Raw genomic sequence first — 57377 nt, forward strand, 5'->3', positions numbered from 1 at the left:
ACCCGGCCTGCTCCATCCGTTCCCCGGCGCCCGCCGCCGGGTCCCGCGCCGCGTGACGGTCGTCAGCGGCACGCTCGCCGGGCTGGTCGCGCTCTCCGGGGTCGGGTTCGCCAGCTCGGCCGCCAACCCGGGCGACGCGCTCTACGGCGTCAAACGCAGCCGGGAGACCGCTCAACTGACCCTGGCCCGCTCGGCCGTCGCTCGCGGCCAGCTCCATCTCGAGTTCGCCCGCAACCGCCTCGCCGAGGCCGCGGCCGCCACCCGCGACCAGCGTCAACTAGACCTGCTGCTCAACGACATGGACAGCGACACCAGGCTCGGCATGAAAGACCTGGGCACCGCCGCCGCCACCCAGCACCACCCCGCCCCACTCGACCTCGTCGACGAATTCGCGCTCGCCCAGCACCGGGAGCTGAGCGCGCTCGCTGGCACCTTCGGTACGCCGCCACTGGCCCGGCAACGCATCCGGACCTCGCTCGCGCTCGTCGACCAGGTCAGCAAACGCTCGGTGGACCTGCGTGCCGTCCTGCGCTGCGCCGACCCCCTCACCGGCGACGCGCTCGGCCCGGTCGCGCGCGAGTGTTCCGACCCGCCGGCCGAGGAGACCTCGCTACCCTCGGACGAGCCGACGACGCCGTGGCCCACCCGGCCGCGCTCGAACAGCTCCAACCGAACATCCGAGGCGCCCAGCACCACCCCGACCGGCAGCGCCGCCGGCACCACCGCGGGTTCGCCCAGCGGCACCGGAAGCCAGCCGTCCGAGGACGACTTCGACCCGTCCAGCGCGGGTCAGCGGATGGTTCCGCAGTCCGGCACCGTTCCTCCGACGTCGACGTCGGGCCTGCCGATCACTCCACTGGTCGGATCCGTGGATGACACCCTCGACAGCGTCGTCGCCAGCCCACTCGTGAGCGAAACCACGGACTAGCCGGTTCGCCCCGGGCGTTCACGCACTGGGCGTACACGGCTCACGTTCTGTTGCCCCGGTCGGCACAGAGCGGGGAAGGCAGCCGCCTCTACACTGGGGTCGGCTGCCCCGTCCGCGCGCGCCCCGGGGTTGAACAAGCGCGTTTCCGCACGTCAGTGGAGGTAGCGAGTGATCACGCTCACCCGACGCGGCCGCGACCGCCAGGACGCTCTCGCCGTGGTGGCCGGTGCTGCGAGCGCAGCCGCCGCCGAGGTCGAGGCGCCGACGGAGGTCACGCCCGATCTGGGGGCCGCCGCGTTCTTCGACGTCGACAACACGATGATCGCGGGCGCGTCGATCTACCACTTCGCCCGTGGCATGGCCGCGCGCAAGTACTTCAGCAGCCGCGACCTGCTCGGGTTCGCGTTCCAGCAGGTGAAGTTCCGGATGTCCGGCGTCGAGGACGCGGCCAACATGGTCACCGCGCGCCAGGCCGCGCTCGCGTTCGTCGCCGGGCGGGAGGTCGACGAGATCGTCGGCCACGCGGAGGACATCTACGACGAGGTGATGGCCAAGCGGATCTGGTCGGGCACGCGTGCGCTCGCCCAGATGCACCTCGACGCCGGTCAGCGCGTCTGGCTGGTCACCGCGACGCCGGTCGAGCTGGCGAACATCATCGCGCACCGGCTCGGGCTCACCGGGGCGCTGGGCACCGTGTCCGAGATCGTCGACGGCAAGTACACCGGCCGGCTGGTCGGCGAGCCGCTGCACGGCCCGGCGAAGGCCGAGGCCGTGCTCTCGCTGGCTCGCCGCGAGGGCCTCGAGCTGGCCCGCTGCACCGCGTACAGCGACTCGGTGAACGACGTCCCGATGCTCAGCACCGTGGGCACCGGGGTGGCGATCAACCCCGACTCGGCGTTGCGGCGCGAGGCGCGTGAACGGGGCTGGCAGGTGCGTGACTACCGCACGGCACGCAAGGCGGCCAAGGTCGGCGCCCCCGCCGTGGCCGCCGCCGGCGTAATCGCCGGCGGCGTAGCAGGCACCCTCGCGGTCCGCCGCAAGATCGCCTAGAGGCCGGTGGGGCCTTGGTCGCCGGTGTCCGGGGTGGGGCGCTGATCGTCGTCCCCGGATTCGCGGGCCTGGATCACCTCCGCGAGGGCGTCGCCGCCGGTGGCGTCGTCGCCTTGGCCGTCGCCCGAATACGTGGCCATCGCCCGGCGGCGTTCTTCTTCGGTCACACCCGTGTTCTCACTCATGCCGCTCCGGTTACCCAAAGACCGACGGGCGACGCATCAGCAACTGGTAGAGCATCTGCTGGATCGTCTCGCGCACCTGATCGGTCAGGTTGAACACCTGCATCGGGTCGTCCGCGCCCGCGGCCAGGTCCGAGGTCTCGATCGGCTCGCCGAACTCGATGTACCACTTCGAGGGCAGCGGCACCGCGCCCAGCGGCCCGAGCCACGGGAACGTCGGCGTCAGCGGGAAGTACGGCAGCCCGAACATCCGCGCGATCACCTTCGCGTCCCCGATCTTCGGGTAGATCTCCTCGGCCCCGACGATCGCGCACGGAATGATCGGCGCCTTCGTCGCCAGCGCGGCCGACACGAACCCACCACGCCCGAACCGCTGCAGCTTGTACCGCTCGCTGAACGGCTTCCCGACGCCCTTGAAGCCTTCCGGGAACACCCCGACGAGCTCGCCGGACGACAGCAGCCGCTCGGCGTCGGGCTGGCAGGCCAGCGTGCTGCCCGACTTGCGCGCCAACTCCCCCACGAACGGCATCTGGAACACCAGGTCGGCCGCGAGCAACCGCAGTTTGCGCTGAGCCGGGTGATGGTCGAGCAACCCGAGCTGGAGCATCGTCGCGTCGACCGGGATCGTCCCGGAGTGGTTCGCGACCACCAGCGCCCCGCCGGTGTCGCTGACGTGCTCGAGCCCGGAGATCTCCACCCGGAACCACTTCTCGTACAGCGGGCGGAGCGCCGGCGCGAGCACGGCCTGCGAGAACTCCGGGTCGAAGCCGAACTCGTCGGTCTCGTACTCGCCGGTCAGCCGGCGCCGGACGAACGCCAGCGCACCGGCCACCCGCCGGTCCCACACGTCGCCGGCGCCACCGTCGTCGGCCGCGGGCTTCCCCACGGCCTCGGCCGACGCCGGACGCGGTGCCGCCGGAGCCGTGGCGGGGCCGCGACCCCGGCCGGACGCCGTGGGCTTCCCGGCGGGTGCCTTAGCCGCCTTCTTCACGGCCTTCTTGGCGATCTTCTTCGCCGGAGCTTTCTTCGCGGGCGCCTTCGTCGCGGGTGCCTTGTTGACCGAGGACGCACGCGTGACCTCCACGGTCACCGTCTCGTCGGCCGACTCCCGGGCGGAGCCGGCGTCCGCGTTGGCCGTCATGCCCTGGTCGGTGGTGTCCACGGGCTCAGCCTTGTTGCCGCCGTCGAAGGGGATGATCTGCGCGTCGGGCATGATGCGGCACTCCTTGCCGAACGGGGGTCTACCTACCGGGGCGCGCGAACCGACTCGACCAGGCGCCGGGCCGCTGACCAGCGCGTCTTGATCGCGCGCTCGACCGCGTCGAGGTTGTCGGCCGACAGCACGGACGCCAGATCACTGCCCCGCACGAAGTCGTCGAACGCACCCTCGGTGGTGTAGGCGGGGGTCAGGCCGAACTCCTGCTGCAACCGGGTGATGTCCACGACCCGCCCGTAGGTGAGCAGGCGGACCTGCTCGGGTGAGAAGTCGATCGAACCGGCCTGACGCACGGCCAGACCCAGGTAGGGGGCGGTGATCGACGGCACGGGCAGCGGCACCCGCCCGGCCCGGCGGATCGCCTGCGAGAGCAGCATCGAACCCGGCCCGGCGACGTTGAACGTGCCCGGGTGGTCCTCGCCGACGGCCGCGTACAGCGCGTTCAGCCCGTCCTCGACGTGCAGGAACTGGAGGCGGGCGTCGAAGCCCAGCACGGTGGGCACCACCGGCAGCGCGAAATAGCGCGCCAGCGGCGTGTCGATCCGCGGGCTGAGCATGTTGGCCAGCCGCAGCGTGGTGACGATGACGTCCGGGCGGCGCCGGGCGAAGCCGCGGACGTAACCCTCGACCTCGGTGGCGTCCTTCGCGTAGCCGCTCGGCGGGCTCTGCTTGGCCTGGATGCTCTCGGTGAACACCGCCGGGTCGCGAGGAGAGGCCCCGTAGACCGCGGTGGACGAGCGCACGACCAGCTTGCGGACCGTCGGGGCCTTCTGGCACGCGGCGAGCAGCTGCATCGAGCCGATGACGTTCAGCTCTTTCATCGACGCCCGACCGCCCAGGCCGGCCGGGGTCGCGAGCACGCTCATGTGAACGACGGTGTCGACACCGGCGTCCGCGATGACTTTCGCGATCAACGGGTTACGGATGTCGGCTCGCACGAATTCCGTGCGGCCGATCCGTTCGGCGGTGTCCGCGTCGGGCGCCACCGTGTCGACCCCGAGTACCCGTTCGATACCCGGGTCGGCCGCGAGACGAGCGGCCAGCCGACTCCCGAAGTACCGGCTCACGCCGGTGACCAGGACAACCCGGGGCAGCCCCGGCGATCTTTCCTCGGCCGGCATGCTGCCTCCCCGGGTGCGGCCTACTTCTTGTTGCGACGCTGGACGCGGGTCCGCTTCAGGAGCTTGCGGTGCTTCTTCTTCGCCATCCGCTTGCGGCGCTTCTTGATGACCGAACCCATACGACTTCCTCAATGTTCAACGACGACGACAGTAAGACGGACCCCCACCCTATCCCGAGCCACCTCGCCCGGCCCGCCCGGGTTGCTTGTCGAGCGCCTCCAGGCGCGAGTGCCTGAACCTGGAGCCCGCCCTGGGCGGGCCGCCCACCCGGAGAAACCGAAAAAAGCCGGGCGGTTGAGGGAAAGGGGGTCCCTCTTGCGCCACGGCTCTTCTCGTGGGTGGTGCGCACCACCGCTGGTGGTGCACCTCACCCGGTCAGGTCAGGTCCTCTACCCGGAGCGGAGGAAGCAACGGACTCCCCGGCCGCTGCGTGCCCCTCTCCGAGTCGAAGCCGTCGATCAGGCGGTGTCGGTGAACGCGTCGCGAAGATACTCGTGAACGGCACGCTCGGGCACTCGGAACGAGCGACCGACCCGCACCGCGTTCAGCTCGCCGGAATGCACGAGCCGGTACACGGTCATCTTCGAGACTCGCATCAACGTCGCCACCTCAGCGACGGTGAGGAACCTAACGTCGGACAGATTGGACGGTCCTGCTACTGCCATACGACCCACCTCACCCGGGCACGTATCGGGTGCCGGCTTCCCCTCCGGCACGGTGGTCACGCACGTGCTCTTAGTAGAGTAACGGTGCAAGTGGGAGCGAGCGACACTCTCAGCAACTCTGTCCATGCTGATCGCAACATTGGACAGTCTTTCGCCCGACTATGCCCCACTTTAGACCGACGCGATTCATGTTTTGTCACGTCCCGGACAGCTCAATCCGTCCCACCATTTGCACACGGCGCCCGCCAATCGGACCCCAGCGCCCCCGCGAACCCCACCAGAAACGCGTTCGGGTCAGTACAACTGTCCAAGTTCGACCGACCGGTCGCGGGCGGCTTCGATCGCGTCGAGCAGAGCTGCGCGCACGCCGTGGCGCTCCAGTTCGCGGATCGCCGCGATCGTCGTTCCGCCGGGCGACGTCACGGCTTCGCGCAACTGCACCGGGTGCGTCCCGGCCTCGCTGAGCATCTTCGCCGCCCCGAGTGCACTCTGGACGATGAGGTCGGCCGCGACGTCGCGCGGGATGCCGAGCAGGATCCCGGCGTCGATCATCGCCTCGACGAGGAAGAAGAAGTACGCCGGCCCGGACCCGGACAACGCGGTGACCGCGTCCTGTTGCGACTCCGGCAGCCGCCGCACCTTCCCGACCGGCTGCAACAGCGCCTCGGCCGCGGCCAGGTGCTTCTCCTCGGCGTGCGCACCACCGGACACGACGCTCATCGCCTCGTCGACGAGCGCCGGGGTGTTCGGCATGACCCGGATGACCGGGACCCCGTCGGCCAGCCGGGCCTCGTAGTACTTCGTCGGGATGCCCGCGGCCACCGAGACCACCAGGTGGTCGGGCGTGACCAGCGGCGCCAGCGAGTCGAGCAGCACTCCGACGTCCTGCGGCTTCACCGCGACGATGAGCGTGCGGGCGTGCGCCACGGCCTCGGCCGGGGTCACCGCTCGCACCTGGTACTTCTCGAGCAGGAACGCCGCCCGCTCCTCGTACCGCTCGACGATGACGATCTCGTCCGGGGTGCGCCCGGCCCGCCGGAGACCGGAGAGCAGCGCTTCGCCGAGCTTGCCGGCGCCGAAGATCGCCAGAGTGTTCATGGGGGTGGAGCCTTTCAGCGGGAAGAGACCAACGACCGGGCGAAGAGCGCCAGGTAGGCCGGACGCTCGGCCAGGCGGCGCATCAGGTACGGGTACCAGTCGCGCCCGTACGGCAGGTAGATGCGGACCGTGTAACCGGCCTGCGCCAGGCGACGCTGCTCGTCGGGCCGCACCCCGTGCAGCATCTGGAATTCGAACGTGTCGGGCGTGCGGTCGTACCAGCGGGCCCGCTCCTCGCCGATCGCCACCAGGCGGGGGTCGTGGGTGGCCAGCATCGGGTAGCCGTCGCCGGCCATCAGCACGTTCAGGCACCGGACGTACGACCGGTCGACGTCCAGCGCGGTCTCGAAGCCCACCGACTCCGGCTCGGCGTACGCGCCCTTGCACAGCCGCACCCGGGAGCCCGCGTGCGCCAGGTCCCGGCAGTCGGTCTCGGTGCGACGCAGGTACGCCTGGAGCACGGCCCCGGTGTCGGGGTAGTCGCGGCGCAGCGAGGCCAGCGTGTCGAGCGTGTGGTCGGTGGTGGTGTGGTCCTCCATGTCGAGCGTCACGGTGGTTCCCACCGCGGCGGCCGACTGGCAGATCTTCCGTGCGTTCTCGGTCGCCAGCTGCGGGTCGAGGCGCTGGCCCACCGCGGAGAGCTTGACGCTCACCTCGGCCGGCGGCGCGAGCCCGGCGGCGGCGAGCGCGTCGAGCAGGGCGCAGTACGCGGCGGTGGTCTCGGCGGCGGCGGCCTCGTGCTCGACGTCCTCACCGAGGTGGTCGAGCGTGACGGCCAGCCCGTCGGCGATCAACTCCCGGCTGACCCGGACCGCGTCGGCGACCTCGTCACCCGCGACGTACCTCGCCACCAGGTTCCGGGCCACGGACGCGTTCGTGAGCAGGCGTTCGACGGCCGGGGTGCGGGCCGCCGCGAGGATCGCCGTTCGAAGCATGGCTGGAGCCTAACGTGGGCTCGACCGAGGACTCGGAAAGACCAACGCCCCCGGACGGGCGGGTTGTCCCGGTCCGGAGGCGAGGTTGGGGGCGCCTTGGTGAGGCTCCCCAAAAAGAGTACGAGCGTCCTAGGTGACCCGCACGCGATCGGGGTTCATTGTCGCAATATGTGAGACGCAGTAGCTCAAACCGCACCGAGATGCGCAGCGGGTGCGGCCGGTGCGGCCAGGTGGAGCCGCGCGAACGCCAGCGACTCGGCCAGGTCGGCCTCCCGGCCCTCGCGGTCGAGGCCCCGGGTGGTCACCTCGACCACCACCGAACCGTCGAAGCCGCGGGCGGCCAGGCGCTCGAGCACCACCGCGCACGGCTGGTCACCCCGGCCCGGCACCATGTGCTCGTCCTTGAACAACCCGCTGCCGTCGGCGAGGTGCAGGTGCGCCAGCCGGTCGCCCATCCGGTCGAGCAGGGCGAGCGCGTCGGTGCGGGCGACCGCGGTGTGCGACGTGTCGAGCGTGAAGTGCCGGTAGGAGCCGGACGTCGGGTCCCAGTGGGGTGCGTACGGTATGAACGCCCGGCCGCGCGCACGCAGGGGGAACATGTTCTCCACCGCGAACTTGACCGCGGTGTCGTCACCGAGCTTCGCGATGCCGTCCTCGAACGTGCGCGCGTACTCGCGCTGCCAGCGGAACGGCGGGTGGACGACGACGGTGTCCGCGCCCAGTTTCTCGGCGGCCTCCCGGGACCGCCGGAGCCGTTCCCACGGGTCGGGGCTCCAGACGCGCTGGGTGATGATCAGGCAGGGTGCGTGGACCGAGAGCACCGGCAGCCCGTACTTCTGCTGCAGATCGCGGAGCGCGTCCACGTCCTGGCTGATCGGATCGTTCCAGACCATGACCTCGACACCGTCATAGCCCAGCGCGGCAGCGAGCTCGAACGCCGCCGGGGCTGTCTCTGGGTACACCGAGGCAGTGGAGAGCCCGACTTTCGCGGCCGGGACCCGAACCGTCTGCGGTGTGTCGCCTTCCCTGGTCACTCCATCCAGAGTAGCCCCCGGTCACGACGACCGACCGCCCCGTGCCGCTCAGGCGTTCACCGGCTCCTGATCAGCCACGACCTCGGGAAGCGACGGGTCCTGGATCCCGCTGTCGAGCCAGTCGAGGCGCTGCAGGATCACGCCTTCACGCAGCGCCCAGGGGCAGATCTCGACCTCGGCCAGACCGAGCCGGCGCATCGTCGCCTCGGCCACCACCGCGCCGGCGAGCAGCTGGTGCGCCCGGCTCGCGCTGACCCCCTCGAGCTCGGCGAGGTCGGTGGCCGGGATCCGCGTGATGAACTCGGTGATCTGACGCAGACCGTCGATCGTCAACGTGCGGCGGACCCGGGCTCCGGCGGCGGACGGTGCGGCCCCGGAGAGGCGGGCCAGCGTCCGGAACGTCTTGGACGTGGCGATCGCCCGGTCGATCTCGCCCGCCTGCGCGACGCCGTCGGCCACCGCGTCGAGCACGCTGTCGACGTACTCCCGGAGCTCGAGGACCTGCTTTCGCTTCGGCGGGTCGTCGGACAGCCGCTCGCGGGTCAGCCGACCGGCTCCCAGCGGCACCGACAGCGCCAACTCGGGGCTCTCGTCGATGCCCACCGCGATCTCCAGTGAGCCGCCCCCGATGTCCAGGCACAGCAGCCGCCCGGCCGACCAGCCGAACCAGCGCCGGACCGCGAGGAACGTCAGGCGCGCCTCGTCCTCGCCGGAGAGGACCGAGAGACCGACGCCGGTCTCCCGACGCACCTTCTCCAGCACCTTCTCGCCGTTGCGCGCCTCGCGGATGGCGGACGTGGCGAACGCGAGCAGGTGGTCGACGCCGAGCCGGTGGGCGGCGTCCTTGGCCGAGATCACCGCGTCGAGCAGTGCGTTGGCGCCCTTGTCGGAGAGCTTGCCGCTGTTGTTCACCGCCTCGGCGAGCCGCAGCACCGTCTTCTCGGAGTAGGCCGGGGTGGGATGACCGCCCCGACGAGCGTCGACCACCAGTAGGTGGACGGTGTTCGACCCGACGTCCAGAACCCCCAACCGCATACTCGAACCGTACGCCGTGGTTCGTGTCGACTCCGACCTCGTCACCCACTGTTCATCGTGGTCGTAGGCTGGCGGCGTGACTCATACGGTGGCGCTCCCGATGCCCCGGCCGCGTGACGCGGAGGTCGGGCTCGACTTCCCGCGGGAGTGGCTGGAAATCACCGACCCGGCCGACCCCGAGCACGTGGTCAAGGCCGATCTGACCTGGCTGCTGTCGGACTGGACGTGCATTTACGGCGCGGGTTGCCACGGGGTGGTGGAGGGCCGGGCCGAGACCGGCTGCTGCAGCCACGGCGCGTTCTTCACCGACGACGACGACGTGGCGCGCGTCGCGTCGCACGTGAAGCGGTTGACGCCGGCGGACTGGCAGTTCTACCGCAAGAGCGCGCCGAAGCACTGGACCGAGCAGGACTCGGTCGGCGACGAGGACGACCGGCTGCGCACCGCGGTCGTGGACGGTGCGTGCCTGTTCCACAACCGCGAGGGGTTCGCGGGCGGCGCCGGGTGCGCTCTGCACGCGCTGGCGCTGCGTGAAGGGCGCCACCCGCTGGAGACCAAGCCCGACGTCTGCTGGCAGCTGCCGGTGCGGCGCGAGCAGGAGTGGGTGACGCGCACCGACGGCAGCCAGGTGCTCGTCGACACGCTCGGCGAGTTCGACCGGCGCGGGTGGGGTGAGGGCGGGCACGATCTGCACTGGTGGTGCACGTCCGCTCCGGAGGCGCACGTCGGCGCGGAGCCGCTGTACCACACGTACGCGCCCGAGTTGATCGCGCTGATCGGGGAGAGCGCCTACACCGAGCTGGCCCGCCTCTGCGAGGCCCGCGCCGCCCGTGGTCTCATCGCCCCCCACCCCGCCACCGTGGAGGCCTCCCGAGCCGCCGGCGCCTGACCCCTCTCCAGCGGTCCCTTTTCGGCGAGCCCTGGCGCGCCGCAACGGGACCGGTCCCGTTTTGGCGCGCCGGGGCTCGCCGGAGTGGGACCGCTAGGCGGCGCCCCCCGTCGGGGCCCTTTTCCGGTCCCGCTTTGGCGCGCCAGGACTCACCCGAACGGGACCGCTAGGCCCGCGCCCTCATCGAAACACCCCTCCGGTCCCGTCTCGGCGCGCCAGGGCTCGCCGAAGTGGGACCGCTAGGCCGCGCCCGCATCGGAACACCCCTCCGGTCCCGTTTCAGCGCGCCAAGACTCACCCGAACGGGACCGCTCAGGCCGCGCCCCCATCCAAGCACCCCTCCGGTCCCGTTGCGGCGCGCCAGGGCTCGCCGGAGTGGGACCGCTAGGCGGCGCCCTCGTCGGGGCACTCTTCCGACGCGGCGCGGAAGGCCCGGCGGTAGTCGCGGGGCGGGACGCCGCGGCGGCGGACGAACTGGTCGCGCAGGGCGGCCGCGGTGCCGAAGCCGACCCGCTTCGCGACCTCCTCCACCGGCAGGTCGCCGCTCTCGAGCAGCTCCTCGGCCCGGTGCAGGCGCTGCGCCAGCAGCCAGGCCCGCGGCGTGGTGCCGGTGGCGGCCCGGAAGTGGCGGGCGAAGCTGCGCGGGCTCATCAGCGCCTTCGCGGCCAGCACCTCCACGGTGAGCGACTCGTGCAGGTTCGACCGCATCCAGGCCAGCACCTCGACCAGCCGGTCGGAGTCACCGGCCTCGGGCAGCGGCGAGACGATGTACTGGGCCTGGCCCCCGTCGCGGTGCGGCGGGATCACCACCGACCGGGCCAACGCGTTCGCCACCCGCGCGCCGTACTCCCGGCGCACCCAGTGCAGGCAGAGATCGAGCCCGGCCGCGCTGCCGGCGCCGGTGAGCACCCGCCCCTCGTCGACGTAGAGCACGTCCGCGTCCATCGTGACGCCGGGGAACGCGCGCGAGATGAACTCGCAGTTCTGCCAGTGCGTCGTCGCCTTGCGCCCCTCGAGCAGGCCGGCGGAGGCCAGCACGTAGGTGCCGGAGCAGAACCCCATCAGCGTGGCGCCGCGGGCGTACGCCCTGCGCAGTGCGTCGAGGTACTCGGCCGGCGGCTGGCTGAAGTCCTCCCAGGGCATCACGAGCACGAGGTCGGACTCGTCGATGCGGCTGAAGTCGCCGTCGAGCTGGATGGTGGCGCCGTAGCGGGTGCGGATCGGCCCCTCTTCGGCGGGGACGATCGCGAAGTCGAATTCGGGGAGGCCGATGTCGGTGCGGTCGTAGCCGAAGACCTCGGTGACGATGCCGAAGGTCAGCGCGCCGATCATGCGAGGGGTGACGCCGGTGACGATCATGCCGCCCATCATGGCAGCTTTCTTGCGCTCAGAGGAACCCTGTCATTGGCAGTTTTCTTCGCATGGCGGTCGGGTTTGCCACTCACGCTCGGAGCGGCGTCGGCGCGAAGCTTTTTGCATGTTCCTCATCGATTGCCACCACCACGGCGCACGCACCCTGGCCAGCACCGACGACATCCGCAGCTACGAGAACACCGAGCACGGCATCGTCCTGACGGTGGAGTGCCACTGCGGCGGCCTGGTCACCCTGGTCACCGGCCGCAACGCCGCGGCCCCCGCCCTCGTGGGAGCCGCGGCGTGAGAATCAGGCCTCGAACTTGTAGCCGAGTCCGCGGACCGTGACCAGGTACTGCGGGGTGCTCGGCGACGGCTCGATCTTCGCGCGCAGGCGCTTCACGTGGACGTCGAGCGTCTTCGTGTCGCCGACGTAGTCCGCGCCCCAGATCCGGTCGATCAGCTGGCCGCGGGTCAGCACCCGACCGGCGTTGCGGAGCAGCATCTCGAGCAGCTCGAACTCCTTGAGCGGCAGCGCGATGTTCGCTCCGTTGACGGTGACCGTGTGCCGGTCGACGTCCATCCGCACCGGGCCGGCCTCGAGCGTCGCCGGCGACAGCTCCTCGGGCTCGGTACGCCGACGCAGCACCGCCCGGATCCGGGCGACGAGCTCACGCGGGGAGTACGGCTTCGTCACGTAGTCGTCGGCGCCGATCTCCAGGCCGACGACCTTGTCGATCTCACCGTCGCGCGCGGTGACCATGATGATCGGCACGGTCGAGCGCGCGCGGAGCGTCCGGCACACCTCGGTGCCCGACAACCCCGGCAGCATGACGTCGAGCAGCACGATGTCGGCGCCGGCCCGGTCGAACTCGGTCAGCGCGTCCGGGCCGGTTGCGGCCAGCCCGACCTCGAATCCCTCCTTGCGGAGCATGTAGGACAAGGCGTCAGAGAACGACTCCTCGTCTTCGACCACCAGAACTCGGGTCACGCTTCACCTCTCGTACTTGCTGTGGGGCTTGCGGTGGGGCCCGCGTCGGCTTCGTCGTCGTCGGCGTCCAGGCCGGCTAACTCGGCTGCGCGGCGGGAATTGGGCTGCTCGGCGTCTCCGTCGGCGAGCTCGGTCAAGCCGTCGAGGTCCTCGAGCGCGTCGAAGTCCTCGAAGCCCGGCGAGTCGCAGCCCGGGTCGGGCAGGCGCAGCGTGAACGTCGACCCGGAGCCTTCGACGCTCCAGACGTCGACGCTGCCACCGTGGTTGGTGGCGATGTGCTTGACGATCGCCAGGCCGAGGCCGGTTCCGCCGGTCGCGCGGGAACGGGCCGGGTCGGCGCGGTAGAAGCGCTCGAAGATCCGGTCGAGGTCGGCTTCGCCGATGCCCATGCCCTGGTCGGACACCGAGATCTCGATCAGATGGCCGCGGCGCCGGGTGCCGATCGCCACCCGGGTGCGCTCGGGGCTGTAGGTGACCGCGTTCTCGACCAGGTTCGCGATGGCCGTGACCAGCTGGTTCTCGTTGCCTTCGACGACCAGCCCGCGCTCGCCGCCGGACACGACGGTGATCGTCTTGCCCTCGGCGACGGTCTTCGTGCGGTCGACGACCTCGGACACCACCCGGTCGACCGGCACGGCGACCGGCTCGGGCAGCGGGTCGGCGCCCTGCAGCCGGGAGAGTTCGATCAGCTCCTGCACCAGGCGGCCGAGGCGGCCCGACTCGTGACGCATCCGCTTGGCGAACCGCTGGACGGCGACCGGGTCGTCGACGGCGTCGAGCAGGGCCTCGGCGAGCAGCGACAGCGCGCCGACCGGCGTCTTGAGTTCGTGGCTGACGTTCGCGACGAAGTCACGGCGGACGTTGGCCAGCCGGTGCGCCTCGGTGACGTCTTCCACCTGCATCACGGCGTGGCCGCTGACGCCGAGCGGGGCGGCCCGGACCCGAACCCCCAACGGTTCCAGGCCGCGCCCGCGCGGCAGCTCAATCTCGGTTTCCCGCACCTCACCGATCTGCCGGACCTGCCGGCTGAAGGCGCGGAGCACCGAATGTCCGATCCGACCGTCCCGGACAACCCCTAGCCTACGTGCCGCAGGGTTCGCGAGCACGACATCATCGCGGGGATCTAGAACAACTACGCCGATTCCCAGCCCGTCGAGGCTCCGCCGGGCCAGATCGAGGTCGAGAGCGACGGCGGGCGCCGGGGCGGTTTCCGGCCGCGGCGGACGCCGCTGGAGGGCGAACACCGCGTACCCCACCGCTGCCCCGAGCAGCACGGCGGGTACGCCGACCAGCAGCGCCGTTACGAGATCCACGACTTCGATCGTAAGAGGCGTGAAGTCCGCAGTGACCCTAACGTGACCTGCTGACCGAAATCTGCGGCTGCTGTTCACCCGCTAGCCGCTCAACCTTCAGTGGATCGACACCGGAGCGGAAAGCCCGGCGGGCGCCCGAACTACTAACGTCAGGACGTATGCGCGATTCGTTCCACGGCGAGCTCTCGAAGATCAATGAGATCCTCGTCCGGATGACCGACCTCGCGCGAGTCGCGATGGATTCGGCGACCACCGCGCTCCTGACGTCGGACCTCCGGCTCGCCGAAGCGGTGATCTCGGGCGACGCCCAGATCGACGCGCTCCACCGTGAGCTGGAAGAACGCTCGATGGACCTGCTCGCGCGCCAGCAGCCGGTCGCGGTCGACCTCCGGACGATCATCGGCGGGCTGCGGATGGTCTCCTCGCTGGAGCGGATGGGCGACCTGGCCCGGCACGTCGCGACGATCTCACGCATGCGCTACCCGGACTGCGCCGTCCCCGACGAGCTGAAGCCGATCTTCGCCGAAGCCGCGGCAGTGGCGGACAAGCTCGTCGTCAAAACGCGTGACGTGTTAGTCGAGCGAGATGTGTCACTCGCGGCCGAGATCGTCAAGGACGACGACCGCATGGACGAGCTGCACCGCGAGCTGTTTGCCCGGGTTTTGGACGACAACTGGGCCCACGGCATGGAAGCCGCGATCGATGTGACCCTTCTGGGGCGCTTTTACGAGCGCTACGGCGACCACTCGGTCTCGCTGGCCAGGCGCATGGTGCAACTGGTGACGGGTGTGCTGCCGGCCAGCGCCTGAGGAAGAATGCGGTCGTGATGGCCGCACGCACCCCCCTGGACCGCCTTGCTCAACCGGAGACCTGGTCGACGACGCTCGCCGGGATCCTCTTCGACCTCGACGGCACGCTCGTCGACTCCACCGCGGTCGTGGAGCGTCAGTGGGCCACGTTCCTCGGCTGGTACGGGCTGCCGGCTTCGGCGCTCCCCCAGCAGTTGCACGGGAAGCGGGCCGAGGACCACATCCGCGACATGCTCCCCGCCGAACAGGTCGCCGACGCCGCCGCCCGGCTCGCGGCGCTGGAGGCCAGCGACATCGCCGGGGTGACGGCGGTCGCGGGTGCCCAGCGGCTCATCGACGCCGTCGACGGCGTGGTGCCGTGGGGCATCGTCACCAGCGGCACCCGTGCGGTCGCCACGGCCCGGCTGGCGGCGGCCGGGCTACCGACCCCGGGTGTGCTGGTGACCGCGGAGGACGTCCAGGCCGGCAAACCCGACCCGGAGCCCTACGTGCTGGGGATGGAGCGGCTCGGCGTCGGCGGAGCGGTCGTCGTGTTCGAGGACGCACCGGCCGGGATCCGCTCCGGACGCGACGCCGGGTGTCCGGTCGTCGCGGTCTCCACGTCCCACCCCGCCGAGGACCTCGGCGAGGCGGACGTGGTGGTTCCCGATCTGACCCGGATCGGCCTCACCGCACCGGCGAAGGACGATTCCGCGGTGCTGACCGCAGTGGCCTAGCGACCCTGGTTGGCCACGGCGGCCACGGCGGCCTTCGCAGCGTCCGGGTCGAGGTAGGTGCCGCCCGGGTTGGTGGGCTTGAGCTCGGCGTCGAGGTCGTAACGCAGCGGGATGCCGGTGGGGATGTTCAGGCCGGCGATCGCCTCGTCGCTGACGCCGTCGAGGTGCTTCACGACCGCACGCAGCGAGTTGCCGTGCGCGGCGACCAGCACGGTCTTGCCGGCCTGCAGGTCGGGCACGATCGAGTCGTACCAGTACGGCAGCGCGCGCTCGAGCACGTCCTTGAGGCACTCGGTCTGCGGCCGCAGCTCCGGCGGCAGCGCCGCGTACTGCGCGTGGTCGAACTGGGACCACTCGTCGTCCCGGTCCAGCGGCGGGGGCGGCGTGTCGTAGGAGCGCCGCCAGAGCATGAACTGCTCCTCGCCGAACTCCTCGAGCGTCTGCTTCTTGTTCTTGCCCTGTAGAGCGCCGTAGTGCCGCTCGTTCAGGCGCCAGCTGCGGGTCACCGGGATCCAGAGGCGGTCCAGCGCGTCGAGCGCGATGATCGACGTCCGGATGGCCCGGCGCAGCACCGACGTGTGCAGCACGTCGGGCAGCAGCCCGGCCTCCTTCAGCAGCTCACCGCCCCGACGCGCCTCGTCCTCGCCCTTAGCCGTGAGGTCGACGTCGACCCACCCGGTGAACAGGTTCTTCGCGTTCCACTCGCTCTCGCCGTGGCGGAGCAAAACCAGGGTTCCGATCGCTGCACTCATACCTCACAGCCTGCCAGACCTGGCTCAACCCTCCGCTTGCACCACCGAGATGGAGTAGGGCGGCAGCGAGACCGTCGTCGACCGCTGGCTCGTTTTTGTCGGCGGAACGCTCTTCTCGGGCTCACCGGCGTTGTCCGCGGCGTCCCCGGGGTTCCAGTCGTAGTTCTCGCTGGAGTACTGGTACATCTCGATCGGGCCGTCGAGGTCACCGCCGCTGCCCTCGATCTTGACCTTGACCGTCTTCTTCGGGTCCTTGTTGAGCAGCATCACCGAGACCTTGCCGTCCGGCCGGCGAACCGAGTAGGCCGTGACCTGCGGGTTTCCGTCGGGCAGCTTGAGGTCGGACTCGGTCTTGAGCACCTGGTGCTTCTCGTTACCCGGCTTCACCCAGTGCCGCGTGACGAGCTGCGCGGCGAAGTACCCGACGACCGGCCGGATCTTGAAGTCCTCGTAGAACTGCAACAGCATCAGGTTGCCGTAGGTGTTGCACTTCTCGCCTTCCTTCTCCTGGAAGGACCAGTTCGGCTCGAGCCCGTAGTAGTAGCTCGTGTTGCCACCCTTGGCCAGGAACATGGCCGCGGTCTCGACGTTGACGATCGCGCCGGGGAACTCCACCTCGACCTCACCGGCGAACGACGAGTAGCCGTACTCGGTGATCACCATCGGGATGTCCTTGGGCAGACCGTTCTTGTACTGCTTCTCGATGATGTCGTTGAACAGCTTCGGGTGCTCGGCGATCTGCTTGTCGTGCTTCCCGCAGACGTCGTCGAACGGGTACCACTCGAACGAGAAGAAGTCGAAGTCGTCCATGCGCTTGTTCGCCGTCAGGTACTTCACGAACCGGCTGGTCCAGGAGTTGTCGCCGTTCTTGTCGCGCCAGTGGATCCAGTCCGGGATGACCGTCTGGTACCCCGGGCCACCCATCTGGATGTCCGGCGCCACCTTCTTGATCGCGTCCGCGACCTGCATGTACAGCTGCGCGTAGTCCTCCGGCGTGGCCAGCTGACCGTCGGGCTCCTCACCCATCTCCACCTGGAAGAACGGGAACTTCTTCTTCTTGAGGTACGAGATGAGCGAGGCGGCGTCCTCCGGGATGCCGTAGAGCACCGGCACCGGGATCATCATCGGCTCGTTGTTCGTCAGCCCGCTGGCGTAGGTGCGCTCGAAGCTGGCGTGCTCGTAGTTCTTGTCCATGTCCGTCGCGCGGTGCCACGGGTCGGTGGACGAGACCCAGGTCGGCGACTGCTCCTGGTCCTTGCGGTGCACGATGTGGTCGACGAACGAGCCGTCCTTGGTGTAGCCGATCGACAGCTCACGCACCGAGTAGCCGAGCCGGTCGCGGATGTCTCCGCTGTCGGGCCCGGTGCCGGACGCCTCCGACATCACGATGCGTACGAACTGCGCGTCCATCGGCGAGTCGGCGACCGTCACGGTCTGCTTGCCGCCCGTGCCGGTGATCTCGCCGACCGGGAAGTCCTTCCAGTTCGCCGTCGGGTGCGCGGGGTGGATCGCGTCGTTGCTGCCGGACCAGTACTGGATCCGGAACCGCTTCGCGTACGCGTCGCCCCAGTTGATCGTGATGTCCTGCACCGGCTTCGCGTAGCCGAGACCGATCATGATCCACTGCTCGTGCTCGGTGGAATCCTTCTTCGTGAAGTGCGGATCCAGGTACGGATTGCTCTTCCAGAAGCTCTCCGGGTCACCGTCGGTCATCTTGGCGAACGCGTCGTTGTTCGCCTGGTCGATCGTGTTGCCGCGGCGCGGGAGGTTGTAGCCGTAGGAGACGCCGGCGTCCTTCTCGACGGTGTCGCTGGAGGTCCAGTAGCCCTCCTTCTTGCCCGGGTTGCTCCAGGTGCCGACCGGGTTCCAGTGCCAGGCCTTGACGCCGAGCTCGGTACGCAGGCGGTAGCTGATCGAACCCCAGCCGGCCGACTTCATCGCGGTGATGTTCGTCGGCGTCCAGACCTTGTCGATCTCGCCGCCCTCGAGGCCGTCGACGCCGGCGCCGAGCTGCTTGTGGGGCTGGAACTCCTGGACGACGTCGTTGAGGGCGACGGTGACCGTGCCGTCGGCGGAGCCGGAGAGTAACTGGAACGGCGGCCGGACCTTGCTGTCTGCGGCCATCAGCGCCAACACGATGATCGCCGCGGCGGCCGAGATCAGCTTCGGACGCTGCCAGAGCGGGCGCACGTCGGCGATCTTCTTGCCGCCGTCACGGGCGCGGCGGTGGCCGGGACCGTCGGCGGGGCTCACCGGGGCGTCGGCGAGCGGCAGGCCTACGCCCGGACCGCTACCGGTGGCGGCGGCGCCGGCCGACCACCCCAGCTCGGGCGAGGCCGCGGGCTGGGCCGGGCCGGCCGACCAGCCGACCTGCGCCGCGGGCCCGGTCGCGGGCGGCGGACCGGCCGGGGCGGGTGGGCCCGACGGAGAGTACGGGCCGGCCGGAGAGGCCGGCGGAGCGTACGGGCCCGGAGCTGCGGACGCGGGCCGCGGGGGCACCGGCATCCCGGAGACCGGGCGGGGCGGTACCGGCAGGCCGGAGACCGGCCGGGGCGAGTACGGCGGCCCGGACGCGGGGGGCGGCGCGGGAACACCCGAGACGGGAGGAACCGGCGAGCCGTACGTGGTGCCGTGAGACGGCGGCGGAGGCGGCGGAGCCGAGTACCGGCCCCGGTCGTCGTAGCCACCGTCGTCGTAACGGCCGTACCCGCCCCGGTCGTCGTACCCGTTCCGATCGTCGTAGCCACCGCGGTTGTCGTAGCCACCGCGGTTGTCGTACCCGCCGCGGTCGTCGTAACGGTTGCGGTCGTCGTAGCCACCGCGCTCGTCGTAGCCACCGCGGTGGTCGTACCCGTCGTGACGGCCGGCGTCGTGCTGCGGCCGACCACCGCCGTACACGGTGCCCGATTCGTGCGGGTCCGCGTCGTACTCGTAGTGCCGTGGCATCGGTGGTGGCGGAGGAGGAGCCGAACGATGACGCACGTCCTGATCGTCCGACTGGCCGTCGTGGTTCCACCCACCACGCCCGCCGGGACCGTATTGACCGCCCTCGTTCACGCTGCTCCCCGTAGACCGGCAGGGCAACTGACAACCGTTACCCCGTCAGGCGCGATGGTAGGCAGCGAGCGCCGCCGCGAAATCGGTGTTCCGTCCCGCAAATCGGGTCACACCGATCACGTCTGGCTCAAACTTTTACGCGTCAGCTAAGCATCGTTTAAGAGAATTCACAGGATCGCGGTTCGGTCCCCGCATTGACCGTAAAGCTCGGAATCATCCCTCCATGCGACCGAACCGCGTACCTGAGATCAAACCTTGGCCCCGTCCCCCGAAGGCTCCCCCGAGGGTTCCTCCGCAGCGTCGTCCGGTTCCGAAGGTCCCGTCCCAGCGGCGTCCACGGAGCTAGCCCGCTGCCGCCGCGGCAGGAACAGCACCGCGACGATCGCACCGAGCCAGGCCACCACCGCCGAGCCCACCGCGGTCAGGTGCATGGCGTCCACAAAAGCGTCCTTGGCCGCTTCGACGAGCGCCAGCGCGTCCCGGGCCGACGACGGCGCGGTGGCGACCAGACGGCCAGCCGCCTCGAGCGCGCCGCCGATCGACTCCCCCGCGTCGTCGCGGGCCGCCGCGGGCAGCACGTCGACGGCGTCGCCCAGGTGCGAGCGGTAGGACGCCGAGAGCAACGACCCCATGATCGCGACGCCGAGCGCGCCACCGACCATCCGCACCGTGTTGTTCACCGCCGAACCCGCCCCGGCGCGAGCACGCGGTACCGCCGACATCACCGCCTCGGTGGCCGGCGCCATCGCGTTGCCCATGCCGAAGCCGAGCGCGAACACGATGATCTCGATGACCCAGATCGGGGTGTCCCGGCCGACGAACGTGTACGCGCCGAGCGCGGTACCGACCAGCGTCATGCCGAACGCGACCACGACCCGGGTGCCGAAGCGCTGCGCCATCTTGGCCGAGCGGGGCGCGGCGAGCGCGATGCCCACCGCGACCGGAACCACGAGCAGACCGGCTTCCAGCGGCGAGTAGTTCCGCACCGCCTGCCAGAAATAGGCCAGGAAGAACGTCGCGCCCTGCATGGCGAAGAAGACGAGGCCGATGCTCACCGCTCCGGCCGAGAACGCGGGGTTGCGGAACAGCGTGACGTCCAGTGAGGGGTGGCTGCTGCGTACCTCGACGAACACGAACAGCGCGACCAGCGCGATGCCGCCGAGAATCGGCCCCAGCACCGCCGGCGATCCCCACTCCGTGGTCTCGCCGCCGTGGATGATGCCGTACACCAGCAGCGACAGGCCGGCGATCGAGAGCAGCACGCCGAACGGGTCGATCCGCCCCGGCGACGGGTCCTTCGACTCCGGCACCACCAGCGCGATCGCGACGACGCCCACCAGCACGAACGGCACGTTGACCAGGAAGACCGAGCCCCACCAGAAGTGCTCGAGCAGCAGCCCGCCGGTGACCGGGCCGATCGCGATGCCGATGCCCGAGAAGCTGGCCCAGATGCCGATCGCCCGGCCGCGCTCGGAGGGGTCGAAGACGTTCGTGATGACCGAGAGCGTCTGCGGCTGCACCAGCGCCGCGCCGATCCCCATCAGCGCGCGGGTGCCGATCAGCTGGCCGGGCGTGGACGCGAACGCCGAGGCCACCGACGCCAGCCCGAACACGACCATGCCGACGAGCAGGAACAGCCGCCGCCCGTACCGGTCGCCGAGCACACCGGCGCTGAACATCAGACCGGCGAAGACCAGCGTGTACGAGTTGATCGCCCATTCCATCTGGGACTGGGTGGCGCCCAGATCGGCCTGGATGGTCTTCAGGGCGACGTTGAGGATGGTGTTGTCGAGGATGACGACGAGCAGGCACACCACCAGCACGCCGAGAATCAACCAACGGCGGCGATGCACGGTCTGAGCGTCCACGGGCCGGACGCTACTGCGCGTTTCTTGTGTCCTGCAACTAGTTGCCGGCCCAGTCGGCGAACGCCTCCAGGTTCTGCAGCGACTCGCCGCGTTTCACCCGCCAGGCCCACTCACGCCGGATAGCACTGGGAAATCCGATTTCGAGCATCGAATTGAAGCTGTTGTCCGAATACTCCAGCACGGCACCGAGGATGCGATCGAGTTCGTCCTCGGTGACCGAGGCGAGCGGCAGCCGCCCGGTGAGATATACGTCACCGGCCTTGTCGATGCTCCACGAGACCCCGTACATCCGGGCGTTCTTCGTGAGCAGGTACGCGTACAGCTCCTCGCGGTTCTCGTCCGGATGCCGCATGACGAACGCTTCCACGCGCAGCGAGTGGTCGCCGATCACGAGGTTCGCCAGCGTCTTCTGCTTGCGCGTCCCCGGCAGGGTCACGACGAAGTCGCCACCGGGCGTGCGTTCGTAGTCGGCTTCCCGGTCCTTCAGAAACGCTTCGAGGACGGCGGTCAGCTCTTCTTTCGTCGCCACGCAACCTCCTAGACCGGGGTCAGATCGCCCCGGCGTTGCCGCATTGCGGCACGGTACCCGTCCAGAAGGCCGTCAGCCGTGCGCTGCCAGGAGAATCGTGCGGCGTGCACCACACCTCCGCGCCCGAGCGCGGCGCGGAGCCGGGGCTCGGCGATCAGCCGGCCGAGCACGCGGGCGTAGTCGCCGGGGTCGTGGGAGCCGACCAGCACGCCCGACGCTCCGTCGGCCACCGCGGTCCTTAACCCACCGACCGACGCGGCGACCACCGGCGTGCCGCAGGCCTGCGACTCGACCGCGACCAGCCCGAACGACTCGTTGTGGCTCGGTACGACGGTGACGTCCGCGGCGCGGTAGAGCTGCCCCAACTCGTCGGGCGGGATCGGCGCGAGGAAGCGGACCAGGTCGCTGACGCCCAGCGACGACGCGAGCCGCCGCAGCGCCGCCGGCTCGCCCATGCCGTTGCCGCTGGCCCCGCCGCACACGACGACGGTCAGCGACCGCCGCAGCGACGGATCGGCCGCGACCAGCTCGGCGGCCGACCGCACCAGGATGTCCGGCGCCTTCAGCGGCTGGATGCGCCCCACGAACAGCAGCACGGTGCCGTCCTCCGGCAGGCCGAAGTGCCGCCGCGCCACCCGCCGGTCACCGGGCTGGAACCGCCCCAGGTCGACGCCGGGCGACACCGTCGCGACGCGGGCGGCCTCGGCGCCGTAGAGGTCGACGAGCTGGCGCGCCTCGGCCGGGGTGTTGGCCACGAGCAGGTCGGAGTCGGCGACGACCTGTTCCTCGCCGAGTACCCGGCTGGCGGGTTCCGGCCGGTCGCCGTCGGCCAGCGCGGCGTTCTTCACCTTGGCGAGCGTGTGCGCCGAGTGCACCAGCGGCACGCCCCAGCGCATCCGGGCGAGCGTGCCCACCTGCCCGGACAGCCAGTAGTGCGAGTGCACGAGGTCGTACCAGCCGGGTTCCTGGTGCGCTTCGGCCTCCAGCACCGCGCCGGAGAACGCGCAGAGCTGGCCGGGCAGTTCGTCGCGCCCGAGCCCCTCGTAGGGGCCGGCCGGGACGTGGCGCACCAGCACCCCGGGCGTCATCTCGACGATCGGGGGCAGGTCGGACGAGGTGGCCCTGGTGAAGATCTCGACCTGCACGCCGGCACCGGCCAGGCGTCGGGAGACCTCCGCGACGTAGACGTTCAGCCCGCCGGCGTCGCCGGTTCCTGGTTGGTCTAGCGGAGAGGTATGGAGTGTGATCGTCGCGACCCGCCGTGGCAACTCTCGTCCGTCCCGTTGCCGGCGAGCCGAAAACGACACCCCGCACTCTCCCCTCGACACATCCGGTCCGACACTACGTAACACTCTCGCCTTCAACCATCTTCCTGCCCGGGCCGTGACGCACCGCACCGGGCATGCGGCAGGATCGAGTCATGAGTAACCCGAGGCCGGTCGCGGTAGTCACCGGCGCCAGCAGTGGAATCGGAGCCGCGAGCGCACGGCGGCTGGCCGCCGAGGGCTATCAGGTCGTGCTCGGGGCCCGGCGACGCGACCGGCTGGACGCGCTCGCCGCGGAGATCGACGGGGTCGCGCTCACGCTCGACGTCACCGACGCGGCCTCGGTCGCCGCGTTCGCCGAGGCCGTCGAGGCGCTCCCCGGGCCGCTCGAGGTGCTGCTCAACAACGCCGGCGGGGCGAAGGGCCAGGAGCCGATCGAGGTCACCGACCCGGCCGACTGGCAGTGGATGTACGAGGTCAACGTCATCGGCACGCTGCGGGTCACCAAGGCGCTGCTGCCCGCGCTGAAGGCCGCCGACTCCGCGCACGTCGTGCTGATGTCGTCCACCGCCGGGCACGGCGTCTACGAGGGCGGCGCCGGGTACACCGGGGCCAAGCACGCGGTCAACGCGTTCTCCGAGACGCTGCGGCTGGAGCTGAACGGGCTGCCGATCCGGGTGACCGAGATCGCACCCGGCATGGTCCGCACGGACGAGTTCTCGACGGTCCGGTTCGGTGGCGACCAGGCCCGCGCCGACAAGGTGTACGAGGGCGTCGCGGAGCCGCTGACCGCGGAGGACGTCGCCGACGTCGTCGGGTGGACCGTGACCCGCCCCCGTCACGTCGACATCGACCTGGTGGTGGTCCGTCCGGTCGCGCAGGCCGCCAACCACAAGGTGCACCGGGTTACGGAATGAAGCGTGCGCCGCGGCTGGCCGCCGGGCGCGCTCGCGCGCTGGGCCTGCCCACCCGGGGCACCACGAACCCCAACCGGCTGCGCCGGATGGACCGGTGGCTCGTCGACACCCAGCCGCTGCCGCCGTCGGCGCTGGTGGTCGACCTGGGATACGGCTCGTCGCCGGTCACGACCGTGGAGCTCTACGGCCGGCTGCGTGCGCGCCGCCCCGACGTCCGGGTCGTCGGGCTGGAGCTGGACGCCGAACGGGTGGCCGCGGCGGCGGACGCGGCCGCACCGCCGGGGCTCACGTTCCGGCGCGGGGGGTTCGAGCTGGCCGGGCTGCGGCCCGCGGTGGTCCGCGCCGCGAACGTGCTGCGTCAGTACGACGAGGCGGCGGCGGCCGACGCGTGGCGGACGCTCGGCCGTGGCCTGGCGCCCGGCGGGCTGCTCATCGACGGCACCTGCGACGAGCTGGGGCGGATCGGCGGCTGGGTCGCGCTCGGCCCGGAGGGACCGCGGACGCTGACGTTCGCGGTGCGCGTGGCCTCGCTCGACCGGCCGTCGACGCTGGCCGAGCGGCTGCCCAAAGCCCTGATCCACCGCAACGTGCCGGGTGAGCGGGTACACGCGCTGCTGGTCGCGTTCGACGCCGCCTGGGACGCCGCCGCCCCGATGGCTCCGTTCGGCCCCCGCCAGCGCTGGGTGGCGGCGGTCCAGGGGCTGGCCGCCGAGGGCTGGCCGGTGCTCGACGGCGTGCGCCGCTGGCGGCTGGGCGAACTCACGCTCCCGTGGGAGTCAGTAGCGCCCCTTGCCGAGCTCGACGCCGACCAGGCGCGGCTCGGGGACTAGCGTCACGCCGTAGGCGCCCTGGACACCGGCGACGATCTCCTCGGCGAGGTCGAGCAGCGCCGCGGTGGTGCCGTCGCCGCGGTTGGTGAGCGCGAGCGTGTGCTTCGTCGAGATGCCGACGCCGTCGCGTCCGTAGCCGCGCCGGAAGCCGGCCCGCTCGATCAGCCAGGCCGCGGACGTCTTCACCCGGCCGTCGGGTGCGTCCCACCGCGGCGGCGCCTCCGGCAACCGGATCTCCAGGTCGGCGAACACGTCGGGGTCGAGCACCGGGTTGGTGAAGAACGAACCGACGCTGCGGGTGTCCGGGTCGTCGGGGTCGAGCACCATCCCCTTGCCCCGGCGCAGCCCGAGAACGGCGTCCCGGACGTCACCGAGCGGCGCCGCGGCACCGGCCGGCACGCCCAGCACCCGGGTCAGCTCCCCGTAGCGCAGCGGACGTGACTCCAGGCTCGGCCGCAGGCGGAACCGCACCGAGAGCACCACGTACCGCTCGGTCTGCTTGAACGTCGAGTGCCGGTAGCCGAACTCGCACTCCGCCGCGGAGAGCTGCACGATCTCGTCCTGCACCCGGTCGTACGCGGTGACGTCGATCAGCACGTCGGAGACCTCGGCCCCGTACGCGCCCACGTTCTGGATCGGCGTCGCGCCGGTGGAGCCCGGAATACCGGAGAGGCACTCGAGCCCCGACCATCCCTCGACCACGCTCTGCTCGACCAGCGCGTCCCAGTCGTGACCGGCCTGCACGGTGAGCTCGATGTCCTCACCCCGCCGGGTGGCCACCACGCCGTCCGACCGCACCAGGACGACCGTTCCGGCGAACCCCTCGTCGGCGATCACGACGTTGCTGCCACCGGCGAGCACGAGCAGCGGCCGCCCCGTGGCGTCGGCCAGGCGGACCGCTTCGGCGATCTCGGAGGCGTCAGCGGCCGTGACGAGGGTGGCCGCCGGGCCACCCAGACCGATGGTGGTCAGGGGAGCCAGGGAAGGGTCGCTCACGCCTGGAACGATACGGCTCGACCACGGATTGTCGACGGCCCGCCCGGGGTATCGGATCGGCGGACACCCTAGGCTGGTTCCAAGCACCCACCACGACAGGACGCGACATGAGCGACAGCCGCCCGAACGCGGAGTTCTGGCTGGACAGTCTGCGGCGCGAAGGCGCTGCCTTCCGCGCGGCGCTGACCCCGGAGACGCTCGACTCGCCGGTGCCGTCCTGTCCGGAGTGGAACGTGGGCCAGCTGGTGGCGCACCTCGGCGCGGTCTACCGGCGCCACGGTGCGCACGTGGGCCGCGGCGTGACGTCCGACCCCGGCGGCGCGATCGATCCGAGCGCGGCTCCGGCCGGGCCGGCCGTGATCGAGTGGTGGGACGAGTCGTTCCGCCTAATCCTGGCCGCGCTCGAGTCCACCGATCCGGCTTCGCCGGCGTGGAACTGGTCGATCGTGCAGGACAAGACCGCGAAGTTCTGGTTCCGCCGGATGGCGCACGAGACCGCGGTGCACCGCTGGGACGCCCAGCTCGGCGCGGGCGCGGCGTTGACCGAGTCGATCGAGACCCGGCTGGCGGTCGACGGCGTCGACGAGGTGCTCGACACCTGGCTGCCGTCCAAGCACGACTGGGACCCCGAGGGCCAGCGCGGGGTCGTGACGCTGCGCACCACCGACGCCGACGCGCACTGGGCGGTGCGCCTGCGTGGCGTCGGGATCTCGCTGCTCGACACCGGCACGGTGTTCGACGACTCACCGCACGCCCAGAGCGCGGTCAGCGGCACGGCCAGCGACCTGCTGCTGGTGCTGTGGGGCCGGGTGCCGCTCTCGGTGCTCACGATCGAGGGCAACCCCGAGCTACCCCGGGTGCTGATCCGCTAGCGGGGTGATCACCGGGTTTCGGGTGTGCTGGTAGATCACCGAGCTGTTGAAGCCGACGACCTCCCGGCGGCCGCTGAGCCGGTCCATCAGGAAGTTGTGCATCGCGTCGACGTCCGGCACGGCGACGTGGAGCAGGAAGTCGTCGCGGCCGGCGACCACGTACACCGACAGCACCTCCGGCAGCGCCGCCGCGTAGCTCTTGAAGCCCTCGATGACGCCGCGGTTGAGCGGCCGCACCTGCACCGAGATCAGCGCCTGCACGTGCCGGTTGAGCGCGGCCAGGTCCACGCCGGCGTGGAAGCCGGTGAGCACGCCGGACGCGCGGAGCGCACGCACCCGCTCCAGGCACGTCGACGGCGCGATGCCGACCGCGGCGGCGAGTTCGCGGTTGGTCTGCCGTGCGTCGCGCTGCAGATGGGCCAGGATCGCCGAATCGAGTTCGTCCACGACCGGGATTGTGCCCCAGGATCCGAATTTCGTTCGGCGTTCCGGTTCAGGTGCCGTTCCAACGCCTAGCTTCGGCGCATGTTCACGCACGAAGAACTCCACGTCCGGGCCGGTCGGCGCACCGGGCTCCCGATCGTCGTCGCGGTCCACTCCACCGTGCTCGGCCAGGCGCTCGGTGGCTGCCGGCTCTGGCACTACGACGACTGGCGCGACGGCGTCGAGGACGCACTGCGGCTCTCGGCCGCGATGACCGCGAAGAACGCGCTGGCCGGGCTGGCCAACGGCGGCGGCAAGACCGTCGTACCGCTCCCGCCGGGGGTGAACGTCGACGCCGACACCCGGCGGGCCCTGCTCCACGACGTCGGCGACACGATCGAGGCGCTCGACGGGCGCTACGGCACCGGGCCCGACGTCGGCACCGGCCCGGACGACATGGTGGTGATCGGCGAGCGCACGCCGCACGTGTTCTGCCGCCCGGCGGCGCACGGGGGCAGCGGGAGCTCGTCGCCCGGGACGGCCGCCGGGGTGATCGCGGCGCTGCGGGCCACGGTCGCCCGGCTCGACGGTGACACCGAGCTGGGCGGTCACACGTTCGCGGTGGTGGGTCTGGGCTCGGTCGGCGCCGACGTCGCCGGGCGCCTCGCCGCCGCCGGAGCCCGCCTGGTCGTCTCCGACGTCCGGCCCGACGCGGAAACGCTGGCCGCGGAGCTGGGCGCGCGCTGGAGCCGGCCCGGCGACGCGCTGACCGCCGAGGTCGACGTGGTGATCCCGGCCGCGCTCGGCGGGATCCTCACCGCGGAGCTGGTACCCGCGCTGCGCTGCCGTGCCGTCGTCGGCCCGGCGAACAACCAGCTCGCCGAACCCGCGGTCGCCGGGCTGCTGCACGAGCGAGGAATCCTCTGGGCCCCGGACTACGTCGCCAGCGCCGGCGGCATCGTCCACGCGGTCGCCTCCGAGCTCTACCGCGAGCCCGAGGACGTCGTCGCCCGGCGCATCGAACGCATCGGTGACACGCTCACCGAGATCTACGCCGCCGGCGAAGCCCCGGACGTCACCGCGGAGAAGCTGGTCGCCGCCCGGCTCACGCCAGGAACTCGCTGATCCGGCGGCGCAGGTCGGCGCGCTGGTTCCAGAGCGGCCCGGGCTCGGAGTAGACGTGCAACGTGGCGTCGGGCAGGGCGTCGGCCAGTTCCTCGGCGACGGTCGCGGGGTGCAGCGGATCACCCACCGCGCCGATCACCAGCACCGGCGCGCGCACGGCACGCAGCGCCCCGGCCGACGGCACGGCGGTCAGCCCGGGCAGGCGACGCAGGGCCGCGGCGAGGCCGGGTGCGCCCAGCGCGATCGTCCGCTGGCGGACGTACGTGCGTGCCGCCGCGGTGCCGGCCAGGTCGTCGGGCACCTCGAGCGCCACCACCGAGGCCAGGCGGTCCTCGTCGTCGGCGTCGAGCGCGTCGGCGAGCGCGACGAACCGGCCGCGCGCCTCGACCGGGCGCGGCCGGTCGAGTACGGCGGGCAGGAACAGCACGAGACGCTCGAAGCGCTCCGGGTCGTCGGCGATCAGCCTGGTCAGCGCACCGGCACCGAGGCTGGCGCCGACCGCGCGGGTGGCGCCGTGCGGATCGGCCACCCGGCGGACGTCGTCCGCGAGCGTGCCGTAGTCCCAGCCGGGCGGCAGCGGCCCCGACGTGCCGTGGCCGCGGAACGCGAGGAACACCCGGGTGCCGACGACACCCGACCCGAGCGGCCGGGTGTCGTTGATGCCACCACCGAACCCGTGTGCGAACACGGTGACCGGGCTGCCGCTGCCGGTGACCATCCAATCGAGGCCATCGGTGCGACCGACGCCTACCAGCGGCTACCGCCGCCGCTGATCTCGCGGATGCGCGGCCGGACGTCGAGCAGGTACACGAGTGCCGCGATCAACGCGATCATCGCGAACAGCATGCCGAAGGCGAAGAACAGCAGGGATGCCAGCATCGTGCCGCCGATCAGCGCCAGCCAGACACCCTTCTGCAGCGTCTCGACGGCCGGGAACGCCTCTGCTTTCTGCATCAGCGCATGCACGAACGCCCACGCCTCGAGACCGAGGCTGACTACCAGGACCACCAAATTGATGACCTGGATGACTTGGCCTACCCATCCACCCACGGGATTCAGCCTACAGGCCCCTACTTCAGCGAGATCAGGATCTCGTCGGAGTAGTCGCCGACCGGGTTCATCTTGAGCTCGGCGGGCTTCTGGTCGGCCGGGATGTCGAAGACGATGATGCCGACCGCGCTCTTGCCCGGGTAGATGTTCTCGAACAGCGGCTGCTTGCCGTCCGGGTTCGCCTTGTACGACGAGAAGTCGACGTAGGTCTCGCCGCCCTGCTCGTCGATCAGGTAGGTGCCGAAGTCCTTGGGCTTGAGCGCCTTCTTACCGGTGTTCTCGAACTTGAGGTCGATCAGGCAGAACTGGCCCTTCTGGGTCTCGTAGACGCCGTAGCCCTCACCGACCGTCTTGACGCCGCAGCGCGGCGCGCCGGTGACCGTGATCACCAGGTCGCCCTGGCGGATCGGCTTGCCGATCGACCCCTTGCCGCTGGTGGGAGCGGTGGAGTCGGTCCCCGGGTCGGAGCCGGCGTCGCTGTCGCTCTGCGGGGCACCGCCGGTGGGGGCGGCGTCGCTGATCGAGACCGTCGGGTCGTCGGACGGGTCGTCGCGGTTGGAGATGAACACCGCTGCGATGACGCCACCGGCGATCATGATCAGCACGACCGCCGCGACGATCGCGCCGACGATCAGACCGACGTTGCGCTTCGGGCCCTGCGGACCCGACGGCGGCGGAGGCCCGCCGAAGCCGGAGTTGCCGCCGTAACCGGGAGGCGGCCCGTACGCGGGGTTGCCGGTGAAGCCGGGAGCACCGGAACTCGGCGCGCCGGGGTAGGTGGCGTTCGGGTCACCGTAGCCGGGAGCACCGCCGGAGCTCGGCGCTCCGGGGTAGCCGGGGGCGCCACCGGAGCTCGGAGCCCCGGGGTAACCGGGAGCACCGCCGGGTTGGGGAGCACCGCCGTAACCGGGGTTGGGGCCGTAACCCGGGTTGCCCCCGTAGCCGGGCTGGTATCCGGGTGCCTCGGGCTGACCCATCGCGAAAACTCCAGTTCCCCGTTAACTCACACGTGACCGTGGAATCCAACCACGCGTTCGCCACCAGGCGAAGAGGCTTGAGAAGGGCTTAAGCCTGGCCCGGGCCGGTACCCGTGAGAACCGGTCGGGTCGCGTACGGAACGCGAATCCCCGGCTCCGCTGCGGAGCCGGCGGTCCAGGCCGTGCCCCCCAATTGGTGGGCATGTCGCATCAGCTCGGCCAGCCGGAGCGAGAGACCGGTCACATCCACGGCCGCCGACGCCGGCGGGCAGTCGAGCGTCGCCACCGTAAGGTCCACCGGGCGCCCGTAACGATCCTCCGGACGGACGTCGAGCAGCGAGCGGATCGTCCGATCCACCGCCGTCCGATCGGTGAGCATCACGAACGCGCCGGCCCCGAAGTGCCCCAACCAGCAACCGCCGCCCATCGACGCGGCGACCCGGCGCAGCACGGCCGCGGCCTCGACGATCAACGCGTTGCCGGCCAGGAAGCCCTCGGCCTCGACGACGGACTCCCGGTCGAGGCTGATCCACGAGATCGCGACGCCGCCCGGGTCACGCAGCCGGCGCCGGACGGTCTCCTCGACGACCTTGCCGCTGGGCAGTTCGGTGACCGGATCCAGCGAGATCGCGACGTCGACCTGGTTGCGCTGCGACGCGGTCAGCAGGTCGGCGACCCGGACGATGCCGACGCAGCGCCCGTCGCGGTCGGCGACCACCAGGTCGTCGTAGACCCGGCTGCGCGAGCGGGACGTGACCAGCCGGATCGCCTCCGACACCGGCGTGTCGGCCGCGACCAGCCGGGGCTGCACCGCGTGCTGGAGCACACCGCGCCGGGCGTGCAGCGCGTGCCCGAACGGCCCGCTGGCCGCCAGCATGAACGTTCCCCGCGGGATGACCCCGGCGATGTGGCCGGACTCGTCCAGCAGGACCACGGTCAGCAGGTCCTCGTCCAGGCCGAACACGTCGCGGATCTCGTCGCCGGAAGCCTCGACCGAGGCCACCATGGCCCGGCGCAGCAGCTCACGGATGGTCTGACCCTCGAACGCGTCGCCAGCGCGGTCGTCGGCGCCGGGTGCGGGCCGGTCGGTGGCGAGCAGCGGCGGAACCGCGACGACGTCACGCCACTGCGCGTCGACGCCACCGAGCGCCGCACCCTGGCCGTAGGCGACGCCGAGCGAGCGCAGCGCGGTGATCGTGGCGTCCGACTCGACGCCGGTGGCGGTCAGCGTCGCACCGATCTTGCGGGCGAAGAGCACGACCGCCTCGATCACCGCGGACGCCTCCGGGTACTCGGCGATCGAGCTGACCAGCGTGTGGTGGACCTTGACGACCTGCGGGTGGATCGCGGCGAGCACGGACAGCGAGCCGTGCAGCGCACCGACGTCGTCGACGCCGATCGCGAAGCCGAGCCGACGCAGCGCCGCGCACCGGCGGCGCAGGCTCACCACGTCGGTCATGCAGTACCGCTCGGCGAGCAGCACGGTGACGGTGTCCGGTGCACGCCGGGTGGCGGCGCAGCGCTCGGCCATCGCGTCGGGCAGCCCGGGGTCGTTCAGCAGCGCGTCGGGGTGGAGCGGCAGGTGCAGCGGCGTGGGCAACCCGGCCGCCAGCTCGATCATCCGGAGCGGGTGAACGCTCCGCCCCGCGGTCAGCTCATGAGCCGGTACGCGGCCGCTGAACAGATCAACGACCGCTCTGTACTGGATCGATTCCCCCACGGGACCAGTATTCAGCCGTCCCGGCCCGTCCCGACCCGCGTTAACGCGAGGTCCGACGAATGTTCACCGAACAGAGCCACCCGATCACGATGCCGACACAATCTGCAACAACGTCCAGCGGGTCGGATGATCGGCCGAGCGCGGGGACGGACTGCCCGATCTCCGACCCGACGGCGTACGCCACCAGCACCGGTACCAGCCATCTCGCCCGCGCCCCGGCACGGAGACCGGTCAGCGCCAGCGCGGCGAAAAGCGCACTATGAACCAATTTGTCGGTTCCGGGAGGGAAGCCTGAGGGAACATCATCATTAGGAAGAAAAAGCACGAAAATACTGATTATGACGACAATGCCGAATGACACCCGCCAAGTTCGCTTCACGGGCGCCCGCTGCATTGCGCCGCAGAGCGTGTACCTAGCATCTTCTCGCAGTACAAGTTTCCGACACCTCGACGTCACCAGGGGTTCACGTGCGCTTCCGGCTCCGCCCCACCGAGACCGCGTTCTACGATTTCTTCAGCCAGGCTGCCGACAACCTGGTGAAGGGCGCGGAGATCCTCGAAGAGCTCAGCCTGCCCACACCCGACTTCCAGTCGATCTCCGATCGGATGAAGGACGTCGAGCACGCCAACGACGAGGTTACGCACGCTCTGCTGCGGAAGTTGAACAGCACGTTCGTGACCCCGTTCGACCGCGAGGACATCTACCAGCTGGGCTCGCTGCTCGACGACGTCATGGATCACATGGAAGCCGCGGGCAACCTGATCTACCTGTACGGGCTGTCCACGCTTCCCGCGCTGCCCCGCGAGATGCACGAGCTGATCGACACGCTCAGCCGGGCGGCGAAGCTCACCGCGTCGGCGATGCCGCGCCTGCAGTCGCTCAAGGACCTCGAGGCGTACTGGATCGAGGCCAACCAGATCGAGAACGAGGGCGACCACGCCTACCGGATGCTGCTGGTCCGGCTGTTCAGCGGCGAGTACGACACGTTGACGGTGATGAAGCTCAAGGAGGTCGCCGACGAGCTCGAGGCGGCCGCCGACGCGTTCGAGCACGTCGCGAACACGGTCGAGACGATCGCGGTCAAGGAGTCCTGACCGGTGGAACTCCTCCCGGTCATCGCGATCATCGTCATCGCGCTGGCGTTCGACTACACAAACGGTTTCCACGACGCGGCGAACGCGATCGCCACCTCGGTCTCCACCCGCGCGCTGACGCCACGCGCCGCGCTGATCCTCGCGGCGGTCGCCAACCTGGCCGGTGCGCTGCTCGGCACCGACGTCGCGAAGACCGTCGGCGAGGGCATCGTCTCCGCGCCCAGCGGCGGTGAAGGTCTGCTGCTGGTGTTCTGCGCGTTGTTCGGCGCGATCGTCTGGAACCTCATCACCTGGTACTTCGGGTTGCCCTCGTCGTCCTCGCACGCGCTGATCGGCGGTCTGGTCGGTGCGGCGCTCTCGTCCGACGCGATCGTCAAGTGGGCCGGCGTCGTCGACAAGGTCGTCATCCCGATGGTGCTCTCCCCGATCGTCGGGTTCGGCCTCGGTTACCTGCTCATGCTCGGGATCCTCTGGGCGTTCCGCCGGGCGCACCCGGCGAAGATGAGCCGCGGGTTCCGGTACGCGCAGACCGCGTCGGCCGCGGCGATGGCGCTCGGGCACGGCCTCCAGGACGCCCAGAAGACGATGGGCGTGATCGTGCTGGCGCTCGTCGTCGGCGGGTACCACACCGGCTTCGAGGTGCCGCTGTGGGTGATCCTGGCGGTGGCGCTGGCGCTCGCGGCCGGAACGTACGCCGGTGGGTGGCGGATCATGCGGACGCTCGGACGGCGGATCATCCACCTCGACCCGCCGCGCGGGTTCGCGGCCGAGACCGCCGCCGCCGCGGTGCTCTACACGACGGCGTACGTGTTCCACGTGCCGATCTCGACGACGCACACGATCACCTCGTCGGTGATGGGCGTCGGCGCGACGAAGCGGCTCTCCGCGGTGCGCTGGGGCGTGGCCACGAACATCGTCACGGCCTGGGTCCTCACGATCCCCGCCGCCGCCCTGGTAGCCGCCGCCCTGGAGTCAATCCTCCACGCAATCATGTTCTAATTCTCATGCACTCGTCCCATTGAGTTTCGATACGATGGGCCACGTGATCATGCCGCCCCATCCCGAGCACCAACCGATGTCAGGCGTCTGGACGCTTCGCGACGTCGAGCGCCTACCCGAGGGCTGCCGGGCCGAGGTCATTGATGGCGCGTTGACCATCAACCCGAGTCCGGCCCCTGTCCACAACCGGTTTGTCCGCCACCTGGCGGCCGCCTTGGAATCGCAGCTCCCGGCCGAGTGGCAACTGGAGTCGAGGATCGATGTGCTGCTCAACCTCGAACCGCTGGATTACGTCGCGCCCGACCTGGTGGTGTTCGGTGCTGACGTGCCGCTGACAACTCGGCCGATGTCCGTCAGGGAGATCACACTCGTTGCCGAGATGGTGGCTCCGGAATCCCGGCGGCGGGATCGGAACATGAGGCCCGTCGTCTACGCCGACGCCGGCATTCCGCACTTCTGGCGGGTCGAGAGCGAGGCCGTGGGAGCCGAGCGTCTCACCGTGCACGTGTTCAGCGAGCCCGGCGACGAGGGCTACCGGGTCGAGCAGGTCTTCACCGGGCGGCTCAGCACGGCCGTGCCGTTCCCGATCGAGATCGACCTCGACGGTCTGACCTAGCTGAGCTTCTCGTCGGGTTCTCTCGGCATCTCGCCGGTCACCAGGTAGACGACGCCGTCGGCGATGGCTACCGCGTGGTCGGCGAAGCGTTCGTAGTAGCGGCCGAGCAGTGCCATGTCGATCGCCGACTCGACGCCGTACGACCAGTTGTCGAGCAGCGTCCGGAACAGGGCCCGGCGCAGGCCGTCCATCGCGTCGTCGTCGATCGAGAGACGCCCGGCGTCCGCGGCGTCGGTGGAGTGCAGCACGGCGCCGGCGCTCTGCGCCATCCGCACCGCGACGTCACCCATCTTCCGGATCAGCGGGAACAGCTCGTCCGGCACCGCGAACCCCGGATGACGCCGCACCGCGACCTTCGCGACGTGCTGGGCGAGCGTCCCCATGCGATGGATGTCGCCGCCGACCTTGATCGCCATCACCATCGTGCGGAGGTCACTGGCGACCGGCTGCTGCAGTGCGAGCACCTCGTAGGTCTGGTCCTCGACGACCCGGCGGGCCGCGTCGAGCTGAGTGGCCAACCCGCTCACGCCCTCGGCGACGGTCAGGTCGGCGCCGAGCAGCGCCACGGTGGCCCGCTCCATCGCGGTCGCCGCCGTGTCGGTCATGTCGCCCAGCGCACCGCGGATCGCCGTCAGCTGGCCGTGAAATCCCTCGCGCACCCCACTACCCCTCGCCCCAGGTTCGAGGACCATACCCGGGCCCGGCCCGTCGAACCAGGTCGACGAGCCGGGCCGGGGATTCAGCTACTCGGCGACCGCGCCGGTGACCAGGTACACCACCGCGTCGGCGATGGCGACCGCGTGGTCGGCGAACCGCTCGTAGTACCGGCCGACCAGCGCCACGTCGGCGGCGGTCTCGGCACCGTACGGCCACTCGCCGGCGATCTGGCCGAACAGCTCCAGCCGGAGCCGGTCGACGGTGTCGTCGTCGGCCTCGAGGCGGGCGGCGTCCGCGGTGTCACGCGAGCGCAGCGCGGCACCGGCGTCGATCGCCATCTGCTGGGCGACCTCGCCCATCTGGCGGAAGATCGGCGTCAGCGGCTCGGGGACCGTGCTGCCGCGCTTCGCGGTCTCGGCGATGTGGGCCGCGAGCGACCCCATCCGCTCCACGTCGGCGCCCAGCCGCACCACGGTGACCAGGACACGGAGGTCCGAGGCCACCGGCGCCTGGAGCGCCAGCAGGTTGTACGCGTTGTTCTCGAGTTCGGTCAGACGCGTCCGGAGCGCCTGGTTCTGCTCCAGTGAGCTCTCCGCGGCATCCTTGTCCGCGTCGAGCAGCGCCACGGTCGCCTGTGCGACCGCGGCCGCGGCGAGGTCGGCCAGTTCGGCCAGGGTGTCCTCGGCGGTCGCGAGCGCACGACGGAATTCATCCCGCACGGGGGTCTCCTGATGAAAGAGGGGGACGGTCAGCCGAAGCGGCCGGTGATGTAGTCCTCGGTGCGCTTGTCGGTCGGGTTGGTGAAGATCTTCTGGGTGTCGTCCATCTCGACGAGCTTGCCGGGCTTGCCGACCGCCGAGAGGTTGAAGAAGCCGGTCCGCTCGCTGACCCGCGCGGCCTGCTGCATGTTGTGGGTGACGATGACGATCGTGTACTCGGTCTTGAGCTGCTGGATCAGGTCCTCGATCGCGAGCGTCGAGATCGGGTCCAGCGCCGAGCACGGCTCGTCCATCAGCAGGACGTCGGGCTCGACCGCGATCGCCCGGGCGATGCACAGACGCTGCTGCTGACCACCGGAGAGGCCGGAGCCGGGCTTCTTGAGCCGGTCCTTGACCTCGTTCCAGAGGTTCGCGCCCTGGAGCGAACGCTCCACGGTCTCATCGAGCGTGCTCTTCTTCTGCCGGCCCTGGAGCTTCAGACCGGCGATGACGTTGTCGTAGATCGACATCGTCGGGAACGGGTTCGGGCGCTGGAACACCATGCCGATCGTGCGGCGGACGTTCACCGGGTCGACCGAGGAGCCGTAGATGTCCTCGCCCTCAAGCAGCACCTTGCCCTCGACCCGCGCGCCCGGGATGACCTCGTGCATGCGGTTGAGCGTGCGGAGCACCGTGGACTTGCCGCAGCCCGACGGGCCGATGAACGCGGTGACCGAGCGCGGCTCGATCGACATCGACACGCCCTCGACCGCGAGGAAGCTGCCGTAGTAGATGTTGAGGTCCTTGACCTCGAGTCCCTTGGACATTGTGATCTGACCTTTCTCAGCCGCGGGCTCGGGTGAAGCGCCCGACGAACCGGGCGAGCAGGTTGAAAATCATGATGATTGCGATGAGGGTGACGGCCGCGCCCCACGCACGGGCGGTGCCGGGCGCGTCGGGGTTGCCGGCCGCGGAGCCGAGCTGCGAGTAGATGAACGTCGGCAGCGTGGACATCGGTCCGTTGAACGGGTCGAAGCTGATCTTCGCCTGGACCCCGACGAGCAGCAGCAGCGGCGCGGTCTCCCCCATCGCGCGGGCGATCGCCAGCATGACGCCGGTGACGATGCCGCTGAACGCGGTCGGCAGCACGATCTTGGTGATCGTCTTCCACTTCGGCACGCCGAGCGCGTAGGACGCCTCGCGCAGCTCGTGCGGCACCAGGCGCAGGATCTCCTCCGTCGAGCGGACGATGACCGGCAGCATCAGGATGACCAGCGAGAGCGCGCCGGCGAACCCGGACTTCTGGAAGCCGAGCGTGAGCAGCCAGAACGTGAAGATGAACAGGCCCGCGACGATCGACGGGATGCCGGTCATGACGTCGACGAAGAAGCTGACGGCCTTCGCGAACCGCTTACCGTCGCCGTACTCGACCAGGTAGACCGCAGTCAGCACACCGATCGGCACGGCGAACACGGCCGCGATCGCGGTGACGATCAGCGTGCCCATGATCGCGTGGTACGCGCCACCGCCGAAGCTGTCCTCGGAGATCGTGAACATCGAGCGGGAGAGGAAGCCGCCGTCGATGACGCCGATGCCCTGCGACAGCGTGTAGTAGATGATCGAGAACAGCGGGGCGACCGCCAGCACGAACGCCGAGTAGACGAACGTCGTGAACAGCCGGTCGACGGCCTGCCGGCGACCTTCGACCGCGAAGCTGGTGGCGGTCAGGATGACGACGAAGAGCAGCGCGGCGAGCACCGCGAACCGGGCCTTGTTGAAGCTGTCACCGGTCAGGCCGAAGATCAGGCCGCTGATCACGATCGAGCCGAGGCCGATCGCCCACGGCGCCCAGTTGGGCAGCTTCTGCCCACGCAGGTTGCTCGCGGTCACCTCGGACGGGGAAGCCTGGAGAGTAGCCATGTCAGGACACCTTCTTGCGGCGCACGATCAGCTGCGACAGCGAGTTGACGACGAGCGTGATGACGAACAGGCAGAGACCGGAGGCGATGAGCGCGCTGGTTCCGATCGTTCCGGCCTCGTCGTACTTGCTCGCGATGTTCGACGCGAACGTGACGCCGCCGTTCTCGGTGATGTGGATGCTGACGTTGTAGGCGCTGGCCAGGATGATCGTGACCGCGAGCGTCTCGCCGAGCGCGCGGCCCAGGCCGAGGATCGCGGCCGAGACCATGCCGGCGCGGCCGAACGGCAGCACCGAGAGCCGGATCATCTCCCAGCGGGTCGCCCCCAGTGCCAGCGCACCCTCCACGTTGGCCGGCGGAACCTGGCGGAACACCTCGCGGGTGATCGCGGCGACGATCGGCAGGATCATGACCGCGAGCACGATGCCGACGGTGAAGTCCGAGCGGTTGCCCGGGATGTCGTCGGGGCGGTACGCGAACAGCGGGATCCAGCCGAGGTACTTGTCGAGGAAGAGCGTCAGGCCGGTCATGTTCGGCACGAGGAGGAACAGACCCCACAGGCCGTAGACGACCGACGGCACCGCGGCGAGCAGGTCGACCAGGTAGGCCAGGCCCTGCGAGAGGCGGCGCGGCGCGTAGAACGTGATGAACAGCGCGATGCCGACCGCGACCGGGACCGCGATGATCATCGCGATCAGACCGGTGACGACCGTGTGGAACGTCAGCGCCGCGATACCGAAGACCGACGGGCCGCCCTGGGTCGAGGGGTCCGGGTTCCACTCCTTCGTCGTGAAGAAGTTGCCGTCGTTGTTGGTGAACGCGTCGATGGACTTGTAGATCAGGAAGACCGCGATCGCGGCCATGATCGCGAGCAGGACCGCCCCGGCGCCCGTCGAGATGAACTTGAAGACCGCGTCGCCACCTCGGGTGGACTTCTGGGAACCGAGGCCGGAATCGCCTGGGGCGGGCGACTTCGGGGGTGTGACGGTGGCGGTGGCTGGTTTCGTGGAGGGGTCAGCCATGACTTAGATCCTCTGGACAGCGGCCGTGAGGCCAGGGGCTGGAAACAACCTGCACGCGCCCGAGCCGGGCGAGGACTCTCGGTCCTCACCCGGCCCGGAACGAACGGTCAGGCAACGTCAGGCGATGGCGGCGGCGGCAGCCTGCGCCTTGGTCAGCAGCTCGGCCGGCAGCTTCGAGTAACCGGCGTCGGCGGCAGCGGTCTGGCCGGCGTCGCTGAGCAGGTAGCCCAGGAAGCCCTTGGTCAGCGCGACCTGGTCGGCCGCGAGGCCCTTCTCGCAGGTGATCTCGTAGGTCACCAGCACGGCCGGGTACGCGCCGGCTTCCTTGAGGCCGTAGTTCAGCTTCAGCTTCAGGTTGTTGCCGTCGAAGTCCTGCTCGGCCGCGGCGATGGCCTTGCCCACGGTGTCGTCGGAGATCTCGACCGCACCGTTGCCGGTGTCGATCCCGGCCGACTTCAGGTTGTTCTTCTTGGCGTCGGGGGCGTCGACGTAGGCGATCGAGCCGTCCTTGCCGGTCACGGCCGAGACGACGCCGGCCGAGTCGGGCGCGCCGGTGCCGGCCGTGCCCTTCCAGCCCTTACCGGTGCCGAGCTTCCAGGTCTCCGGCGTCTGCGCGTCGAGGAACTTGGTGAAGTTGTCGGTGGTGCCCGAGTCCTTCGACCGGAAGACGACGGAGATCGCGGTCGCCGGGAGCGTCGCGCCCGAGTTGGTCTTGGCGATCGCCGGGTCGTTCCACTTGGTGATCTGGCCCTGGAAGATCTTCGAGATCGTGGCCGGGTCGAGCGACAGCTTGTCGACACCGTTCACGTTGAACACGATGGCGACGGCGGTGGCGATACCCGGGATGTTGATGGCCTTGCCGGTCTTGCAGCGGGTGTCGCCCGCGGTCTGCTCGTCGTCCTTGAGCGACGAGTCGGACCCCGCGAACGCGACCTTGCCCGCGGTGAAGTCGGTGACGCCGGCGCCGGAACCGGTGGCGGCGTAGTTGATCTGCGCGCCGCAGTCCTTCGCGTAGGCCGTCGTCCAGGCGTTCATGGCCGTCTTCTGGGCCGACGAGCCGGAGGCCGAGATCTGGCCCTCGGCGCAGTTCGGGTTCTTGCTGCTGCCCGAGCTGGAGTCGGAGCTCGCCGAGTCGACGTTGTCCGATCCACAAGCGGAAACAGCGAGCAGGCTGGCCAGCGCGATCCCGGCGAAGGCGCCAGTGCGGTACAGCTTCACGTTCAAGTCCCTCCGAGGGGTACAGACCCAGTCCTCTGGGGCCGGCTACCTCGCCGGTCGTTCGGAACGCTAGGTAGCGAAAGTGACGCGCTCCCCGGGGCCAAATGAACGGACGGTGAACACCGCAAGTTGCCGAATTAACCGTCTCTGCACAGGTGAGTGGCCATTGGGTTAACGAGATCACGCCCCGCGATCACGATCCCGCATCAGCCGAACTTTCGTTACACTCGGTAACTTGCACTAAAGTGCTCTCAACCGCCCAAAAGGGCCAGGACGGTCACCGCCCCGACGATCATCGCGGGTCCGTGCGGCAGCTGTCCGCGGCGTCCGATTCGCTTCGTGACGAGGAGCACGACGGTCAGCAGGCCGTGCAGCAGGAAGCCCGACGCCACCCCCAGCAGGGCCACCGTGCCGCCCCACCAGCCCAGCGCGAGCCCGAGCGGGAACGCGAGTTTCACGTCACCCAGCCCCATGCCGGCCGGCATGACGAACGCCAGCACGAGGTACCAGCCCGCGGCCGCGAGGCCGCAGAGCACCGCACGTCCCAGCCGGGCCGGGTCCCGCTCCGCCGCCAGCAGCACGAACACCCCGGCGGCCGCGGCGCCGGTCCAGGGGTTCGGCAACCGCTGGACCGCCACGTCGACGAAGGCCAGCACGACGCCGCAGAGCACCAGCCAGGCCGCGGCGAGCTGCACCCAGATCGAGGCCCGCGCGAGTCCCCAGGCGACGAGCACCAGCCCGAGCGCGGCCACCACCTCGACCACGCCGAACCGGGGGGTCGCCGCGTAGCGGGCGATCCCGGCCCGGAGCAGCGGACCGCACCCGAGCCCGACGACGGCAGCGACGATCACCACTGAATGTTGGCGATCCTCACCACGGCCGGCCCCATGACCACCATGAACAGAGCCGGGAACAGGCAGAAGATCACCGGGAGCAGGATCTTGACCGGCACTTTCTGCGCCGCTTCCTCAGCCCGCTGACGTCGCTGCAGGCGCATCTCGTGCGCCTGTTCACGCAGCACCCCGGCGATCGGGATGCCCCGGTCGGTGGCCTGCACGACCGCACGGACGAACGTGTGGATCTCGACCACCGTGGTGCGTGCCGCCATCGCGCGCAGCGCCTCCGACCGCGAGCGCCCCAGTTGCAGTTCCTGCAGCACACGCACGATCTCGCGGACGAACGGACCGCGCCCGTTCGCGGCGACCTGGGCCAGCGCGGCGTCGAAGCCGAGGCCGGCCTCGACGCTGATCACCATCGTGTCGAGCACGTCGGTGAGCGTGTTCTGCAGGTTCGCCTGGTGTTTCGTCCCGGCGTTGTAGACGAGCAGGTTCGGCAGCAGGAAGCCGCCGATCGGGCCGAGGATCAGACCGAGCACCGCCCCGCTGCCGCCGCCGAACGCGTTGCCGAAGAACGGACCCAGGAACAGCCCGACGATCGCCACGCCACCTTTCGCCGCGATCACCCGGTCCATCGGCCAGTCCGGCGGGTTACCGGCGAACGAGAGCTGCTTGCTCAGCCTGACCTCGGAGTTCGGCAGCATCAGGGCCCTGCCGAGGATGCCGCACTGCCGTCGCGCGACGATGCGGACCCGTTCGGTCAGCGACCGCTGGGCGACCGGCACCGCACCGCGGCGCACCATCTCGAACGCTTCCAGCGAACGCAGCAGCTTCTCGCCCGGCCGCAGCGTGACGGTCAACGACCAGGCCATCACCATCACCGCGGCCATCACCGCCAGCAGCGAGACCAGCAGGACGAAGGTCACCGCTACACCTCCACCTTGACCAGCTTCCGGATCCACACCGCACCGACGACCATCAGCAGGGCCGCGGACGCCAGGATGATGAGTCCGACCGTCGTCGTGTAGAGCGGCCGTACGTAGTCGCGGCGGATGAGGAACATGAACCCGCCGACGCCGATCGGCAGGGCGAGCAGGAGGTTCCCGGACAGCCGCCCCTCGGCGGAGAGCGCACGCACGTGCCGTTCGAGGCGGCCGCGTTCACGCATCGTCTCCACAGTGGTCTCCACGACCTCGGCCAGCGACCCACCGACGTCGCTCTGGATGCGCAGCGCCATCACCAGCCAGGTGATGTCCCGGCTGTTGTTCCGTTCGGCGACCCGTTCCAGCGCCTCTTCGAGGTCACCGCCGAGCCGGATCTCGGCCAGCGCACGGCGGAACTCCGCCGCCACCGGGCCGTCACCCTCCGTGGCCACCGAGTCGATGGCCTGGTGCAGCGAGAAGCCCGAGCGCAGCGAACCGACGACGATACGCAGCGAGTCCGGGAGCTGCTCGGCGAACGCGCGGGCGCGCCGGGCCGCGCGCACACGCAGCCAGGTGCGGGTGCCGAACAGGCCGCCGACGAACCCCACCACCAGGCCGGGCAGCAGTCCGAACATCAACCCCAGGACGACGATCAGCCCGACGCAGATCGCGATCCGCAGCGCGACCCACTGGTCCGGCGTCATCGAGCTGCCCGCGCGCTCGAGGGAGAGCTCGATCTTCGCCCGCCGCTGCGGGTTGGTGAGCACCTTGCTGACGACGTCCGCGGCCTTGCCCGAGAGCGTCACGACCGAGAAGCGCGACCGGCGCTTGCCGCCACGCGGATGTTCCAGGATCCGCTGGAGCCTGGCCATCGCGCGACGGCCCTCGTTCCCGGCCATCGCGGGCGCGAGCACCCGGACCGCGAACCAGACCAGGAGCGCGCTCACCGCGATCAGGCCGACGAGCAGGCTCCAGATCGAACCACCGGTCACCGACGCCGGAACCGGGGCGGCGCCGATCGCGTCCGGGTCGACCGCGAACTTCACCGGCGTGGCCGCGGCCGTGACGCCTCCACCGGCGACGCTCAGCTCCGCGGTACGCCCGGACAACGTGTACGGCACGGCCGCGCGCACCAGCACCGCGGCCGCGAGCTCGGCCGAGGCCCGGTCGAGCGCCGCCCGGACCCCGCTCGCCGACTCCGGCGTCCGGATCGAACCGCCGGTGGCGGCGACCATCGTGGCCACCGACTCCGGTGGTGTCCCGACCGTCACCGCGTCGAGCGGTCGGCCGCCGGCCGCCATCCGGGCGCCGATCGTGCCGGCGGTCGCGGTCTCCGGCGCGTCGCCGCTGGTCACGACCAGGATGCGGCGATCGCGGTACTGCTCGGTGCCGGGCACGCCGACGAGCAGCGCGTCGGCTTGGGCCACCGCGCCGGGCAGGTCGCCGGACGTGGCCCCGGTACTGCGCGCCAGCGCGGCCAGGAAGTCGTTGCGGTCGGTGGTGGGTGCGATCAGGTTCACCGGGCGGTCGGCGATCGCCACCAGTCCGATCGCGACCCCGTCCGGCGCGTTCACCGCGTACCGGGCGATCGCCGCGCGCAGCGTGTCGAGGTCGTCCTCGGCGCGCAGGACCACCACGACCGCGCGGTTGGGGTCGGCCGACGACTCCGGGAGTTCGCTCGTCGTCGCGGCGAGCCCGCCCTCGCTCTCCGCGGTCACCTCCGGGTCGGAGAGGTCCGGGGTGGACGCGAAACCGTCCGGGTGGAGCACGAACTCCACCTCGCCCGGCAGCGTCCGGAACCCGCTGACCTGCAGGGCGGGGCCACCGGCCCGGTTCGGTTCGAGCGGCTGCGGCTCCGGCGACGGAGCGGCGAGGGCAGGCGTGGCGGCGCCGAGGAGAGCGATCACCGCGGCGGTCGCCAGCCACCGTCTCACCGGCCGCGCCCCGGTGACGCGAACAGGTCCGGTGGGAGCTTCACGCCGTGGGCGGCGAGCTCGTCCATGAACCCCGGGCGCAGGCCGGTGGACTGCAGCGTGCCGAGGAACTTGCCCTTCGCGTCCACCCCGGCGTTGTAGTCGAACAGGAACAGGTCCTGCATCGTCACCACGTCGCCCTCCATGCCGGCGACCTCGGTGATGTGGGTGACCTTGCGGCTGCCGTCACGCAGGCGGCTGACCTGGATGATCAGGTGCACGGCCGAGACAACCTGGTCGCGGATCGCGCGCATCGGCAGGTCCATGCCGGCCATCAGCACCATCGTCTCCAGGCGCGCGAGCGCGTCCCGGGGCGTGTTGGAGTGCAGCGTCGTCAGCGAGCCGTCGTGGCCGGTGTTCATCGCCTGCAGCATGTCCAGCGCGGCGCCGTCCCGGACCTCACCGACGATGATCCGGTCCGGGCGCATCCGCAGCGCGTTCTTCACCAGGTCGCGGGCCGAGACCGTGCCGCGTCCCTCCACGTTGGCCGGCCGCGACTCGAGGCGCACGACGTGGTCCTGGTTGAGCTGGAGCTCGGCGGCGTCCTCGACCGTGACGATGCGCTCGTCGTGCGGCACGAAGCTCGACAGCACGTTGAGCATCGTCGTCTTGCCGGAGCCGGTACCCCCGCTGACCACGATGTTCAGCCGGCCACGCACGCACGCCGAGAGCAGGTCGGCGGTCTGGCGGGTGAGCGTTCCGAACTCGATGAGCGAGTCGATCGTCAGCCGTTCGACGGCGAACTTCCGGATCGTCAGCGTGGAGCCGTCCAAGGCGATCGGCGGGACGATCGCGTTGACGCGGCTGCCGTCCGGGAGCCGGGCGTCCACCATCGGGCTGGACTCGTCGACCCGGCGGCCGACCCGGGAGACGATCCGGTCGATCACCCGGCGCAGGTGCGCCTCGTCGCTGAACTCCGCGTCGGTGATCTCCAGCCGGCCGCGTCGCTCGACGTAGACCTTGTGCGGTCCGTTGACCATCACCTCGCTGACGCTCGGGTCGCGCAGCAGCGGCTCGATCGGACCGTGCCCGAGCACCTCGTCGGTGACCTCGCGGATGATCCGGGCGCGGTCGATGCCGGTCAGCGGTGTCTCTTCGCGGGCGAGCAGGTCGCTGACCGTGTCCCGGACACGGAGGTCGAGGTCCTCGGCGCCGTGCTCGTAGAGCTTCGGACCGAGCATCTCGGCCAGCGTCCGCTGGACCCGGTGGCGCACCTCGGTGATCGGGTCGATCATCTGGCGCCCGGCTTCGCGGTAGCGCGAGGCCGCGTCGAGCCGGTTCCCGTCCGCGGACGTCGTGCGCCTGCTCTTCGCCGCGAGCCGCCGGCTCTCGATCGGCAGCATCGCCGGTTCCGCCGAGACCGACGGCGGTGGCGGCGGCTCGACCTCGACTTCGTCCAGGTCCGCCTCGGCCTGCTTCTGCTGCTTGGCGAGGAGGCGATCGGCGAGGCCCACGGCTATCTCCTCCGGCCGAAGATCGGTACCCGGCGCTTGACCTCGACCGGCGTCGTCCCCTCGTCCACGTCGGCGCAGCGGTTCGCGAGGTGGCGGATCGCCTGGCTGACCGGGTTGTTCGGGTCGTCGAGCGCGATCGGCACACCCTTGTTGATCGACACCGGCACGTCACGCGAGGACGGCATGTGTACGGCCATCGGGGTGCCGACCGCTTCCTCGACGTCGGCAATCGTGAGGCCGACCTGCGAGTTCGCACGGTTGAGCAGCGCCAGCCGCCGTTCGCGCGGGTACTCCAGCACGTCGAACATGTCCAACGTCAGGCGGACGCTCTTGAGCGTCGGCAGGTCCGGGGTGACCACCGGCACGTAGAGGTCCGACACGTCCAGCGCGGAGAGCACCTGGTCGGAGAAGAACGGCGGGGTGTCGATCACGACGAAGTCGAACAGCGACTTGGCGACGTTGATGAGCTCGGTGACCAGGTCCCGGGTGACGTGCTCACCCTCGGCCGGCCCGGCGGGCGCGAGCGCGACGTCCACGCCGGGGCAGTACCGGGTGAGCAGCGAGCGCAGGCCCGGTTCGTCGAGCCGGCCGGCCATGCCGATCGCGTCCGCGATGCTCCGTACCGGCGTGAGCTGCAGCATGATCGCCACGTCGCCGAACTGCAGGTCCAGGTCGATCAGGCAGACCCGGCGACTGCCGCCCGCGGCGAGCGCGACGGCGAGGTTCGTCGCGACCGTGCTCTTCCCGCAGCCACCCTTGCCGGAGAAGATCGTGACGACCTTGCCCTCGGCCGAGCTGGAGTCGCGGTTGCTCTGGACGGCGCTGCGCAGTGCCCGTGACACCTCGAGGGCCCGGGTGCACGCCGCCTTGATCGCGGCCGGGTCGTCCAGGTCGGCCACCTCGCGGATGCCCGCGCGCATGGCGTCGGCCAGCATCTGGGGGGTGACCTGCCGCCGGAGCAGCACGACGCCCATCGCCGGGCTCTTGACCCGCTGGTAGGCGGCGAACTCGACGGCCGCGCCGAACTCGACGCCGGCGCCGAGCACCACCAGCAGCGTGCCGGGGTGGCGCTCGAGGTGACCGGTGAGCTTCTTCCACGAGTTGACCAGCGTGAACCCGGCGGCGGCGATGTTCGCCGGGGTGTCGATGATGTTCTCCGCGGAAGGTTCGAGGTAGATCATGGGGCTCCTGTCGCCTACCGGAAGAGGGTTTCGGTGTCGACACCGCTGCCCGGCTCGACCGTGACCGCGCCGTCGAGCAGCCCCAGCGAGAGGGTTCCGGTCTGCGACGCCTGAACCAGCCGTTCCGCGTCCGACTGACTGGCCGCGAGCGTGACGCTCACCGTGCTGCCGTTGGAGCTCGACGTGGTCTCGGTCTTCTTCTCGCCGATCGCGAGGACCTGCGCGCGCGACAGCAGCACCCTGGTCGCGGTGATCTGCTGCGACGAGGACACCGCCGCGCCGTTCTCCGCGTCCGGGATCGGCTGGTAGGTGTAGAAGACCGCGACCTCGGAGCCGCGCTGCACGTACCCGGCGACGCGTGACGCCGCGGTCATGTCGACGCTGACGGCGAGCTTGCCGGCCGGGATCGTCAGGCCGCCGGTGCTGGTCTGCTTCTGGCCCAGGGCTCCGCGCAGCAGCAGCTGGCTCGGTTGCACGTCGGCGGTGAGCGCGAGGTTGTCCAGACCGGACGGAATCGAGCCCAGCGCGTCCTTCGGCACCGTCTCGGCGGGCATCCGGACGGTCTTCACCTTGCCGCTGTTACGCAGTTCGGCACCGGTCGTACCGGCCGGGAGGAGCGCGGTGGCGACCAGCACCGATACCGGCTCCTTGCCGGCCACCGCGCGTTCGTCCGCCCCGCCGACATAGGCGAGGATGCCTACGCAGCCCAGCAGCGCGAGCACGAACGCGAGCGCCAGCGCGAGTAGTCGACGTCTCATCCCGGTTAGGCCATTTCCTAAGAAGCTACTGGTCAGCTCCCTATCGGCTACCCGACGCGGGTTATGAGCGAGACCCCGTAGTCAGTGGTGCCGAGGCTGCCGATGGAGACCGACGGCGCCGGGATGATCGCCTGGGTGAAGTAGCCGTTGATGCAGTAGTCGACGACGACCGTGCACGTCGGGTTGCCGGAGACGTTGAGCAGTGAGCCGACGGTCTTCAGCACACCGTTGAGCAGGCCCAGCTGGTAACCCCGGACGACGAACGCCGCGAACCCGGCGATCCGGACCGTGTACGCGCTGAGGTTGATGAGCGGATTCCACTGGTAGTCGTAGATCGGGACGAGAACCGGGGACCCGGTGGTGACCGCGTTCTGCAGCGGCGCCAGGCAGTTGACCGGGGCGAGCACCCCGAGGTCACTGGCCGGCAGCACGTCCCCGACGGTCACGGTCTGCACGCAGTTGGCGTCGCTGTACGCGCCGTCGAGGAACCCGAAGCCGTTACCGCCGGTCCACGGCGGCGGGGACGCGGGCGCACCGACGCTGCAGGCCGGGCTGGTGTTCACTTTGCCGATCGTGTCGTGGATGAAGACCAGTTGCCCGCCGGTGGCGGGCGGCGCGACCCCGAGAAGTCCGGCGACCGCCGTCCCGGTGTCGCCGAGGACACCGGTGAGCAGACCGCCGACCCCGCTGACCAGGTTGTAGACCAGGCCGGAGTTCGTCATGTTCAGGAACTCGCACCGGCCGATACCGATCGCCAGCACGGTGGCGGTGCTCGGGATGCCCCAGGCGACGCGGGAGCAGGCGCCCACCGACGAGCCGGTGTTCGAGCTGTCCAGCAGGTTCGCGAACACCGGTGGCACCTTCGTCGTGCCGTCCGCTTCCTTGGTCGACGTCTGGACCTGGAGATAGTTGGCCGTCGCCGGCGGCGTACCGACGCAGTCCGACAGCTTGGCGGTCTGGGCCGCGCACGTGCTCAAGCCGGCGAACCGCCCGCAGATCGCGCTGACGTTCGTCGCCGAGTCCTTGGCGTTGCTCCCGGCCAGCGTCGCCGCCAGCGCGGCCTGGGCGCCGCACTGCGCCCTGGTGGCCGCGGTGATGCACCGCTTGGCCAGCGCCCAGGACGCCAGGTCGGCACCGCTCTGCAGCTGCTCGCGCTCGTCGTAGAGCTTGCCGACGTCGATGACGAGCGCGCCCATGCCGAAGAGCAGGCCGCCGCCCATCACGGCGGCGGCGATGACCGCGACCGCACCACGCTCGCCGGACGGACGCCGGGCGAGGATCCGGTCCCACCAGTGGCGGCGGGTCAGCCGACGCATGCCATCACGCCGGTGGACTTGAGCGTGCGTGTCGACCCGGCGGTGCCGAGCAGGGCCATGATCGGCGTGATGTAGGTGTAGGTCTGCCTGAGCGTCACCGACGCGGTGTTGGCGGCGGTCGCCCCGGCCGCCGGGCAGGGCACCGACGAGTCGATCGCGGTCGTCGAATCCCCGGTGATCAGCTGCGCCCGGGAGAGCGAGTTCGCCGGGGTCTGGCCGAACGCGTACGCGCGCGCGGCCTCGCGTGACGCCTCGGTGAGCGCCATCTGCGTGTTGATGATCCGCCCGAAGTCGATGATGCCGAAGATCATCACGAGCAGGATCGGGAGGATGATCGCGAGTTCGATCGCGGCGGCACCGCGGTCGTCGTGATCAGGAGGGCGGCCCATGGTCAGGGCAGGTGGCTCGAGACGGTCGAGAACGCGGAGTTGATCTTCCCGCCGAGCGTGACGACGGTCGCGACGATCACCGCGGCGATGAGCGCCGCCAGCAGGCCGTACTCGACGGCGGTCGCGCCGCGGTCGGAACCGGCCTTGAGTGTGCAGGCACGGCTGACCACGGCCGTGTACAGGTGCAGGAACATCGGTCCTCGCTATCTTCGGTCCGCCCATCCATTGGCCGACCGTGGCAACGAAAAAAGGGGGACGGCGGCTGGGCCGCCGTCCCCACTCGAGGTCAGGGAAGCTTGCTGGAGATCGTGTTGAACGCGGTGTTGATCTTCCCGCCCAGCGTCACGACCGTCGCGACGATGACGGCGGCGATCAGTGCCGCCAGGAGGCCGTATTCGACGGCGGTCGCACCCCGGTCGTTCGCACGATCCTTGAGGGCGACGGCGCGCTCGGCGATTGCGGTGTAGGCGTAAAGGAACATCGATCCTCGCTTAGGTCGGTCGGTCCATCCGTGGGCCGGCCACCGGCATTCGGTGTCGGTCAAACAGTTCGTCGGCAGCTGGCCCGCCGACGTGAGGAGTACGTCAGGGCAGCTTCGTGGAGATCGTGGCGAACGCCGTGTTGATCTTTCCGCCGAGCGTCACGACGGTGGCGACGATGACCGCGGCGATGAGCGCGGCGAGCAGGCCGTACTCCACAGCGGTGGCGCCCCGGTCGTTGGTACGAGCCTTCAGCGCGACGGCACGCTCGGCGATGGCGGTGTAGGCATACAGGAACATTTGGCCCCCTTCGGTGTGGGGCCCGGTTGCCCCTGTGCCCTACTCATCGACACCGGGACCCACTCCAGGAGAGCGGGCCAGGTGCGCCTCGGGCGCAGGAGGGTTGCTAGGCCGCCTCAGGGGCGGACGGTTCCGGCGGAGCCGCCGCCTCGGCGGGTAGGTTCGGCGGCGGCCAGGAAGCGGCCGTCACGGAGGAACTCGATCGCGGCGACCGCGCCGATCTCCTCGACGGTCGAGAAACTCCAGCCGAGCTTCGTCAACGCGGCCGTGTCGAACGCCGGCTCGGCGTCCACCGCGGCACCGTTGCGTGCCGACGCCCGCGGCGCCGCGATCGCCTGCGGCAGGCTCAGCCCCCGCGCGAAGCGGCCCAGCAGCACCTGCAGCACGGTCGTGATGATCGTGGCCCCACCCGGCGAACCGACCGCGAGCACCGGCGCACCGTCCTTCAGCACGATCGTCGGCGCCATCGAACTACGGGGACGTTTGCCCGGCCCAGGCAGGTTCGGGTCCGGCACACCCGCCGTGACCGGCACGAAGTTGAAGTCGGTGAGCTCGTTGTTGAGCAGGAAACCACGTCCGGGAACGGTGATCCCCGACCCGCCGGTCTGCTCGATCGTCAACGTGTACGCGACGACGTTGCCCCACTTGTCGGCGACCGTGAGATGGGTCGTCGACGGCCCCTCGTACGGCGTGGCGGACGCGGCGCCGGCCGGAACCTTGCAGTCGGTGCCCGCGGTGCGGGGATCGGCCGGCGGCTGCGGCGTGGTCAGCGCTTTCTTCGGGTCGATCAGGCAGGCGCGGCTCGCGGCGAACCGGTCCGACAGCAGCTCGCGGACCGGCACCTCGCCGGTGTCCCCCACCCACCGGTTCCGGTCGGCGAACGACAACGTGCTGGCCGCGAGGTAGCTGTGGTCGCTCGCGCCGGTCTTCTCGAGGATGTTGAGCGCTTCCCCCACCGTGGTTCCACCGGACGACGGCGGCGCCATGCTGTAGACGTCGAGACCGCGGTACCCGGTGCGGGTGGGCGCCCGGAACGGGGCCGTGTACTTCGCCAGGTCCTGCTCGGTGAGCTGACCCTTGCGCACCTTCCGGGTCACCGCCGGATCGACCGGCGGGTTCTGCGCGGTCTTCACGATGTCCGCCCCGATCGGGCCGGTGTAGAGCTCGTCGACGCCGTTGCGGGCGAGCTGCTGGTAGGTCCGCGCCAGATCGGGGTTCTTCAGCGTGCTGCCGACGGTCGGCGGCTGACCGCCGGGGAGGAACAGCGCCCTGGTCGCCGGGAACTCGGCGAACCGCTCGGCGTTGTCCGCGGTCTGGTCGCGGAACGTCGCGTCGACCACGAACCCCTTCTTCGCGAGCGCGGTGGCCGGCGCGAGCGACTGCGCGAGCGACCGGCTACCCCAGGTACGCAGCGCGTGTTCCCAGGTCATCGGCGTGCCGGGGACCCCGACCGAGAGGCCGCTGGTGACCACGTCGGCGAACGGGATCGCCTTCCCGTTCTCGGTGAACACGGTCGACGTGAAGCTCGCCGGCGCGGTCTCGCGGCCGTCGATCGTGCTGATCTTCTTCGTCTTGGCGTCGTAGTAGACGAAGAAGCCGCCCCCACCGATTCCGGCGGAGTACGGCTCGGTGACACCGAGGGCAGCGGCGGTGGCCACCGCGGCGTCGACCGCGTTGCCGCCGCGGCGGAGGACGTCGAGGCCGATCGCGGTCGCGTCCGGGTCGACCGAGGAGACCGCGCCGCCGTGGCCGACCGCGGTGGGGCGGCTCGGTGGCGGGGTGGCCGCCGCGGCCGGGGCGGTGGTCGCGACCAGCACGGCCACCACCCCTGCGGACAGGACACTGAGCTTCTTCGCCACGGGTGCCTCCCCAGTCCTTTGGGGAGTGTCGATCCCCGTTCGGACGCGGATCTAACCCTTTCTTCCCTGGTTTTCCGGCGTCGCAGGTTCTTCGCTGGTCGTCAGGCGCCACGGCGGCGCAGGGCGTCCTCCAGGTCGGGATGCCAGCCCTGGCCGATCACCTGGGGCTCCGGGTGCGGCATCGCGTGCCGGCCACGTCGCGCCGGTGCCGGCACCGGACCCCGCCGCACCGCCTGCCGGGCGGCGATACCGGCGAACAGGAGCAGTGCACCGATCAACCCCGAGACGAGGTTCTGCGGCGACGTGGTGGCCAGGGTGTTGCGCGGCGAGGCCACGGTGCTGTTCGACATCGACGAGGAGACCTGGCGGGCCGAGCCGACCGCGGCGTTCGTGCCGCCGTAGGTGTACTCGCTGGTCGCGACCCCGCCGCCGGTGATCACGTGCACGACGCTGGTGCCCGCGGTGCAGCGGGGCGCGGTGAACGTGAGCGACGTGCCGTTGCTGTTCACCGCGACCGCGTTGGCCGGCACCTTGCCGTTGCAGATCACGACCGCGGTGTCGGCGCCGCCGAGGTTCGCGCCGGTGATCGTGATCCGCGTGCCGCCGTCGGCCGGGCCGCGGGCGGGCGTCAGCGAGGTGATGGTCGGCGTGGCCTTGGCGGCCGCGCGGGGTTTGGCCGTGGCGGCGGTGAGGCTCGGTGGGCGCAGGCCGGTGGCGGGCGCGCGGTCGAAGAGCAGCGGGGCCGCGGCGGCGGTGAGGCGTTGCGGCAGGACGGCTACCGGGGCCGCGGCCGGGGCGATGAGCAGCGGGTTCGCTGCGGCGGGCGCGACGATCTCGGTGACCGGGGCCTCGATCGCGGTGTCGGGCGACGTCACCGGCTCGATGGCTTCCGGTGTCCCGGCTTCCGGTGTCCCGGCTTCCGGTGTCCCGGCTTCCGGTGTCCCGGCTTCCGGTGTCCCGGCTTCCGGTGTCCCGGCTTCCGCTCCGGTTCCGCCGGCCCCGTTCTCCGCTGTTCCCGGCGCGGTGCTGACCGGCTCGGTGTCGGTCGGCTCGGTGTCGGTCGGCTCGGTGTCGGTCGGCTCGGTCTTCGGGGGGACCGCGGTTTCGGGGGGCGTGGTGGCTGGATCCGTCAGCTCCGGGCCCGTGACCGCCGGGGCCGAGGTGTCGGGAACCGCGGCGGCGGGAGCTTCGGGCGCCGTGCCGACCGGAGCGGTAGTTCCGGGGGCGGTTTCCGCCGGGACCGAGGTCTCGGGGGCGGTCGCGGCCGGGACGGCGGTGGCCGGGTCGAGCGCCGGCTGGTCGGGCGTGGTGTCCGCGGGGGTCGCGGCGGCGGGTACGCAGGAGGCGGTGGCCAGGCGGATCGTGCCGAGGTCGGCCGGTGCCTCGTCGGCGCCGATCGCGGAGATCCTCGCCTCGACCACGGCGTGCGCTCCCCCGGCGTCGACCGCCGCGGTTTTCTGCAGTTCGACCCCGAGCTGCACCCCACCGACCGGCACGGTCACCGGAGCGCCGAACTCGGCCGGCTCACCGGCCACCCGGAGCCCGGACACGTCCGTCTCCGCGACCGGCGCCTCCGCCGAGCCACCCGGCGGGCAACTCACCTGCGCCTCCACCCGGTCGAGGCTCACCAGCGGCGTACCGAGCGCGGTGAGCGCGAACTCCCCGAGCCGGGCGGCGGCGGCCGAGCCGGCCTCCTGCCGTTCGGCGCTCACCTCGGTGGCCAGTCCGTGCGCCACGAGTCCGCCGGCGTCGGCGTTCACCGGAACCCCGGCCAGTGCCGTGTCACCGCTCTTCGGCGCCACCGCGACGACCCCGTCCCTGCTCAGCGCCGCGAACTCCACCGACTCCCCGGAGTCCGCGCCGCCGCCCGAGATCTCCCGCTCCGAGGCGCCACCCGAATCGACCGCATCCGCCTCGGCACCCGGAGAACCCTCACCGGGAGAAGACCCGCCAGCCGCAGAATTCTCAGCCGCGAACCCATCAGCCGGAGCACCCGGGGCGGCCAAAGAATCCGGGGCGGCCAGCGAATCCGGGGCGGCCAGCGAATCCGGGGCGGCCAGCGAATCCGGGGCGGCCAGCGAATCCGGGGCTGCCGGAGAATCCGGGGGCGTCGGCGCATCCCCAGCCGCCGGATCACCCTCGGACGGCAGCAGCGCTCTCACCGTCGCGGAGCGCAGATCAATGCTCATCACCAGCGCGGACGCCTCTCCGGCCGACGTCACCAGCCGCGCCCCGCTCGACGCGTGCACGAACGCGGGCGACACCAGCGGAGCACCGGACACCACGCTCGCGCTGGCGGGCCGCTCGGCCACCGCCAACACCAGCGCCGCCGCGCACGGCACCGCGACCAGCACCGCTCGGAGCCCGGTCGACCCCATCATCCGGGTCCTCGGCCGCGGGTGCCCCTTCCGCCTGGAACGCATCTTCCGACCCCTCGCAGTCGTCGAGTAAGGCGTGCCCATCGGCACCGTGAGCCCGCGGGCCCCCCACACGCACCCGGCGCCGAGCACCAGCAGCACGATGCCGCCGAGCGCCAGGCCGTCGACGCCGAAGCCGGTCACGTCGGTGCCGGTCGTCGGCAACCAGTTCGAGGTGCCGGTCCGGTTGCCGCCGCTGAGGTACCGGTTCCCGCCGGTGGAGGGCTTCTTGCCCTCGCTCGGCTTCGACGCCGACGCGGCGGCGAACTCCACCTCCGCGTCGGTGCTACCGCCCGCGGTGGTGAGCTTGATCGTCTGCTTGCCGGCCTTGCAGGCGGGTGCCCGGAACGAGGCCGTCGTTCCGCCGAGCCCGACCGTCACCTGGGAGGCGGGGATCGTGTACCCGCAGATCTGCACCGTCGTGCCGTTGATGACGAAGTTCTGGCCGGTCACCGTGATCAGTCCACCGCTGCCGACCTTGAGCTTCGCCGGCTTCACCGAGCTGTCCACCGGTGGCTTCTTGGGCTTGGGCGTGGTCGGTCCGCCGGGCGTGCCGTTGTCGGGTTCGTCGGTGCCGGGGTCGGTGCCGGGATCCGTGCCCGGGTCCGGGCCCGGATCGGTGCCCGGGTTGCCCCCGCCGGTCGTGTAGTACGTGTAGTCCAGCGGCTGGGCCGGGATGTTGCTGGTGGTCACGACGACGTACACCGCACCGGCGGCGTGCGCGGGCACCACCGCGGTGAGCGTGGTGGCCGACTGCACGGTCACGTTCGTCGCCGCGATGCCGTCGAACGTCACGGTGGTTCCGGAGTTGAAGCCGCTACCGGTGATCGTGACGGTCTGCCCGCCGGTGTCCGGCCCGGTGACCGGCGTCATGCCGTCCGCCGACGGACCGGCCGCGTAGTACACGTCGTTCGTCGACGCGGCGTCCTCGCCGGGCAGGATCACGCTGACGTCCGCGAGCGTGCCGTTCGGACGCGCCGGCGCCTTCGCGAGCACCTGCGAGTTCGGTGTCGCGGCGGCGATCCGGCTGGTCCGGCGGTTCGTCGAGACCGGCTGGACGGCCGCGGAACGCACCGACGCCGTGCTGGAGACGGCCTTCGCCGACAGCAGCTGACCTTCGACGCCGTCGAACGTCACCCGGACCGCGTTCTGGAGGTTGACGCCGTTGATCGTCACGAGCGTGCCGCCGGTGATGTTCGCGTACGGCGGCACGACCGACGTGATCGCCGGCGGCGTGTACTCGATCGTGCCCGCCGGCTTCGTGCTGTTGTCCGAGAAGACCAGGAGGACCGGCTTGGTGCCCTGGTCGTGCGGCGGCGAGGTGACGGTCACCTGCGAGGCACTGGCCACGACGTTGGTGCCGGGCAGTCCGTCGAAGTTGACGCCGGTGACCGCGGCCAGGCCGCTACCGGTGATCGTGACGGTCGAGCCGCCGTACGTCGGGATCTGGGGCGGCGTCAGCGATGTCGGCGTCGCGCTGTCGGAGATCGGCGGCACGGTCGCCGGCACGTAGGTGTAGCCACCGGTCGACTGGGCGTCCGCGCCGGGCAGCGTCACGACCACGTCGACCGCGCCGGCGGCGTGCGTCGGGGTGGTGACGGTGATCGAGCGGCCGTCGGTCGCGACGACCATGCCGGTGCCGGGCAGTCCGTCGAACCGCACGGCGCCGGCCTGGGCAAGCCCGGTGCCGGTGATCGTCACCGTGGTGCCGCCGTTGACCGGTCCGCTGGCCGGGACGATCGAGGTGATCGTCGGCGCCACGTAGTTCAGCGTGCCGATGTTCTTCTGCCCGGCGGCGAACTCCAGCCGGACGATCGGCGAACCGGCGGTCTCGCTGGCCGGGATCTTCGCGGTGAGCGAGGTACCGGCCGGGTTGACCGTGACTCCGGTCGCCGCGGTGGAGCCCACGTAGACCCGCGACACGTACGCCAGGCCGGTGCCGAAGATCGTCAGCGTGTCGCCACCGGCGGTCGGCGAGTCGTCGGCGGACAGCACCGCGGTCGTCGAGCTGCCGTCGGCGAGGTACGTGAACCGGGCCGGGGCCGGCGACTGACCGGGCTCCTCGATCGTGATGCTCGCGTCGCCGACCGTGCCGGCCGGCGTCACGAACGTGATCGTGGTGCCGTCGGTGCTCGCGGTGAACGTCACCGGCCGGCCGTTGATCTTCACCGCGGTCGCGGCGGCCAGGCCGGTGCCCTTGAGCGTGACCTGGGTGCCGCCCGATTCCGCCCCGGTCTGCGGCGTCACCGCGGTGATCACCGGTGTGGTGTAGGCGATGTCGCCGCCGTCGATCTTCCCGGCCGGGAAGCCGACCTCGACCTTCGCGGTGTTGTCGCTGGACGGCGGCGCGGTGACGGTCATCGAGCTGCCGTCGGCGGCCTTGTTCGTGATCGTGCCGGGCACCCCGTCGAACGTCACCTGGGTGGCGTCGTTCAGGCCGGTGCCGGTGAACGTGACGGTGCCGCCGGACGCCGGGAGCGTTCCCGGGTCGGCGCCGGTGACCGTGGCCCCGGTGCCGTCGGCGATGTAAGTGAACGTCTGCGTCGGCGGTGAGGCCGCGCTGTAGGTCAGCTTGACGTCGGCCGGACCGGGGGTGCCCTGCGGTGTCGTGAACGTCATGCGGGTGCCGCTGGCGTTGACCGTCGGGGTCACCAGCACTCCGTCCACCGTGACGCTCTGGACGCCGCTGAGCGCGAACCCGTCGATCGTCACCTCGGTGCCGCCGGCGGCCGGGCCGTTGGACGGCGACATGCTGGAGATCGTCGGGCCGGCGTAGTAGTAGCCGCGCGGCACCGTGCTGGTCGCGCCACCGGCCGTGGTCAGCACCACCTGCACGGCGCCGGACTGGGCGCGCGGCGGCGTGGTCACGACGAGTTCCCCGTTACCGGCGCTGACGATCTGCGCGAGGTCTCCGGCGAACGTCACCGCGGTGACGTCGGCCAGGTTGTCACCGGTGATCGATACCGTCGTGCCGGTGTTCGTCGGGCCGAAGGCCGGTGTGATCGCGGTGACCGTCGGTGCCGACGGCGCCAGGTAGGCGAATCCGCCCGCCTGCGTCGCGTCCCGGCCCGGAAGGACGACGGCCACGTCGACGACACCCGCGCCGTTGGGGGCTTGCGGGGTGCGCGCGGTGAGCGTGCTCCCGGAGCCACTGACCACCACGTCGGTCGCCGGCGCACCGTCGAACGTCACCTGGGTGGCGCCGGTGAAGCCGATGCCGGTGAGCGTGACCAGGGTGTCACCGGCCACCGCGCCCTGCGACGGGTACACGGTGTAGATCGCCGGTGCGACGTAGGTGATAGTGCCCGCGTCGAAGTTGCCGCCGGGGAACCAGACCAGCACCGTCACCGGGCCGGAGTTCTCGGTCGGCGGGGCCGTCACGGTGATCCGGGTGCCGTTCGGGTCCACCGCGAGGTCGTCGCCGGCCTTGCCGCCGAACGTCACCGCGGTCGCGCCGACGAAGTTCGTGCCCTGCAGCGTGACGGTGCCGCCGGCGGTCGGGATGCTCGACGGGCTCACGCTGGTCACCGACGTGTTGGTGCCGTCCGGCAC

Annotated in this window: 55 protein-coding genes (1 of these 55 cut by a window edge); 13 read left to right on the plus strand and 42 right to left on the minus strand. The window is 70.8% G+C overall.

The window, feature by feature from the left end; translation table 11 throughout:
• Together ABD437_RS07580 and ABD437_RS07585 are read left to right on the plus strand one after the other, a co-directional pair.
• Positions 1-928 (plus strand): DUF5667 domain-containing protein (locus ABD437_RS07580; RefSeq protein WP_344648011.1); only part of this gene is annotated, 928 nt, incomplete at its 5' end.
• Positions 929-1096: 168 nt separating this feature from the next.
• Positions 1097-1978, plus strand: a complete 882-nt coding sequence (locus ABD437_RS07585) for an HAD family hydrolase (RefSeq protein ID WP_344648012.1) — start codon at positions 1097-1099, stop codon at positions 1976-1978.
• On the opposite strand, the gene ABD437_RS07590 is transcribed toward ABD437_RS07585, so the two are convergent.
• The 9 genes from ABD437_RS07590 to ABD437_RS07630 all read right to left on the minus strand — a co-directional run bounded on the left by ABD437_RS07590 (position 1975) and on the right by ABD437_RS07630 (position 9264).
• Positions 1975-2163 (minus strand): hypothetical protein, encoded by a 189-nt coding sequence (locus ABD437_RS07590; protein ID WP_344648013.1) that lies wholly within the window; start codon positions 2161-2163, stop codon positions 1975-1977. The two genes, ABD437_RS07585 and ABD437_RS07590, sit on opposite strands and share 4 nt — an antisense overlap.
• Before the next feature lie 10 nt (positions 2164-2173).
• A complete protein-coding gene (locus ABD437_RS07595; RefSeq protein ID WP_344648014.1) occupies positions 2174-3373 on the minus strand; it encodes a lysophospholipid acyltransferase family protein in 1200 nt (399 codons plus the stop codon).
• 32 nt (positions 3374-3405) lie between these two features.
• A complete protein-coding gene (locus ABD437_RS07600; RefSeq protein ID WP_344648015.1) occupies positions 3406-4497 on the minus strand; it encodes an NAD-dependent epimerase/dehydratase family protein in 1092 nt (363 codons plus the stop codon).
• A 20-nt stretch (positions 4498-4517) separates the two neighbouring features.
• Positions 4518-4616: a 30S ribosomal protein bS22 gene (locus tag ABD437_RS07605; protein WP_003948845.1), complete on the minus strand. Its 99-nt coding sequence runs from the start codon at positions 4614-4616 to the stop codon at positions 4518-4520.
• Between the two features lie 339 nt (positions 4617-4955).
• Positions 4956-5162: an excisionase family DNA-binding protein gene (locus tag ABD437_RS07610; protein WP_035858397.1), complete on the minus strand. Its 207-nt coding sequence runs from the start codon at positions 5160-5162 to the stop codon at positions 4956-4958.
• A 294-nt stretch (positions 5163-5456) separates the two neighbouring features.
• Positions 5457-6260, minus strand: a complete 804-nt coding sequence (gene proC / locus ABD437_RS07615; RefSeq protein WP_344648016.1) for a pyrroline-5-carboxylate reductase — start codon at positions 6258-6260, stop codon at positions 5457-5459.
• Between the two features lie 14 nt (positions 6261-6274).
• Positions 6275-7195 carry a proline dehydrogenase family protein gene (locus ABD437_RS07620; RefSeq protein WP_344648017.1) on the minus strand — a complete coding sequence of 307 codons (921 nt, stop codon included), beginning with the start codon at positions 7193-7195 and terminating at the stop codon, positions 6275-6277.
• A gap of 185 nt (positions 7196-7380) precedes the next feature.
• Complete coding sequence (locus ABD437_RS07625) at positions 7381-8157, minus strand: sugar phosphate isomerase/epimerase family protein (protein ID WP_344648018.1); 777 nt, start codon at positions 8155-8157, stop codon at positions 7381-7383.
• Between the two features lie 120 nt (positions 8158-8277).
• Positions 8278-9264 (minus strand): Ppx/GppA family phosphatase, encoded by a 987-nt coding sequence (locus tag ABD437_RS07630; protein WP_344648019.1) that lies wholly within the window; start codon positions 9262-9264, stop codon positions 8278-8280.
• Between the two features lie 100 nt (positions 9265-9364).
• On the opposite strand from ABD437_RS07630, the gene ABD437_RS07635 reads away from it, so the two are divergent.
• Positions 9365-10153 carry a DUF3109 family protein gene (locus ABD437_RS07635; protein WP_344648176.1) on the plus strand — a complete coding sequence of 263 codons (789 nt, stop codon included), beginning with the start codon at positions 9365-9367 and terminating at the stop codon, positions 10151-10153.
• 384 nt (positions 10154-10537) lie between these two features.
• Here the strand turns inward: ABD437_RS07635 and ABD437_RS07640 are convergent, their stop codons facing one another.
• Positions 10538-11512 (minus strand): helix-turn-helix domain-containing protein, encoded by a 975-nt coding sequence (locus tag ABD437_RS07640; RefSeq protein ID WP_344648020.1) that lies wholly within the window; start codon positions 11510-11512, stop codon positions 10538-10540.
• 118 nt (positions 11513-11630) lie between these two features.
• Between ABD437_RS07640 and ABD437_RS07645 the strand changes: the two genes are divergently transcribed.
• Positions 11631-11813, plus strand: a complete 183-nt coding sequence (locus ABD437_RS07645; RefSeq protein WP_344648021.1) for a hypothetical protein — start codon at positions 11631-11633, stop codon at positions 11811-11813.
• A 3-nt stretch (positions 11814-11816) separates the two neighbouring features.
• On the opposite strand, the gene ABD437_RS07650 is transcribed toward ABD437_RS07645, so the two are convergent.
• Both ABD437_RS07650 and ABD437_RS07655 read right to left on the minus strand, forming a co-directional pair.
• On the minus strand, positions 11817-12497 hold the full coding sequence (locus tag ABD437_RS07650) for a response regulator (protein ID WP_344648022.1): 681 nt from the start codon (positions 12495-12497) through the stop codon (positions 11817-11819).
• Positions 12494-13810 carry a sensor histidine kinase gene (locus ABD437_RS07655; protein WP_425558105.1) on the minus strand — a complete coding sequence of 439 codons (1317 nt, stop codon included), beginning with the start codon at positions 13808-13810 and terminating at the stop codon, positions 12494-12496. Before ABD437_RS07655 ends, ABD437_RS07650 begins: the two co-directional genes overlap by 4 nt.
• A gap of 158 nt (positions 13811-13968) precedes the next feature.
• On the opposite strand from ABD437_RS07655, the gene phoU (ABD437_RS07660) reads away from it, so the two are divergent.
• Together phoU (ABD437_RS07660) and ABD437_RS07665 are read left to right on the plus strand one after the other, a co-directional pair.
• Entirely contained in the window at positions 13969-14619 is a 651-nt protein-coding gene (gene phoU / locus ABD437_RS07660; RefSeq protein ID WP_344648023.1) for a phosphate signaling complex protein PhoU, read from the plus strand.
• Positions 14620-14636: 17 nt separating this feature from the next.
• The gene (locus ABD437_RS07665) at positions 14637-15335 is read left to right on the plus strand and encodes an HAD-IA family hydrolase (RefSeq protein ID WP_344648024.1); all 699 of its coding nucleotides are present in this window, start codon (positions 14637-14639) and stop codon (positions 15333-15335) included.
• Here the strand turns inward: ABD437_RS07665 and ABD437_RS07670 are convergent.
• The 5 genes from ABD437_RS07670 to mshA form a co-directional block, all read right to left on the minus strand.
• Complete coding sequence (locus ABD437_RS07670; protein WP_344648025.1) at positions 15332-16087, minus strand: phosphoglyceromutase; 756 nt, start codon at positions 16085-16087, stop codon at positions 15332-15334. The two genes, ABD437_RS07665 and ABD437_RS07670, sit on opposite strands and share 4 nt — an antisense overlap.
• Before the next feature lie 24 nt (positions 16088-16111).
• A complete protein-coding gene (locus tag ABD437_RS07675) occupies positions 16112-19033 on the minus strand; it encodes a discoidin domain-containing protein (protein WP_344648026.1) in 2922 nt (973 codons plus the stop codon).
• A 359-nt stretch (positions 19034-19392) separates the two neighbouring features.
• Positions 19393-21012, minus strand: coding sequence for an MFS transporter (locus ABD437_RS07680; RefSeq protein WP_344648027.1), 1620 nt, complete (start codon positions 21010-21012; stop codon positions 19393-19395).
• Between the two features lie 37 nt (positions 21013-21049).
• The gene (locus ABD437_RS07685) at positions 21050-21541 is read right to left on the minus strand and encodes a type III secretion system chaperone family protein (protein WP_344648028.1); all 492 of its coding nucleotides are present in this window, start codon (positions 21539-21541) and stop codon (positions 21050-21052) included.
• Positions 21542-21549: 8 nt separating this feature from the next.
• Positions 21550-22809 carry a D-inositol-3-phosphate glycosyltransferase gene (mshA, locus tag ABD437_RS07690; protein ID WP_344648029.1) on the minus strand — a complete coding sequence of 420 codons (1260 nt, stop codon included), beginning with the start codon at positions 22807-22809 and terminating at the stop codon, positions 21550-21552.
• Positions 22810-22961: 152 nt separating this feature from the next.
• Here mshA and ABD437_RS07695 point away from each other — a divergent pair, with 152 nt between their 5' ends.
• A complete protein-coding gene (locus tag ABD437_RS07695; RefSeq protein ID WP_344648030.1) occupies positions 22962-23723 on the plus strand; it encodes an SDR family NAD(P)-dependent oxidoreductase in 762 nt (253 codons plus the stop codon).
• Positions 23720-24553 carry a class I SAM-dependent methyltransferase gene (locus ABD437_RS07700; RefSeq protein ID WP_344648031.1) on the plus strand — a complete coding sequence of 278 codons (834 nt, stop codon included), beginning with the start codon at positions 23720-23722 and terminating at the stop codon, positions 24551-24553. The genes ABD437_RS07695 and ABD437_RS07700 overlap by 4 nt, the downstream gene beginning before the upstream one ends.
• Here ABD437_RS07700 and ABD437_RS07705 read toward each other — a convergent pair.
• The gene (locus ABD437_RS07705; RefSeq protein ID WP_344648032.1) at positions 24500-25549 is read right to left on the minus strand and encodes a UDP-N-acetylmuramate dehydrogenase; all 1050 of its coding nucleotides are present in this window, start codon (positions 25547-25549) and stop codon (positions 24500-24502) included. The genes ABD437_RS07700 and ABD437_RS07705 overlap by 54 nt on opposite strands.
• Positions 25550-25656: 107 nt before the next feature.
• On the opposite strand from ABD437_RS07705, the gene ABD437_RS07710 reads away from it, so the two are divergent.
• Positions 25657-26421, plus strand: a complete 765-nt coding sequence (locus ABD437_RS07710) for a maleylpyruvate isomerase family mycothiol-dependent enzyme (RefSeq protein WP_344648033.1) — start codon at positions 25657-25659, stop codon at positions 26419-26421.
• Here ABD437_RS07710 and ABD437_RS07715 read toward each other — a convergent pair.
• A complete protein-coding gene (locus ABD437_RS07715) occupies positions 26398-26868 on the minus strand; it encodes an Lrp/AsnC family transcriptional regulator (RefSeq protein WP_344648034.1) in 471 nt (156 codons plus the stop codon). The genes ABD437_RS07710 and ABD437_RS07715 overlap by 24 nt on opposite strands.
• A gap of 78 nt (positions 26869-26946) precedes the next feature.
• Here ABD437_RS07715 and ABD437_RS07720 point away from each other — a divergent pair, with 78 nt between their 5' ends.
• Positions 26947-27969: a Glu/Leu/Phe/Val dehydrogenase dimerization domain-containing protein gene (locus ABD437_RS07720; RefSeq protein WP_344648035.1), complete on the plus strand. Its 1023-nt coding sequence runs from the start codon at positions 26947-26949 to the stop codon at positions 27967-27969.
• Here the strand turns inward: ABD437_RS07720 and ABD437_RS07725 are convergent.
• The 4 genes from ABD437_RS07725 to ABD437_RS07740 form a co-directional block, all read right to left on the minus strand.
• A complete protein-coding gene (locus ABD437_RS07725) occupies positions 27950-28687 on the minus strand; it encodes an alpha/beta fold hydrolase (protein WP_344648036.1) in 738 nt (245 codons plus the stop codon). The genes ABD437_RS07720 and ABD437_RS07725 overlap by 20 nt on opposite strands.
• Positions 28688-28716: 29 nt before the next feature.
• Positions 28717-29019 carry a DUF2516 family protein gene (locus ABD437_RS07730; protein WP_211247865.1) on the minus strand — a complete coding sequence of 101 codons (303 nt, stop codon included), beginning with the start codon at positions 29017-29019 and terminating at the stop codon, positions 28717-28719.
• 20 nt (positions 29020-29039) lie between these two features.
• Positions 29040-29996: a DUF4352 domain-containing protein gene (locus tag ABD437_RS07735; RefSeq protein ID WP_344648037.1), complete on the minus strand. Its 957-nt coding sequence runs from the start codon at positions 29994-29996 to the stop codon at positions 29040-29042.
• 88 nt (positions 29997-30084) lie between these two features.
• The gene (locus ABD437_RS07740) at positions 30085-31617 is read right to left on the minus strand and encodes an EAL domain-containing protein (protein WP_344648038.1); all 1533 of its coding nucleotides are present in this window, start codon (positions 31615-31617) and stop codon (positions 30085-30087) included.
• 567 nt (positions 31618-32184) lie between these two features.
• Here ABD437_RS07740 and ABD437_RS07745 point away from each other — a divergent pair.
• From ABD437_RS07745 to ABD437_RS07755, 3 genes are read left to right on the plus strand one after another with little or no spacing between them, the layout of a single operon-like run.
• Entirely contained in the window at positions 32185-32811 is a 627-nt protein-coding gene (locus tag ABD437_RS07745) for a DUF47 domain-containing protein (RefSeq protein WP_035858443.1), read from the plus strand.
• 3 nt (positions 32812-32814) lie between these two features.
• Positions 32815-33810 carry an inorganic phosphate transporter gene (locus tag ABD437_RS07750; protein ID WP_344648039.1) on the plus strand — a complete coding sequence of 332 codons (996 nt, stop codon included), beginning with the start codon at positions 32815-32817 and terminating at the stop codon, positions 33808-33810.
• A gap of 49 nt (positions 33811-33859) precedes the next feature.
• Positions 33860-34426: a Uma2 family endonuclease gene (locus tag ABD437_RS07755; RefSeq protein WP_344648178.1), complete on the plus strand. Its 567-nt coding sequence runs from the start codon at positions 33860-33862 to the stop codon at positions 34424-34426.
• Here ABD437_RS07755 and phoU (ABD437_RS07760) read toward each other — a convergent pair.
• The 19 genes from phoU (ABD437_RS07760) to ABD437_RS07850 all read right to left on the minus strand — a co-directional run.
• Positions 34423-35085 carry a phosphate signaling complex protein PhoU gene (gene phoU, locus ABD437_RS07760; RefSeq protein ID WP_344648040.1) on the minus strand — a complete coding sequence of 221 codons (663 nt, stop codon included), beginning with the start codon at positions 35083-35085 and terminating at the stop codon, positions 34423-34425. The two genes, ABD437_RS07755 and phoU (ABD437_RS07760), sit on opposite strands and share 4 nt — an antisense overlap.
• A gap of 84 nt (positions 35086-35169) precedes the next feature.
• Complete coding sequence (phoU, locus tag ABD437_RS07765) at positions 35170-35802, minus strand: phosphate signaling complex protein PhoU (protein ID WP_344648041.1); 633 nt, start codon at positions 35800-35802, stop codon at positions 35170-35172.
• Positions 35803-35831: 29 nt separating this feature from the next.
• Positions 35832-36608 carry a phosphate ABC transporter ATP-binding protein PstB gene (gene pstB / locus ABD437_RS07770; protein WP_344648042.1) on the minus strand — a complete coding sequence of 259 codons (777 nt, stop codon included), beginning with the start codon at positions 36606-36608 and terminating at the stop codon, positions 35832-35834.
• A gap of 16 nt (positions 36609-36624) precedes the next feature.
• Positions 36625-37701 (minus strand): phosphate ABC transporter permease PstA, encoded by a 1077-nt coding sequence (gene pstA / locus ABD437_RS07775; protein ID WP_344648043.1) that lies wholly within the window; start codon positions 37699-37701, stop codon positions 36625-36627.
• Position 37702: 1 nt separating this feature from the next.
• Entirely contained in the window at positions 37703-38722 is a 1020-nt protein-coding gene (gene pstC, locus ABD437_RS07780) for a phosphate ABC transporter permease subunit PstC (RefSeq protein WP_344648044.1), read from the minus strand.
• A 117-nt stretch (positions 38723-38839) separates the two neighbouring features.
• Positions 38840-39940: a phosphate ABC transporter substrate-binding protein PstS gene (pstS, locus tag ABD437_RS07785; protein WP_344648045.1), complete on the minus strand. Its 1101-nt coding sequence runs from the start codon at positions 39938-39940 to the stop codon at positions 38840-38842.
• Between the two features lie 251 nt (positions 39941-40191).
• Entirely contained in the window at positions 40192-40791 is a 600-nt protein-coding gene (locus tag ABD437_RS07790; protein ID WP_344648046.1) for a prepilin peptidase, read from the minus strand.
• The gene (locus tag ABD437_RS07795; RefSeq protein WP_344648047.1) at positions 40788-41702 is read right to left on the minus strand and encodes a type II secretion system F family protein; all 915 of its coding nucleotides are present in this window, start codon (positions 41700-41702) and stop codon (positions 40788-40790) included. Before ABD437_RS07795 ends, ABD437_RS07790 begins: the two co-directional genes overlap by 4 nt.
• A gap of 2 nt (positions 41703-41704) precedes the next feature.
• Positions 41705-43633, minus strand: coding sequence for a type II secretion system F family protein (locus ABD437_RS07800; protein WP_344648048.1), 1929 nt, complete (start codon positions 43631-43633; stop codon positions 41705-41707).
• Positions 43630-45126, minus strand: a complete 1497-nt coding sequence (locus ABD437_RS07805) for a TadA family conjugal transfer-associated ATPase (RefSeq protein WP_344648049.1) — start codon at positions 45124-45126, stop codon at positions 43630-43632. The genes ABD437_RS07800 and ABD437_RS07805 overlap by 4 nt, the downstream gene beginning before the upstream one ends.
• A 2-nt stretch (positions 45127-45128) precedes the next feature.
• The gene (locus ABD437_RS07810; RefSeq protein ID WP_344648050.1) at positions 45129-46307 is read right to left on the minus strand and encodes a CpaE/TadZ family protein; all 1179 of its coding nucleotides are present in this window, start codon (positions 46305-46307) and stop codon (positions 45129-45131) included.
• Positions 46308-46321: 14 nt separating this feature from the next.
• Entirely contained in the window at positions 46322-47065 is a 744-nt protein-coding gene (gene cpaB / locus ABD437_RS07815) for a Flp pilus assembly protein CpaB (protein ID WP_344648051.1), read from the minus strand.
• Positions 47066-47112: 47 nt separating this feature from the next.
• Complete coding sequence (locus ABD437_RS07820) at positions 47113-48381, minus strand: pilus assembly protein TadG-related protein (protein ID WP_344648052.1); 1269 nt, start codon at positions 48379-48381, stop codon at positions 47113-47115.
• Complete coding sequence (locus ABD437_RS07825) at positions 48369-48770, minus strand: TadE family protein (RefSeq protein WP_344648053.1); 402 nt, start codon at positions 48768-48770, stop codon at positions 48369-48371. Before ABD437_RS07825 ends, ABD437_RS07820 begins: the two co-directional genes overlap by 13 nt.
• Positions 48771-48772: 2 nt before the next feature.
• Positions 48773-48964: a Flp family type IVb pilin gene (locus ABD437_RS07830; protein ID WP_344648054.1), complete on the minus strand. Its 192-nt coding sequence runs from the start codon at positions 48962-48964 to the stop codon at positions 48773-48775.
• A gap of 92 nt (positions 48965-49056) precedes the next feature.
• Positions 49057-49251: a Flp family type IVb pilin gene (locus ABD437_RS07835; protein WP_035858460.1), complete on the minus strand. Its 195-nt coding sequence runs from the start codon at positions 49249-49251 to the stop codon at positions 49057-49059.
• Positions 49252-49354: 103 nt separating this feature from the next.
• Positions 49355-49549 (minus strand): Flp family type IVb pilin, encoded by a 195-nt coding sequence (locus tag ABD437_RS07840; RefSeq protein ID WP_344648055.1) that lies wholly within the window; start codon positions 49547-49549, stop codon positions 49355-49357.
• 116 nt (positions 49550-49665) lie between these two features.
• The gene (gene ggt / locus ABD437_RS07845) at positions 49666-51408 is read right to left on the minus strand and encodes a gamma-glutamyltransferase (protein ID WP_344648056.1); all 1743 of its coding nucleotides are present in this window, start codon (positions 51406-51408) and stop codon (positions 49666-49668) included.
• A 101-nt stretch (positions 51409-51509) separates the two neighbouring features.
• A protein-coding gene (locus tag ABD437_RS07850) for an IPT/TIG domain-containing protein (protein ID WP_344648057.1) crosses the window boundary here: on the minus strand, positions 51510-57377 show its 3' portion. Its footprint extends 4509 nt past the window's final position; only the last 5868 of its 10377 coding nucleotides appear in the window; its start codon lies beyond the right edge, outside the window — the gene reads right to left on this strand; it ends in the stop codon at positions 51510-51512.

This window comes from Cryptosporangium japonicum (genome assembly GCF_039524755.1).
GTDB classification, from domain to species: domain Bacteria; phylum Actinomycetota; class Actinomycetes; order Mycobacteriales; family Cryptosporangiaceae; genus Cryptosporangium; species Cryptosporangium japonicum.

Coding starts and splice junctions, on each gene's coding strand:
- ABD437_RS07720 (WP_344648035.1), top strand. CDS start 26,947: ATGTTCACGCACGAAGAACTCCACGTCCGGGCCGGTCGGCGCACCGGG.
- pstB (WP_344648042.1), bottom strand. CDS start 36,608: ATGTCCAAGGGACTCGAGGTCAAGGACCTCAACATCTACTACGGCAGC.
- cpaB (WP_344648051.1), bottom strand. CDS start 47,065: ATGAGACGTCGACTACTCGCGCTGGCGCTCGCGTTCGTGCTCGCGCTG.
- ABD437_RS07725 (WP_344648036.1), bottom strand. CDS start 28,687: ATGGTCACCGGCAGCGGCAGCCCGGTCACCGTGTTCGCACACGGGTTC.
- ABD437_RS07710 (WP_344648033.1), top strand. CDS start 25,657: ATGAGCGACAGCCGCCCGAACGCGGAGTTCTGGCTGGACAGTCTGCGG.
- pstC (WP_344648044.1), bottom strand. CDS start 38,722: ATGGCTGACCCCTCCACGAAACCAGCCACCGCCACCGTCACACCCCCG.
- ABD437_RS07635 (WP_344648176.1), top strand. CDS start 9,365: ATGCCCCGGCCGCGTGACGCGGAGGTCGGGCTCGACTTCCCGCGGGAG.
- proC (WP_344648016.1), bottom strand. CDS start 6,260: ATGAACACTCTGGCGATCTTCGGCGCCGGCAAGCTCGGCGAAGCGCTG.
- ABD437_RS07835 (WP_035858460.1), bottom strand. CDS start 49,251: ATGTTCCTTTACGCCTACACCGCAATCGCCGAGCGCGCCGTCGCCCTC.
- ABD437_RS07810 (WP_344648050.1), bottom strand. CDS start 46,307: ATGATCTACCTCGAACCTTCCGCGGAGAACATCATCGACACCCCGGCG.
- ABD437_RS07645 (WP_344648021.1), top strand. CDS start 11,631: ATGTTCCTCATCGATTGCCACCACCACGGCGCACGCACCCTGGCCAGC.
- ABD437_RS07830 (WP_344648054.1), bottom strand. CDS start 48,964: ATGTTCCTGCACCTGTACACGGCCGTGGTCAGCCGTGCCTGCACACTC.
- phoU (WP_344648023.1), top strand. CDS start 13,969: ATGCGCGATTCGTTCCACGGCGAGCTCTCGAAGATCAATGAGATCCTC.
- ABD437_RS07640 (WP_344648020.1), bottom strand. CDS start 11,512: ATGATCGTCACCGGCGTCACCCCTCGCATGATCGGCGCGCTGACCTTC.
- ABD437_RS07605 (WP_003948845.1), bottom strand. CDS start 4,616: ATGGGTTCGGTCATCAAGAAGCGCCGCAAGCGGATGGCGAAGAAGAAG.
- ABD437_RS07695 (WP_344648030.1), top strand. CDS start 22,962: ATGAGTAACCCGAGGCCGGTCGCGGTAGTCACCGGCGCCAGCAGTGGA.
- ABD437_RS07675 (WP_344648026.1), bottom strand. CDS start 19,033: ATGCCACGGCACTACGAGTACGACGCGGACCCGCACGAATCGGGCACC.
- ABD437_RS07670 (WP_344648025.1), bottom strand. CDS start 16,087: ATGAGTGCAGCGATCGGAACCCTGGTTTTGCTCCGCCACGGCGAGAGC.
- ABD437_RS07630 (WP_344648019.1), bottom strand. CDS start 9,264: ATGCGGTTGGGGGTTCTGGACGTCGGGTCGAACACCGTCCACCTACTG.
- ABD437_RS07620 (WP_344648017.1), bottom strand. CDS start 7,195: ATGCTTCGAACGGCGATCCTCGCGGCGGCCCGCACCCCGGCCGTCGAA.
- ABD437_RS07825 (WP_344648053.1), bottom strand. CDS start 48,770: ATGGGCCGCCCTCCTGATCACGACGACCGCGGTGCCGCCGCGATCGAA.
- ABD437_RS07595 (WP_344648014.1), bottom strand. CDS start 3,373: ATGCCCGACGCGCAGATCATCCCCTTCGACGGCGGCAACAAGGCTGAG.
- ABD437_RS07735 (WP_344648037.1), bottom strand. CDS start 29,996: ATGGGTCAGCCCGAGGCACCCGGATACCAGCCCGGCTACGGGGGCAAC.
- ABD437_RS07590 (WP_344648013.1), bottom strand. CDS start 2,163: ATGAGTGAGAACACGGGTGTGACCGAAGAAGAACGCCGCCGGGCGATG.
- ABD437_RS07610 (WP_035858397.1), bottom strand. CDS start 5,162: ATGGCAGTAGCAGGACCGTCCAATCTGTCCGACGTTAGGTTCCTCACC.
- ABD437_RS07740 (WP_344648038.1), bottom strand. CDS start 31,617: ATGATCGAGCTGGCGGCCGGGTTGCCCACGCCGCTGCACCTGCCGCTC.
- ABD437_RS07755 (WP_344648178.1), top strand. CDS start 33,860: ATGCCGCCCCATCCCGAGCACCAACCGATGTCAGGCGTCTGGACGCTT.
- ABD437_RS07820 (WP_344648052.1), bottom strand. CDS start 48,381: ATGCGTCGGCTGACCCGCCGCCACTGGTGGGACCGGATCCTCGCCCGG.
- ABD437_RS07665 (WP_344648024.1), top strand. CDS start 14,637: ATGGCCGCACGCACCCCCCTGGACCGCCTTGCTCAACCGGAGACCTGG.
- ABD437_RS07840 (WP_344648055.1), bottom strand. CDS start 49,549: ATGTTCCTGTATGCCTACACCGCCATCGCCGAGCGTGCCGTCGCGCTG.
- pstA (WP_344648043.1), bottom strand. CDS start 37,701: ATGGCTACTCTCCAGGCTTCCCCGTCCGAGGTGACCGCGAGCAACCTG.
- ABD437_RS07600 (WP_344648015.1), bottom strand. CDS start 4,497: ATGCCGGCCGAGGAAAGATCGCCGGGGCTGCCCCGGGTTGTCCTGGTC.
- ABD437_RS07700 (WP_344648031.1), top strand. CDS start 23,720: ATGAAGCGTGCGCCGCGGCTGGCCGCCGGGCGCGCTCGCGCGCTGGGC.